The sequence below is a fragment of the Melioribacteraceae bacterium genome (genome assembly GCA_019638015.1).
In the GTDB taxonomy this organism is placed as follows: Bacteria; Bacteroidota; Ignavibacteria; order Ignavibacteriales; family Melioribacteraceae; genus JAHBUP01.
The window spans coordinates 1,441,786-1,499,456 of record JAHBUP010000001.1 but is presented as its reverse complement, the minus strand read 5'-3'; the positions used below and the strand labels follow the sequence as shown (position 1 = coordinate 1,499,456).

The window sequence follows — 57,671 nt, the reverse complement described above, 5'->3', positions numbered from 1 at the left end:
CTTAATTCGTCTCTATGCTCTTTATCAATTTTTTCCTTTTTCTTTAGTTGTGCTCTTTCTTTTTGTCTTTCCAGCCAGTTTTCAACTTCGATTTTAATTTCGGGAATTGTTTTTGAACTTAGGGTCGAAATACCAAATGGTAAATAAATATTGTTAGAATTTTCAAGAATCCAGTGTGTTAAATCCACTATGTCGTTATTTGGACTTTTCTTTAAGCTTTGAATTAAAAAATAGATCCCTTGTTTGTCTCCCGTGGTCATATAAAACAATCCAGCTTTTTCAATAAGTTTTTTGTATAAAGCAATGATTGGAGATACACTTCCGCCATGTCTTACAATATTTTCAACGATCGTTAATCCTTTTATAAGATTCTTCAGAGAATCAAAATCATATTTATCTGCAAGACGATGAAATGTTTCATAGTAATGTAAATTTTGTCCATGAAACTCTATTCTCATATCCCGATGAATCTGATCAATGAAAGCATGATAATCTCTCCGATCTTTGAATAGTTCACCAATGTCAGAAAAGCAATCTAATCGAACACATTCGATAATCTTGTTTATTGTAAGTTCAATATTCGCATTCATCTTTTTAGCACTTCCAGTAAATTATCATAACCTTCAACATTACTTTTTAAAGCACCTTTTATATTTGCAGCGGGTACCCGAATAAAAAAGGGATAAAGCTATTTCGGGAAAACCCCTTTTTAAGTAACTACTAATATCAAACTATAAATATTTACATAAAAATGCTATAAGAGCATTATAGAGTAATGAGCGGGATAAACAGTGTGAGTGATGAGTATCGAGTAAAGAGTTATGGAGGTGAAGAGCGGAGGAGTATTTTTTGAAAGAACTGAAATTCATTCATGGTGAGTTTATTGACGGGACAGCAATTATGAACGAGAAAACAAGGAAGGGTATTTTAAGAATGTACCACCAAATGCATGGCTATAAAAACTTCCTAATTATTTTATGTAGTGATATATTTCTGCTTATAAATAGTTGTTGTTAGTAAAAGTCCGTGATATTGCATTACTTTTATGAAAACAATAATGGTCTTAATAATATAGAGGGAATAAATGGAATATTTTCCAGATCCACAAAACCAACAAGTATATGCTGATATTGCGTATAGAATTGGGCATATCATTTTGGAATACGACAAACAAGTTAAAAGTAACTATAAATTTGAAAGCACCTTACATCTAATATCTCTACAAAACTTATTAACAATTAACGCTGAATATACCAGGGACATGTTGCGAAAAAAAAACATATTAGCCGAAACTATATTAAGCAATAATAAAGTTTGGGGTATTTCATTAGAGAATATTTATACGACATATCATGAAAAGCTGACTTTAGCAACTGTACTTAAAAGAATGAGGAATTCCGTGAGTCATCCTACAATAATAGATCTTGATGCTGATTATTTATCGACAGGCTATTGCACGATTAAAGATAACAGCAATATTATCAAAGAGTTCATATTTGTTGATTCTATTGATGTAATAAATGGCAAATTAAAACAGTATGACGAGAAAAGAGCTTTAGAACTTATGAGACAGAAAAGAATCAAAAACTTGCCTGCTGACGTAGAATATTCAAAAGAAAAGCAGTGTCTTATTAAAGACGGGGACCCATACTATAGAATATTTAAAATAAAATTAAATATTGATGATCTGCGTGAATTGGTTTTAAGATTATCTGAATATTTAGCTCAACCTATACAAGCAAATTGGGACGGTATTACTATCACAGAATTGAAAAATATTAAAGCGGCATAATGAAGACTTTAGCTTACTTTGCATCAGGCATTAATAATCCCAGGAGATTTGAATCATTAGATTTTGCTGATATAATTTATTTAATTGATCACAGATTCGATGGTACTTATTACAAAAGTAACAAAGTGATTTGCCTAGGAATGAACGCTTTAGAATCTATTGACTATTTCATCCAAAATAACATTAAACTGGATTATTTTGTTAGTGTAAATGATGGATTGTTTGAAGGTGGTGGGACCTATGCGATTCAAAGTGATATCTTTATAGGATATGCAATGAAGGTATTGAAAGATGAATACATTCATGTTATAAATTGGGATTATTACAATTATTATATAAACCATTACAGAAAAGAGGGATTGTTAGATTTACCATACGATAAAAGTGAAATTACAAAAGGTGATAAAGAATATTTTGATACAAGTATTTTTAGCAACAACTACCCAAATTCAGCAATATATAAAAACACTTTTATGAAAACGGAAACCCAATATAAAATCAACAATAGAGTTATAACAATAACTAATGACAGCATATGGAAATATGTTGAGCATTTAGATTTGATATTAGTCCCCTTTAACAAGATGGAATGGAGAAGTTTTTTTTATTCAAATGAAAAGGTTAAGAAAATGAATGCAATGAAGAAACTGATTATAGATTGCAATGAGAAAAAGATTGAAAAAATTGGAATTTTACCATGGAGAAAAGGAGAATATAAATACATTTATGAAATTTTAAATGAAGACAAGCATGAATATCCAAAAGAGATTGGATTTTATCATCTAAATAGAAATGATTTTTTTGAATTAAAATAAGCTGGTATATATTAGCGATTATATTTTTTTTTCTAATTAATAATTTCATGGCAATAGGTTAAGAGTACTTATTTAAATAGATACTTTATCTCTTCTTTTGTTAATCTTTTAATTGTAAACAGGAGCCATGCTGAAAGAATTATTGACCATAAATATGACAACACCAACTTTATGGTGGCATAGTTGCCAAATATTACTTTATCAATACTATGGTAAGTAATTATTGGTGATAGTATAAAAAATAATACCATTACCAATAATAAATTCATGAGTCTTCTTCTCCATTTGTTTTGATATTTCAATAAAAATGTGGTGAAGAGATAAACCATGATATATAGTAGAAACTCAAGACCAGTTTGAATAAAATAAAGAGTATAATTGATCTCAATGGGTGGTATAAAATTTTTTGTTGCTTGCTGAAAATTAATCACTGAAGAGATATTATTGGGGAAAACAAAATTCCGAAGTAATAGAAAAACTGAAATGACCATTAAACCCCAGGATAATACTCGTACAATCTTTTGATTTTTTTCTTGTGATACTAATGTTTCCATATCACCCATCACTTACTTGGTAACATATTGCAATGTTGCAAATAGACCGCCACTAAAACAACAACGCAGATTTAAACACAATTGCCAACAATTTATGTATAACTTCATTTACTCAGCTACACTAATAGAGCAACTAACTTTTACAACAAAACTTTATAATCATACAATTGCCGAGCGGTTTTAAGCGGCCGGCTTGAAGAAAGGGTTAACTGTAAATGCACTTATTTTGGAATATCCCATCCATTTTTTTGATAAACTTCTTCACCATTAATTAGAAACTTGAAAATAATTGATAGAAGGAACAGAATAATTCCAGACGTCATCCTACTTTCACGTCTATTTCCAACAGATTTCCCACTTGGACTAATTAAATCGAATAATTTTAGGACAAACAAACCACCAAGAATAATTTTTGAAATGCCGATTGGGATCCCGACTAAAATGTTCATACGATTATATTTAACAGCAAGATATAATGAATAAATCCCAATCATGATAGATATAGTAACGGCTATTAGATTAAATTCTTTCAAATCAAGGTAAGAAGAAAGGATTATTCCTATTAATAAAACAAAACAGGATAAGAAGGAAATAAAAAGGTCTTTGAAATCATAGTAGAATACAAACTTTTTACTACCACCTAAAATTACGGTTATAAGTATGTTTGCAACTAATATGACAATTATAATTTTAATTATTTGATCCACTGCTTATTTCCTATATTTTAGAAGGCTTTCTACCGCTATTTTCGCGCAATTATAAATCGCGTTATAATATTTTTTCTTACCAAGTTTGTTTTCATCAAAGTCGATAGCCAATACTAAGTTTTTATCCTTTTTCATCTCTTCTTCAGATATTATAAAAAAGCCTCTGTAATTATTCTCAACATATGCGTTCACTTTTTCTTTAACTGAATTTTGAATGGTTTTTATGTCTTCGTCAGCAACTTTTCCCTCGCCGTAATGTAAACCGTGTGCAACAGTTCCTTTTTGTACATAAATATATAGCTCACCATCTTCAAGATAATCAACCGGAATAAGTTTAGCTCTTTTCTTGGATTTTGGGTCATTCTTCATTACGAATAAGTATTCAAGAGCTTTTGATGAATTTTCCTCTGTGTCTTCGCTCTTATCACGATTTAGTCGTGGCCCCATTAAAATTTGTGGGTATTCAGATGATAATTTTCTTAATGCATCTTTACCAATATCCTTAAATGATTTGTCCGAATTTTTCTTAAAAGACATAATGAGAAAAACACCTATGACCACAGCTAAACCAACAATATCTTTTACAGCGTCCAGAATATTTAGCATTTCAAATCCTTTCAGAAACAAATTAATCGCTATTGCTAAAATACCGACAGCACCAAATATTAACGATAAGTTCTTCTCCAGTTTATCATCATAATCAGAAAACAGTTTCATATTATTTTCTCCATTAAATAGAAAAGGCTTTGATTAAAGATTGGCTACTATTGTAACCAAGGCATTTATTTTTGTAATAATCTATAATTATTTTATAATCATTAGACTCAATTTTATTCGTAACAATGAAGTGATAAATATCTTCCCAAGATATTCTATCGAATTGTTTTTCTTTATCTTCTACAATCATCTTGTCAAAAACTTCCTCAATTTCCAATTCACGATTACCTAATACCAAACTTATCAGTGAAAACTTCAATCCAATTCTATATGACATCCAAGTTCCAAGTAACCAAAATCTAAGTAACTCGTATTTTTCTTGTTCAATTGCAATGGAGCTATAATCACTGCTAAAGACTTTTTTAAACCAATTATTGCCACCTGTTAAATACTTCTTTGTGTTATCTGGGGCACTTGGTTTTGTCTCATTGAATGCTAATACTTTTGCTTCGATAAAGAATAAAGTAGTGTCTGTTTGAATAATTATATCAGGTTCTGAACCACGATTTATTGCTTCCCCAAATTCAGTTCTTGCTGAATTTAAAAGGGAATAAGTTCCTCGCTCTTTTTCTGAATAACTCCATAGTATTAATTCTGAATTAGAAACTTTCACCTTGCTAAAGGTGCTAAGAAATAAATCCAATAAATTATTTCTTTGTAAATAGCGAAACACATTAAAAGAAACCGCATCCTCGCTGTTTTCACGAGCAATCCTACTTTCACGTTTTACGGTTTTTATTTCTTCAAGATATTTTCTATCACTTTCATCAGTCCAAAGAATATTATGTTGTTCACTCTCGTATTCAAAAGTTGATGGTGAAATATAGATTTGATGGATTGGGCATTTAAACTGAGACGCTTTTTTGAAAACTTTTCTTTGACGTTGAACCTTTTTATTGCAATCTTTAACAGGACATTCAACCTCATTATCTGAGAGAATGATTTGAGGTTTCAGAGAATCATAACCATACATAAAAAATATCTCCTTTTATTTTACAGCTAACGCTCTTGCATCTCACCGGACGCCACAAGGTTTACGCTTCAAATACAGCGACTTATTGTTAATGTTACTTGATACTCACTTTTTTTAACTTTCACAACAATGACAAACTACAAATACTACGACCGAATACAGCGTTCCGCTTAAGACGCTAGTTAGTTGTAGTTTATTGGTTCAAAATGTTTTGTTTTCCAATTTTCAACAATAGTATATCCTATGATTTTTTTTGTTTTGACTCTGGTTGTCATAATAATTGTATAATGACTGTTGGGATCTTTTTTTGCGATTTCTCTCAATCTAATTATGAAATTATTGTGATTCGTTTTCCAATCTCCTTGATGACCAGTCATATCAAGCAAAATAATTTTTATTTGATCTTTATATTGTGTTTTGTATTCAGTTAATTTTGGAAAATCTCGATTGAGGTAATCTTGAACACTTTTATTATTACTGTTACCCCACTGAGATTCAATTAACGCAACCCATCTTAAATATCGTGGGTCTACCCCCTCAAAATATTTTTTAACATCCTTCTTACCTATAAAGTAATCAAGTTTGTGATGGTGGTCTTTGCACTCAACTTCTTGTAGTAAATAGTAATCTTTATTCTTAGATAAATATTTTTGCAGTTGATACTGCAAGTATTGAGTAAAATAATTACTGATTCTATCGCTATTCGGACTTCTTACAAGTTTACCATCTATTAAAGGTGGCCAATTATGAATTAAGAATTTGTCTAACCTCATAAGATTCACCTACAATTAGCTATTAATTACCCGCCTTAACTCTTGATATAAATCATTTTGGAATCATATCAAGAAAAAGGTTTTGATTTAGTTTAAATAACAGTGTTTTAATTAAATGATATGAACTCAAGAGAATAAAATGCCCAGACGGTACCCCAAACTAACCCTCAAGCCCTCATTATTTTAACTCAAATTAGTTTAATGAGATATTTAAGTCAAGTTATTTTAGTGATTATCAATAGAATTTTTGAGCTTATGCTGTTGGAAGTCAATAGGCTGGTACTCAATGTGAAAATGGGTTGTATCATCATCAATATCATAATGAGCACTGAGTGAGGTCTTAATTTCTTCGGGGAGTTTTTTCTGCTTGCTGATCGGGAATGTTGAAGGTGCGTATATCTGCCGCACTGCCCGAATAATGGCGTGATTTTGCGGACGCACCTAAAAATCTCCCGAATCATAATTCCATAATTGGATCACTATTTTGGCATGTCAGCACGCTTGATCATAAATCAGACGTGTGCTGCAAATCTATGCGAAATCTGCACTATTTTTCTAAAGTGCTTACATGAGTACATACAAAAGTGCATACACTTTTAGTATAAATTTGACATTTAATTTATAATCGGTTCTTATTTAAGTTTTTTTACAGACAAGGTCATTTATGCAAAAAACATACTAAGTCGCCTGAATTATTTGGATGAGTTTTCCCCTGATTATGTCATATCTCTCGATTTGAGTTTGGTAATAAAGGTGGCTTAAAAACGCTTCTTTATATTTCGGGCCTGAAATAATCTGAAACTCATTTTGTAAATAATTTTTCACATCAACAGGTGAATTTATGATTTCATTTACAATATCTTTTCTGTTATCCAGCACATAAACAATATCTTCAAAATGTCTGCTTGTTCTTGCGTCTTCTTTCCTATCCCTGAAGGCACTTAGTTTTGTTGCAAGGTAATAAGAGACATGCAATATTTTTATTACTATTTCTTCAATATAATACTGCTCTAAGTAATTTAATCCTGGTTCGAACCATTTGTCAGCCGGTGCCCAACCAACTTCTTCTGTCGACATCACATCAATCAAAATATCTTCATATCTAAACCTACACATCACCCCCTCTTCAATCGCAGGATAAAATCCCTTAGTAGCTAATTTCTCTTGTAACTTTATTAGTTTACCATAGGAGGCGATCTCAAGAAAAATGTCCACATCTTTTGTTGGGCGTACATCTTCAGCTGCCGGATCATCTGCATATAGGCTTGCAACTGATCCTCCAACGAAAACAACATGTTCGTTTAACTCACCTAGCGCAAAAGCAACTTTCTTAATTAGACTCTTGTTCGTACTTAACTTTTCTGGTTTCATAAGATTCTTTTCCTCAATTCATCCATAGCTATTTTATGCTCTCTGACCTTGCCAATCCTTACCCCATCGGTTAGCGCTAATAATTCATATAAACTTTTATCTCTTGTGGCAATCTCCGGGACAGTTTTATACAATGGCTCAATGGATTGCCCTCTAACTTCACCATGACCATATGGCCAAACGTAAGTTTCCTCTGAATGTAATATTAGTTTTAAGGGTTCAGCAGAAACCGCTGTCGGAATACCTCTCACCATTGCGCCCGGTTTTTGAGGAAAAACATATTTTATACCGAACTCAATAAATTCAAGTAAGGACTCTTTCATTAGTGTTCTTTTATCAAAACTTAGCAATCCTGCAATTGAAGATCGATTAATCGACTCACTAACTTCGCTTCCACTAATTTTAAGAGCTAATGAAATATCCTTGGATATCCAGCCCTCCTTAATTGAAGCAATTTTCAATAAAATAACTATGTCCTGAGGACGCATCCCGCTATGTTTTTTCATTTCTCACCAAACTATTTGCAATTCGCGAATCGCGAATTGCAAATTAATACAGATATGGCAAATAAGCAAAAACTATTCTAAAGAATTGCGTGAGAATCACTTCCCGAATTATTAGGCATCGGTGCAAGTTCTTTCAATTTTTGGTCTACAAAATCTAAAACTGAATTGCGGACTAACTCAGCTTCGCAGATTTTCACCCCTTTTTCATTTAACATCCGGACAGCAGCTAAAATTTTTTGAACATCTTGCTCGCTAAACCTATAAAGTCTTCTAATATTTTTGGGATTTTGTGTATATGGCTTTCTTCCTGCGCCGGCTCTTCTACCGCCTCTCATATCTAACTCCTTTTTATTGATGGATAAAGTTTATTATAGTTATCTGATTTTTGACAATCTCTTATATTTTCTAGTGGGACAATTGGACAAATTTTATTCGAACTTATATTCTCACTTACTTATAACTTCTTTTTCATCTTAATTACAAAATAAATTGTCCAAACGTCCAAATGGGATAAAACCGCTTAAAGCTGAATAAGAACCGCATATTGAGTGGACAATTTCTTCCAAAATATTTGTAGTCAAATTGTCCATCCGGCTTAGGATTCATCCTTTAGATACCTGTTTTGTTAAAATCATGAGCCTAGTATCCCCCGATTTGCGTTCAGAATAACTTAGTTCATATAGATCTGCATATATTTTAAGCCACCTGGTAAATTTATGTTGTGTCAAAAATTTTACTTCCTCATTCTGATTTTTAAATTTTTCGAATAATTCTTTCTTGTCTGTCTCTACCCCTAATGGAATTTCCGGGAGGAATTCTTCAAATTCAGGTGAAGTGGCATCAATTAATTTCTTCTTCTGAAGGTTGACATATTCGTATTCGACCAATCCTTTTTCCAAATAGAACCGGCAACACTCAATCATTAAGTTATAGAAAGAGATCCACTCTTCTTCATTCCACTCTATGAAAAACTTTTTCCCAAAATCATCCACTGGCGTATGTTTTTTATTGTAATAGTCAGAGAATTCAATGACAAACTGACGCGCCTTAGAAGAATCATTGTGCCCTGAAATAGAATAATTTGTTGTAATTAATGGTTTCGGACTCTCCTCGAATGGAATTCTAAATTCATCCCTCTGCTTCTTTTCAACTGTTATTCCCTCAGTTATCACTGAGAACAGTTTTTCGAAATCGAACTTCTTTTGCACGTCATCAAAGAACATGATCTGTGTATCCAGGTTTACTGACTGATATGCAAAACTCTTATCGAAATTAAAGTTCTTTCCGTCAAACTTTATCATCACTCTTAGTTGATTAATTGCTTTAGCTACAACCCCCTTTCCAGATCTACCGTAAGCGCTATCACTTAATTTCTCATCGGTAAAAATAATTGCTTTAGTGCGGGTCGGATCTTTGTAAGCATGCAACAGATAACCAATTGCCGAACGAAGGGCTGCGATTCTACTCAAATCATTCTTACAGATATTCTCAATAAACTTTTGAAAAGTACTCTCAATATCAGACTGCTCAAAATCACGCTGGATAATGTGCTTCTCCCATATACAACCTTTCAGCTCTTCATATCTCCAGATCTTGATACCTTCAGCGCTTACTTCAAGAACCACATTATTAAAGAAGAAATATGCCTTCTCCTTACGATCCTTCAAGAAGTCCAGCTCGAGTGTTGCAAGACATTCCAATACACCCTTACTAAACAAAAAATTAACGTTACGTATTAAGCATTCCTTAACAGAACTTTTAATACTTTCATCACTCAGCTCTTCAATACCTTTGAAGACATGGTCTTTTATTGAAACCGGGGTTACTTCTTTAACAATATTATTTTTGACCTCAACAAAAATGTAGCTGCTTCCCAAAATCAACTTACCATATCCCTCATCTTGGAGATATTCAATGAATTTCGCTTTCTCAATAATCATCACTCCTTTAGAATTAAATGTCCAAAAATTTATTTGAGGCGGTTTGAAACCATAATTTTTAGCAATTTCATAGAATGTCCCCAAGGTAATTTCACCGCTGTAACCGTTAATGAATCCATCAAACTTTTTATTCAAACTCGCTAATGATTCGTCGGGATAGTTGGGATTATCTTTACAAATTCTTAAGAAATAACTTCTGCCCTCTTCCCCCAAGGAAGCTAAGGCAAATCCGATTCTCAGGAATTCATCATAATTATTAATTTTGTGTCTTAAAAAATCAGAGGCTTCCCCTAGATGCGATTTATTGAATGAACGGTTACTTTTATTGGTTGGCTTCTCTTGCTTCACCTTAGGTTCAACGATGCAAAATTCATTCAAGGCTTTGATAATTTGCTCCACGCCGATCACTACCGGAGGCGTCTCGGGAATATTTGCATTCATATTGCAGAATTGATAGGAATTACCACTTGCATGTTTTGAAGGGGGCAGTATAGTCAAACTTTTTTTCCATCGAAGTTCGATTTGCTTGAACTGATGCGATATCTTTGGTTTAAAGACATAACATCCTTTCTCCCCACCCAACTCACCAAACAAAGATGGAGCGTTAGCGCAATAAAACCATAGGTGAAACCCTTTCCCACTTCCAGTTTTTACAAGCCAAGGATAATCATGAGGTAATCCCAATTTAAGCATGAAATTTTTCACTACGTCATCTTCAGCAACATCATCAAAGTCGAAACACCTTAAGTCCCCTATCCCACAGACGGCTCCTAAACCGCTTGTATCGGAATTCCAATTTAGTTTTTCAATATCCTGAATTGACATTTCTTGCTCCTGCCAATCCTTCCATCCATCTTTAGGCATCTTATTGACGAATGGAATTAGGTTAAAACCAAATTGATGATGGTAGTCTTTAGCTGTTTCCAAAAGATTCATTTTACTTCTCCATACGGACGTTGCCGCAAAAATTGATGCGCTCATATACCTCACGTTGAGCGCAAATTAGTTTGTCATATTATTGATTGTTCATTTTCAGTTGAAACTTGTGCATCGAAAACTTTAATTGCTTCTTTTAGGGAATTAATATTTAGGTGTGAATAAATTTCGGTCGTTGAAATCGAAGAATGCCCAAGTAATTCCTTTATTATATATAGCGAGACTCCTCTCTGCGCCAAGTTGGACGCAAATGAATGTCTCAACGAATGAAAGTGAATCGAATTCTCTATAGATGCTTCCTTGCAAGCAGCCTTGAACTTCTTGGAGATAAAATCCCCTGTATACGGAAATCCGCCTGCTTTACAGAAAACATATTTTCGTTTATTCTCAACCACCTTTTTTTCATCAGATAGCCTCGATAAGACTACGAATGCTTCATCACTAATCGGGATGTATCTCTGATTACGACCTTTTGTAGTGAATTCCTCGTCGCCTACGGTTATTATTTTATCTACCATACTGACATTATTCCACCTTAAATTGACCAATTCGCTTAACCGCATTCCGGTACAAAATGCAAGGATGGTTATATCTCTAACGGTTTCAGAATCAATTTTAAGGCAGATTTTTTCTAGTTGCTTTGAATCGATAAAGGCCGGATTGATTTTCTGTTTCTTAGGTAGTTTGACTTTGAGAAAGTAATTTTCGTTTACATATCCCCAGTCCTTAGCTTTATTAAATGCTGCTTTGAGTGTTCTAAAATAAACGCGGTAACCTTTTGGGGCCTTCTTTTGCATGTATGTCGTAAATTGCTCAATATCTTTCAGCCCGATTGATTGTATTACCTTCTGTTTACCGAAGAATTTGGCTAAATGCTTTAATGCAATTTGTACAGAACTATAATATGCTTTGGACCTATTCTCTTTAATATGGCAACTGTACTCGTCGCAGAAAATTCTAAGAATTATCGCTTGTTGTTGCTGTGGTAATAATGAGAATAAGTACCTTAGTTTCTCAATATCACTTTCTTCCAAACTATTTAATAGAGTTTTATCCATAGAGATTTACTTAATTCCAATAATATTTTTAATATTCACTTGCCTTAGCGCAGAATTCAATTTTTAATGTACAGTTAGATAAATGTGTTCATCTGTTTTTGAAAACGTTTCCATACTGTTTCCGTTCTTTGTGGTCCGTTTCCGTTTTTTGAAGTCCGTTTCCGTTTTTTACCATTTTCAGCGCCGATTCCAACCGACGAATGGTGGTGTTTCCGCTTTGCGATAACTTTTGCCCTGTTTCTGTTAAAAATGAATAATTAGAATAGGACATATCACTTGTTAAATTATCTTATTGAAAAACCGTGTTGAAAAGTAAGGACAGAATGGACTCATACTGGTTTCATACCTGGTATGAGTAAAGGAGTATAAGTCTGAGATTATTTCGTTCGAGGAGCTCCGAAGTAGCTGTGAATTGATAAGATTTTGCTGATATATGCTTCAGTTGTTACAACACCGCGATCTTTAAGTGCCTGATATATCTTTGGAAGTATAAGCCGACGCTTTAAATTATTCACTCCCGATTTTAATTTATATTCTTTTGCCAGGTCGAGTACTTGATCTGAAGTCGGCTTAGATAAAATATTCTTCATGCCGCTTCTGATTTTTGATTGAGTACTAATTCTTTGAAGTTTATTTTTATAATTAATTAGGAATTCGTATACATTTTCGAATTTAATTTTCAAAGCTGGATCTATTGTTGGGTTTTGATAAACTTTTATTAAGCTCTTTACCATCCACAATTGTTTTTGGAGAATTGGGAATTCTTTAAGTGCATTCTCATAAACGTCTTTATTTTTATACTTATAAAATAAATTAAATGAAAGTTCAAACTCTTCAACAAGATTTTTATTAAAACGGAATAATTGAGTAATGTCCAAATCATTCTTAGTTAAATCAACATTTGATGAATGAAGTGATGCTTTTAATTCACTTTCTTGCATTTTTCTATAGTATACGTAACTTTGATATGCTTCATAATAGTTTTCCAAACTTGCAGCAAGTTCGAGTGAATACTTTCTAATATCATTTCTCATGGTTAATCCATTTCATTGTTGAATTCTGTTCTGTAGAAATATTTTGACTTAAATAAAACAATATATGCAATTTATAAAATCATCAGATTTAAAGAAATATGCGGTTATTAACACTGAACAAAATAAAATAATTGGATTCGTTAAAATTAATTCCCTCAATTATAGACGGTATCGAAATAACTTTAATGAGGTAACAATTTAGCGCCATCTAAAACTAGTGAGTACATTAAATTATTTAATAAATCTTTTAATTATAGTCTTGATAAGGAAACGATTATTAAATATTTTTTTAGGTATAATCATTGGAGATTAACAGTTAACTAATTCTAGTGTAGACTTTTCTAAGTTGCGAGTCTAACCAATATTGTGACAGTATTATGGCCCGGGAGGGGGGTACCAGAGTAAACAACGCGTCAGAATAAGTCTGGCATTTGACTTACAACTTTGATCATTTAAGGACTTAAGACCTCCACTGGTTTTTAATTAAACTGATTGTTCATTATTTATTGTAGTGTTTGTACAATTTGAAAAGTACATACAAAAGTACATACAACGAAAACCGAAAATCATAGGGTTTTTCTGATGGGTAGAATAAAAAAAAGCTCGATTTCTTTTCAAAATCGAGCTTTTTAAGCTGCCCCGTCAGGGGTCGAACCTGAACTCTTCTGATCCAGAGTCAGACGTGTTGCCAATTACACTACGGGGCATTAATTATTTCAAATATAGTAAAATGTTGCCAACAATATTATTTTTTTGTTTCAATTTGTGATTTCTTATAACTCTCAATTTTACTATCACTCGCCTTTTGTACATTGAGCCAGAATGGAATATCATTTACATCCCAAACTTTACTATCAGCAGAATCCACAATTTTAATTCTTCCCAAACTTGAATATTTTATTACACTGCCTGTAACTTGATCAACTATGGCCGGATCTCGTAAATAATCCCATGCGTAAACACCTGTTGAAGGATAATTATTTGCTAGTTGAACCCATGTTCCATCAGCTCCATTTTGAAGACTGTAATAAATATTGACATTTCCGCTTATGGCGTAACTAGTCCATACTATAGCCATCGGACTTCTACCCGGCTGGCCATAAAAATCTTCTCCATTATTTGGGAATTCAACACGAATTTTTTTACCGGTGTGAATTGAGAAAAAGTTATCTGAAATATCACTTAAACTTCCCGATAAATTGCTAACCTTAATCAAACAATTATCAGAGCTGTCAATCTTTTCACCGCTACTTCCAGGTGCCCAGACAAAAAATCCATTATTAATAATACTTGAAGCTCCGGGAACACCTGTCCAACTTCCACCGCCATTTGTAGAATATTCAATCTTAACACGCTCCAGTCCCGAGGCTTTCCACTTTATTTCGAATGGATTATAATTTTGAGAATTCGTTTGATTGCTGCTGCTCTTTAACCATTGTTCTTTCCCATTTGGCTGCAATACAGTAATATTTGAAGGCTCGGTTTTAACAACAGTAAAATTACCTATACTTCTTGCACTTGGTGCTTCCTCTGCACCTTCGTCAGCATTGTAAACTACTACGTAATACTGGTCCGATGGGAGTGAAAAACTAGTTGTAAACGTTCCCAAATTTGCCACTTTACTAACTAATGTATAAAACTCGGGAATTTCAGGATACCTGCCCTGCCCATTAGTAGTAGTAAATTTTATCCCCACGGTTTTAATACCGGTAGATTCCCATTTAATTTCTACAGGGTCACTATCTTTAAATATGATTGGTCCTCGAGGAGCGGTTACCGAAATATATTTAATTGGTTCGACTGTAAACGTACCATCACTAATATCTGAGATTTCATTATCCTCGGTATCACTAATTCTAATTTGACATTGAGTAGAATTCGTTTGTGGATTAATGTTCCACTCGTAAGCTCCACCTTCATAGTCATTAACAAGAACAATCCAATTTGCACCTTTATCCGGAGTAAATTCAATCTTTACTTTCTTTACGCCAGAAGAATTCCAAGTAATATTTTGCTTTGTGCCTGCTTCCCATACTTCGGAACCGTTTGGACTAATTATCTGCAACGATTTATTTATCTGATTTGAAATCTGGAAATTATTGTCAGAAAGATCCGCGGGATTTCCATCATCAGCATCACTAATTCGAACTTTACATTGCAATGAATTAATACTAGGAATACTGGACCATTTGTAGTACCCGATACTCGGAGTTGAGCTAACAATTGTTGTCCAATTTGCTCCTCCATTTGTAGTGTATTCAATTTTGACATCTGGGACATTTTGAGAAGTCCATCTAATTTCCTGACTAGTATTTGACAACCAGAATTCATTTCCATTTGGTACAAGAACTTGGATTTCAGGTTCGGGTTCAATACTAAAGAATCCATCACTGTCATCAGATGGAGCCGAATCAGCCGCGTCACTAATTCTAATTTTACAATTAGTTGAAGAGGTGCTTGGTAATTGATTCCATGTGTAAAATCCATCGCTCGGAGTACTAGCAGTAATCGTATTCCATGATATTCCATTATTCAGAGTATATTCTATCTTCACATTTTGAATACCAGAAGCCTCCCATGTAATATTTTGCGCCGAGCCCGCAATCCACTTTTCCCCTCCGTTTGGAGAAGTTACTTTAACTAATTGATTTCCTAGAGTAGTTATAGTAAAATTTTCATCAGAGATGTCAGAAGGTATTCCATCTTTGGTATCGCTAATTCTCACTCTGCATTGCAGCGAACTTACATCCGGTATTTTATCCCAAGCATATACGCCATCACTCGGTGTTGAGGCTGTAATTAAACTCCACGTAGCCCCATTGTTTGTTGTATATTCAATTTTCACATTCTCAATATTCACTGATGTCCACTTAATATTATTTGCTGAGCCGGCGTACCATTCTTCATTTCCATTGGGCTCTAATACATGAATTTGAGGTTCAGGAAGCACAGTAAAAGTACCATCACTTTCATCCATCGGTGATCCGTTATCTTTATCACGGATTCTGATTTTATACTGTGTTGATGGACCAGTAAAACTTGTAATGTAAAACCCGCTTGATGGAGTTCTATCAACTATTGTTGACCAACTAATACCATTATTAATTGTGTATTCAAGAAAGACGTTTTCAACACCAACTGATTTCCACTTAATAGTGTCAACAATTCCAGCAATCCAAACTTCACCACCATTCGGACTTATTATTTCTAATTCAGGTTTAGGTACGATTCTAAAGGCAGAATTACTTTGATCAATCGGTTCACCATCTAACGCATCGCTAATCTTTACTAAACATTGAGTTGATAATGAATTTGGGACATTCCATTCATATGCACCGGTGTTCGATAAATCCTGAACAATATTATTCCAGGTTAATCCATTGTTGGTAGTAAAATCAATTTTTACTTTCGGTACGCCGCTTGATGTCCATGTAATACTTTGATTTGTACCAGCTTGCCATCTTTCCCCGCCATTCGGTGCTGTAATCTCCAAGGTCTGTGTAATTTGATTTGTTATTGTAAAAGGATTATCAGAAATATCGTTTGGCTCCCCATCCTTCACATCATAAACTCTTACTTTACACAATTCTGAGTTAACATTCGGAACCGGTTCCCATACATAATAGCCGGTAGATGGGGTTGATTCAATAATAGTAATCCAATTAAAACCACCATTGGTAGTATATGCTATTTTTACATTTTCAATATTTTCTGAAATCCATTCCAGCTTTCTACTTGTCCCCGAAAGTATTTTTTCTCCACCATTCGGACTTACAACTTTGAGAGTAGGTTCTGGCAATATAAAAAATGGATTTGGACTTTCTGTTGATGGAGATCCATCCTTCGCATCCATAATTCTAATTTTTGCAAGAGTAGACGGCGTATTTGGTATAGGTTCCCAAAAATAAATCCCAGTATTCTTATCATCTGTAGCAATAAAATTCCAAGTGTTGCCATTGTTTGTAGTATAATCTAGTTTAACTGCACTTATTCCAGAACTGTACCACTTTATCTGTTTGGAGGAACCCGCTTCCCATTCTTCATTCCCTACTGGTGATACTAATCTTAAACTCTCATTAGAATTACGCACAATCGCAAAAATATTATCGCTAACATCAGAAGTAATACCATCATGACTGCTGATACGAATTTGGCATTGATTTGAGATTGTATTTGGAATTGGAAACCAAACATAAATTCCAGTATTTTTTACACTATCTGCAATTAGTGCCCAGCTTGTACCATTATCAATGGAATAAAGTAAGCGTACCACTGTTGATCCGGTACCTGTCCACTTTATTTCGAATGATGAACCCTCGGCAAGTGTCTCCCCTCCATTAGGTGATACAACCTTGATATTCGCGGTGGTAGGCTTTGTTGGATCTGTGGGGTTGGTTCCATCAGTTTCTTCATCTTTCAACTTGCAAGAGGAAATAATAACTAATATTACAAGAATTGATAATAGATACTTTTTCATTTCATCCTCACCGTCGAATTAAATTACAACAACTGTAAGTAAATTTAATAAAAAACATTTATTTTTATTCATAAATTTGTTTCAGAAACCGTGCCTAAGTTGATTTCTTAATTTAATTTAGATTATCAAGGGTAACCAGATGAGTCACAAACCTTTTTACATGTTAATTTTACTTATTTCATCTTTCAGCCTCAATTTATCGCAGCAGTTAATTCTAAAAAATGAATTAGCCAATTTCGACAAAGCCACTGCCCTTTCAATAAATCCCGTTGGGTTAATCTTTGTAGCTGATTGCGGAACTAATGAAATAATCAAGGTTGGTGCTGCCGGACAGGAATTGCAAAGAATTGGAGGCTTCGGCTGGGATAATCTTTCATTTGATGAACCAATCTCCTTATTTGCCAATACGCTAAATGTTTACGTTGCCGATAAAAATAATAACCGAATTCAAATTTTTGATAAAGATCTAAATTATTTATCAAGTTTCTCTACTCAAAATGTGAATGAAGAAGCAGCAAAATTCTCATTTCCTACTTGTATTGAATCTTCACCGACCGGTGAAATATTTGTCCTTGATTCATATAACTCTAGAATTGTTAAATATTCTTCGAGTGGCAGATTTATACTTGTTGTAGGTGGATTTGATGCCGGGGCATTCGCATTAATTAATCCTTCTCAATTTGCTTTATCTGAAAATTTAAATGTTGGAGTTTTAGATGGCGAGCGCCTTTTGATTTTTGATCAGTTTGGTAACGGATTAAAAATAATTGAACTTCCTTTCCTGCCCATAGGAATTTCAAAAGGCGCAAACGGATTTCTGATAAATTCAAAAAATGAATTACTGATAATTAATAATAATTTTGTGCAAGATTTATTCATTTCAAAAGATAACTTTATTCCAACAATAGGTGATGATATTGTGGACACTGCTTTCCACAATAAGTCTGTGTTTGTACTCACAAAAACAAATCTTTTTACATACAATGTAATTCTGAATTGAAAAACCAACGACTCATTTTATCTCTTTTATTGCTATTGCTATTTCTAATCTGGAATGCCGGTATCTACCTTGCATGGCTGGTAGAGTATTTTCCCTCACTAATTTATTTATTCCCATTAGCCGAACATTCATATAGTATTGTTTGTCACCAAAATGGTTTAAAACTTATCGGGGAGGGGACAAATCATTCATTAGTTTGCTCTAGATGTGCTGGGATATACTTTGGGTTACTCACTTCATCTTTCGTCAACCTAATTTTCAGAATTGAAATCGCTCCAAATAATAAAGTCCTTTTCGCGGTTGCATTGCCAATGCTTATCGATGTAATTTTGTACAATTTTGGTTTTTATAATTACTCAAAAACTATAGCATTTCTTACTGGGTTGCTTTTAGGTTCTGTTGGATTTCTGTATCTTTACTCACCATTGAGAACATTATTTTCAAATAAAAACGGATAAATGTGAAAAAGTATATCTCCCCTTTCATTTGCGGTTTTGGAGCCGGAGTATTAAATGTTGTGCCTGTTGTGAAAAGTTTTGGCTGTTGTATAATAATGCCAATAGCGGTTTACATCTCATTATTACTAGATATTAAAGCAAGCGGGAATAATAAAACTATAGCTATAAAAAAGGGGATTATGTTTGGATTAATTACAGGATTATACGCGGCTCTATTTAGCACTTCATTTGAAATTATTATTACTTTTATAACTAAACAGAACGACCTTGTTAATGGATTTTCGGAATTTCAAAAAATGTCGGATTCTTTACCATTCGCACAAGAAATTAAAAATGAAGTAATAAATCTCATGGCTTCAGTTCGTGAAGATATCATTAATTACGGTTTTTCATTCCTTTACTCAATTTCATTATTAATCAATAATTTGGTTGTGAATACTATTTTTGGAATTGGTGGCGGATTAATCTCAGTTCAAATAATCAACAATAGATTAAATAGATCAAGAGAAAATTAACATGATTTCCGCTTTTATTTTCGCACTCCATCTTCTATTTATCTTATACGTCTTTTCCTTAAAATGGCAAAGTGAGTCGATTGGATCGGGCTTTATTAATTTAGCTCTTATAGTTATTTTGTTTACAATCGGCTGGTCAATAACTAGCACATTTGCTAAAGTGCTTTTTGATCAGAAAGGATTTGGAGTTCACTTCGACAGAGATACTATTTCGCTTTTTTCGCTGGCGATTATTGAATATTTCTTCTACAAATTTTACTACGGCGAAGATAAAACTACTGAAGTCGATACGGAAATGTAATTACAACAGTCTGCTCACTCTGATTAACATTTGCAGGCAGAGGTTCAAATCGCCACTGTCTCAGAGAGTTCATTGCCGCGGTTTCTAATCTTGCATCAGCTTTTATAAGGGGGAAAATTCTTCCAACAGTCCCATCCGGTAAAATCGTAAATCTTAATTTTACATCAATTTCTTTGGCTACTCCATCCGGGTACTCTGGCAAGGAATAACTGTAAATTCTTCTTTTTCCTCTTCCACCAAAATCTAATTCAAAACCATAGCCTCCTGCTCCGCTGCCATCCTGCAAATTTCCTTTAGCCTCATTTTCATTTTTTACAAGAGGTTTAACTTTAGATGGATCTACTTCATCCTTTGCTATTTTTTTAATGGGATTAACAACATTCTCAGCATCTTCATTTTTTACTTTCGGAAGCTCAACTTTTTTCAATTCATCTTTTTGATCATTTTTTTTCTCTTCCTTTTTAAGAACTTCATCCTCAGTTTTATTTATATTGGCAGGAGAACCAAACCCGGATCCTGACCCGAAACCAATTAACAAATAGTCGTCGAGCTTCTGTTCATTATTTACTTTTATAAAAAAAAGTATTACTGCTAATATTAAATGAAAAATAAAAGAATAGAGGTAGGAGGTATTTCTATCGTTTTTAAACATTAGAATGATTCTTTTTCAGTTTGAATAGTAAATTTATCCACCCCAATACCCTTTGCGATATCAATAACTTTTATTACCGCATCAATCTGCACACTCTGATCAGCTCTTATCACTAAATTATTCTGCATAGCTTGGGGTATCTGGGCGAGTTTTGCTGATAAGTTCAGGAATGTAACTTCCTCGGTATTCAAATATATTTTCCCCTTATCGGTTAGTGTAATTGTGAGATTTGTTGCAGAGGTTTGCTCATTATTTTTTGCGCCAGGAAGTTTAACCTTAACTCCGGTTTGAACAACAAATTGACTTGTTAATAGAAAAAATATCAATAACAAAATTACGATGTCGGTTAATGAAGAAAAGTTAAAAGCGCTAAGAGGCTTATGCTGAGTTCTAAAATTCATTTTTATTTATAACTCCTCTTCTACTTCTTCGGTTATGCCTTTTTGTGTATCATCCAAGACATCAATAATATCGGTAGCTATCATTTCCATATCTATAACAACTTTATTTACCATACTCAATAAATAATTGTAAATGGCAAGAACAGGAATGCCAACAAATAATCCAAAAGCCGTGGTAATAAGCGCTTCCCAAATACCGCCGGCTAAATCGGCAGGACCAGCAGCACCTTGTAGCTCTTGAATTTTCATAAATGCGCCTATCATTCCCGTAACTGTTCCAAGAAATCCAAGCATAGGGGCCGCACCCGCAATTGTAGCCAGAGTAGATAATCCCCTTTCGAGTTTGGAGATTTCATGTCTTCCGGCAGAATCAATTGCTTCAATAACCCTTTCTCTACCTAACTTAGATTTTTTTAGCCCCTTTTTGATAATATTGGAAGTAGGTGTTTTTTCCTCCATGCACAATGCAATAGCAGAAGCCACATCTTTTTTCTTCAATAAATTTCTCATTTTCATTAAAAAAGATGGAGTGTTAATTTTTGCTTTTTTGAGAGACATAAATTTTTCAATTGTAATTGCGACGGCTACTAACGAGGTACCTAAAATTACCCACATTAAAAAACCACCCTTTAAAAATATTTCGATAAGATTCATATTTACCTGTTAATAATTATTTAAATTTTGTTAAAAAAGTTTCCGCTTCTATTTGTGTTTTGAAAGGTCCAACTCTAACTCGGTACCAAATTCCACCTTTCTCGGGGAGGTTTACTTCTTGTATATACGCGTTTGTTCCCGAATCTCTTAATTGAATAATTTCTTGATCTGCTTTTATACGGTTCCGCCATGAAGATATTTGAGCAAAATAGTTTTTCCCATCATAGTATAATGAATTGCTGATGCGTGTTTCAGTCCCACTATTACTAGCTTTTACATTAGGATTATTTTGAGCAGGTGGCACTATCTTATTTTCTATTCTATTATTTGTAAGTACTTTATTATTCGCGGTTTTACTCTCATCTTGTTTTTGAGGAGTTGCGATCCCTTCATTTTTTAGAGTATTGTTAATCTTACTATTCTTCTCATCAATATTTGCTACTCTGGGGAAATCGCTAACCTCTCCTGGAATTATTGCGGTTGGGTCATCAATAAAGGACTCACTGCTATAAGGATTGGCAGGAGTTCCGGCAATAAAATTATCATTACTTTCATTGTTTTCTACTTCACCCTGTGCAGAATTTTGTATAGAAGAGTTTTTTAATAGAATATAAGTAGTTAACGAAAGTGCCCCCACCAAGGCTATTGATAAAATAATGAGCAGAGTTCTGTAAAATTTAAAATTTTCAGCAGGCTTGGGTGTAGGGGTTACTTCTTTCGTAAAATATGATTGAGGTTGTTCGCCTGTAAACTCTTTAGATAAACCAATCGCTATTTTACTTTTTCTAGCTGCCGGTTTTTCCTCAACGAATTCATACGTTGAAGAAAATAATGTGTTGGATGCTCTGTAGGATGTTTCTTGATCAAATTCTCGTTTAGCCTCAATTACTGCGCGAAGATTGGATGTTTTTGTGCTCCGAGAGTTTGACTCTGAAGGTTCAAAATCATCCCTTCTTTCTTCTGATTCAATTCTTGTTCTTCGCCTCTCGGCGGCAATTTCTTGGGTTATCCTTTTCTCAATCTCCTGCTGTCTTTTTTCTTCAATAAACTCATTCTCTAATTCTTCTTTTAGCTTCTTCTCTAACTGATCTTCATGTATTTTGTCATACGTTCCTATCTTCTGATCCGGCAGTTCTTCAACTATCTCATCAACTAAATTTAAATCTCCATCCTCACTTATAGAATCAAAATTATTTAATACTACATCTTCATTAAAAGGAATAACACCGAATTCTTCTTTTAATTCATCACCCCAATTCCAATCTATCTTATCATTCTGCTCATCAACAACATCCTCCCAAATTATTTCCTCATCACTACTTTGTCCAGTATCATCATTCTTACCAACACTTTCAAAATTATTTTCATCAATAAATTGATGAGTTATCAATTCCTCCTCAATAATTTTAGAAGCATATTCGGGAAGCGTAATCTCTACTTCATCATCTTTTTGTTCATCATCTAGTAAATGTGGTAACCCGATATCAAATTTAACTTCTTCCTCAAAAGATTCAACTGGTTTGTCATTCAGAAAATTTTTAACACCATCTACAGCATCATTTCTTTCAATCGTATTAGTAATTTCTGAGTCCTTCAAACCTTTACCCGGCAGATCATCCTTTAGCATTTGATCAACCGTTATTGTGTTCTCCGGCAGATCTAGTTTTAGTAACTCAGTTTCATCAAACTCAAAATCAAGAGGCTCTTCAGTGTCAATTTTATCTGATTCAATATTTCTATTAATAGTCACGGCATTATCATTGATTTGATTCTCGGTGTCCGGGGGTGTAGATTCTTCTTGCTTGCCCGATTTTTCTCCAAACAATTTGATTTTACTCTGAACGAGTAAATCATTAAGCTGTTTTGTAAAATCAGCACCGTCAGGAGTATCGATCAAACTATGCCTAATATCGAAAGAATCATCATCAATTAAATCTGGATTTCTCAGAGAATCAAATTTTAAGTCGGCTGTTAACTTGTCGAGTTCTTGAGAAGTATTCTGTTCTTTTTCAGTCTTACCTGAAGAATCGTAAAAGTCATTCCAAATATTATAATTAGGGATTTGATCACTCTCAATTATAACTTCCTGAGCTCTCTCTTCAATAGATTTTCTGAGCATGGCATAAGAAGTTTCGAGATCACTAGTCTCTTCTTCAATACTTAGCGGGATTAATGGTTTACCTATTCCGAGGCTAAAGACTTGAGAATCAAATTCGGTTGAGTTTTTATTTTTCTTCGATACATCAATTGTTAGGTAAAGATTTTTTGTTTCTCTTTTAAGACTTTCAACCGGCGGGGTAAATACTATTGTTGCGTTTATTTTTTTAGTTTGTTCTTTCAGTTGAAAAAATCCAACTCCCGGGACTTTAATAGTAATGCCATCTACCAGCCCTTGTACTAATTTCTCGACAAAAATATCAAAGGATAATTCTCTTTGGGAGTTTGAAACACCGAGAATATCAGCAATTTTATTTTTCAACTCATCTAAATTCATCTAAATTCTTCTTTCGTTTTACCAACGGTACTCAATTCCAGCTAAAATATCGAACGGCTTCTTTTTGTAATTTGCCCATGCAAAGTTACCTTTATTCAAGATGTTTTGAAAGTCGGCCGTAATTTTAAAATTCTTAATCAATTCATAATAAATTGAGATGCCAAGATTTTGGGTGCTCTCTAGTTTTGAGGTGTTTGTAATATTTGTATACGCGCCACTTTCGTAAGCTAAATTAATGGACGCTCCAAATCCGGTATTAAACTTTTTTCCATATTCGGCATAGAACGAAAACTCAGGTTCATACGGAACAGTCATCGAATTTCCATCTGTAGTTTTAGTATATGATGCTTCGCCGAAAAAATAACCATATGCGGTTGGTAAATAATTAAAGTTGAGACCTACTTTAGTTTTATTTGCTTTGGGTGATAACATAACATCAAACTTGCCTGGATTTAATAAATCGCTGAAGTATGGATAATCATCCGATTTGTATAATTGTCCAAATCCCGTAATCGAAAAGTATCTCTCATACTCGTATTTGATAATTCCGCTGGCATAAAAATTATTCTTTGTAGTGGCATTATTTAATGTATTCATAACAACAAATGGATTTATGGCTGCAAATTTTTCTGTTGTTTGAAATTCTAAATTCGGCTTAAACTCCAAAGCGCTGCTCAATCCCTTATATAATCTATACTGTAAAGAAACTGTTGGAAGTATCCTCGAACCCGAATCATACTTATAATAATTAACACCTCCATTTATTAATAGTTCATCTAATATTTTCCAATCCGAAGTAATACTTAAATTGATAAATGTAGTATTACTTTCAACAATATTTTTTATCATTTTTTGATTCGTAAAGTTCAATTTTGCATTGAGATTAATATCATTAATTATTGGCTTAATAAAAAAGGTACCATTAATGTTTGTTTCCTTAAGTCCGGAATCGATAAGCTGAAAGATTGAACCATTTGTCATCACGCCATAGTTGAGCCATTTGGTGTATTGATTAATAAGAGAGAATCTGATATTACCGGTATTTGTTTCTCTTTCCTCTGTTGGGTCAGCAGCTCCGTAAAAATGATATAAATCCTTTACGTATCCGGCATCAAGTTTAAAGGTGGTTCCGGGTAAAAAGTCGGATGCGGAACTGATGTAAAATTCATGCCCCAACGACCCGCCAAATTTATAACCATTTGTGTAGGGTAAATATTCTGTATTCTTCAATCCAAACAAATTTGCTGAAAAAAGATAATTTTCGAATGGCTGAAAAATTTTCAGAGAAATTTCAGGAATTGTATATTGCCCGATTCTTGCTTTAATTCTTGAGGATTTAAAAATATCATTCCCAAAAAATTTAGGGAACCCAGACCCAGGGTAAGATTCAATAAATATTGGGAGCTCCTCTGGAGAAAATGTGGGAAGTAAAAACTCTTTTGAAAGAGTTGAAATTAATTCCGGCTTGTTCTTTTTCGCAGGAGGTAAATCTACATTTTGTTTGCCTGTAATTACAAAATCGGGTAGTTCAATGGCCTGCTGTTCATTTTGGGCAGCTATATTGTTAAATACAAATAAAAGAATTATTAACGTAATATTTTTCATAATTTATTTATTTTCCTTTTAGCTTCTTCGGCAAAGGGACCACTCGTGTGTCGTGTTAAAACTGCTCTGTACATTTCACGGGCTAATTTTTTATCCTTAATTTTAACATAACAATCTCCCAAACGGAGCAAAGAATTTGTGTACCACTCATCGTATCCCGCGTAAACTGATCTTACCCGGACAAAAGAAGTTATTGCTTCTTGAATTTTATTTTGCTCATAAAGTAAAATACCAAGCTGATACTGGGCTTCAGCGCCAATATCGTCAGTTCTTTTTTCGGCAACTTCTCTGAAATACTCGTCGGCTTTGCTAAAATTTTTATTTAGTAGTTCTATTTTTCCAGCTTCAATTTTTGCTTTAGAGGAGAATACATTCCCATCATAGTAAGTAATTATCTGATCATAAGTTGAAAGTGCATCGCTGTTGTTACCATTTTTTACTTCATTCCCTCCTAACAAAAATAACAGTTCGGGAATTCTATTAGAAGTGGGGACAAGTGCGATGGTTTCCTTTAAAGTATTTATTGCTTGAGAATATTCTTTTCTGCTATTATAGAGATTTGCTAATTCAATTGTAGATGAAATACCAATATCACTTTTGGGGTTGAGTTCTCTCGATCTTATAAAGTTTGAAAGCGCTTCATCGTTTCTTTTTAAATTGCCTGCACTTTTACCAATCCAAAAATAAGCAGTTGAAACTAAAGGGCTAATGGGAAATAATTGTATAAACTCCTTGAATGATGAGTAAGAAGTTTGATAATCTCCAATACTGTAACTCAAATCTCCCTTCTTAAAGTGAATTTGATCGGTAAACTTTGAACCGGGATTGGCTTGAATAAATTGATCAATAAAGGCTACAGCTTTTTGCGGTTCATCTTTTGCGACATATGAGTATTGTATCCCATTTACCGCATCAAAAATAAATTGGGTATTGGGGTATTCGGAAAGAACCCTTGTATAAAATATTATCGACGAATCATACTCAGCTAAATTAAAATAAGCGTCGCCAATTGAATAATAGGCAATTGGTTTAAGATTAGAAGAAGGATATTGATTAAGTAATTCTATGTAATTATTTATTGCCCCTCTAAAATTATTCTGCTGAAAATTTATCCACCCAATCACATACTGCGAATCATCCACATAACTTGAGCGTGGGAATTTTTTTTGAAGTTCAATAAATTTATTTAATGCTTCATTCGAATTGCCAGCTTTAAATAACGATTGAGCATATTGGTAATATGCCGCATCATTTGTTTGGATTAATCTTTCATTACTAAAAATATCACGATAAACTTCCGCGGCTTTATCAAAATTCTTCATTCCGTAATAGCTGTCGGCGAGTCTAAGTTTTAACTCACTAGCTTGCAAATCTCGTGGATAGCTCAAAATATAATCTTTAAAGGCAATCGAAGAATTAATATAATCTTTAAGGTTGAAGAGAGTGTACGCTCTCCCCATTTGAGTTTGTCGAGTTATATTTTCATCTGAAGATTTGATTGAATTATATTGCCTTAATGCAGCACTGTATTTACCAAGCATAAAATAGGTTTCCGCGAGATAGAACATAACCTTATCTGGTTCAAAATTTCTTGCGTCTGACCTTAGTGTCTCCAATACTTTCTCAGCATTAGAATAATCATTCAAATAATAAAGTGAAATTGCCTCACCAAGTTTTAAGCGATTCTTTAATTGTCGGTCATCAATTCTTATCTTATCATATTCAACAAAATAATTTTTCGCGTCAACATATTTTTTTTGTGATAATCTAATTTCTCCGAGCATTACAGCGGCTCTAACCTTAGTGACAGCATCCCTTGAACCGAGTGCATTTTTAAGCGCATTTTCAGAATTACTACTGTTTTGATTACCCAACTTCATTGCGCCAATACTAAGTTGGGCACGCGAGGCGTAATTATGTTCCGGATATAATTCTATAAAGTTGTTAAATATTTTAGTTGACGTTTCAACATCACCCAAATACCTCTTGCATTCGCCGCTCCAAAATAAAGCTGATATTTTAAGAGTATCACTAGCATCAATATTTACATCATTAAAATTGGCATAAGCTTCTTCATAATTACCCAGTTGAAAATCAATCCAGGCAAGTGCGTATTTTATTTTATTAAGATTTGTGTTGGTGCTTAGTCTTTGAATTAAATCTGAATAAACCTTTTTACCTTGAGAATACTCACGAAGATTTACATAAGAATTTGCTAGTAAAAACTTAGCCTCTGTTAAATCTTTTTCATCCAACTCAGAAATCAACGGGTCATTCAGTTCAATAATTGCATTATCATAATCTTTGAGACTGTAGTAACAAACTCCTATTCTGAATTGAGCTTTTCTGGCAAGATAATTTTCATTGTAATAGGTCAATATTTCATCATACTGGTTTACTGCACTTGAGTAGTCCCGTAGGTTTTCGTAAGTGAGTCCCAGCGAATAAAGCGAATTAACGTAATATTTATTTGTCCTTTTATTTGCTAATGCGTCTCTAAAATTCTCTTCAGCATCAATAAATTTATTTTCGGCATAAAATGATTCACCTACCATATATAATGCTGATCCGGTGAATTCACTGTATTTATATTCAGTTAATAATTGTCTTAGCCTGTCTCTCTGTTTTCTGAATTCCTTTTTTTCAAAGTATATTACTCCAAGTTCATAAAGAGAGGCACTTCTGTAATTTGAATGAGGATATTGATTTATAAAATTTTCAAGTATTGGCGAAGCTCCATCAATCTGATTTAATTTAATTAGACATAATGCCGAGTAAAACACAGCCTCTGTTATTTTTTGTTCATCATAGTTAGTTTCATGATCTATATCGGAAAGGATTTTATATGCTTCAGCATATTGTTGTTTTTCGAATAACTCAATCCCCTCACTTATAACTCGAGAGTGTTGGCCAAAGGTTAGTCCAGTCAAGACTAATAATAGAAATAATTTTTTCATAATATCCATTAGTTAGTATCAAAACAATAAAATTTTATTACTTCAGTGTATATTCTATCGCAACTTTATTCAAACTATGAAATACGCGTATTTCCACCTAAAAATGGTATTAAGCTACGTTTATACAATTATTTAAATAATTGTTTTAAAAATAATGTAATTGAGTAGTTGTACCTAATTACACAATCAATATGTTTAATGTAATAGTATAAAGATTGTTAAAAATACTTATCTATACCAGATAAAAAAAAAGCCCCTTAAGGGGCTTAAGAATTACTTTAACAGTTTAAGCTCATACTCGGCCAATTTTCTGTATTGTACATCTTTTTTAGCTTCTTCAAAGAGCTGTTTAGCCTTTGTTAAATCTTGTTTTTGCTTGAAAGCCATACCTTTATAATAATTAGCCGCACCATGCATTTTAGAGTTTTTCATTGCCAGAACATGATCTGTTGTGGAAATGGTTTTATCATAATCGGCAGTTTCATAATAAGCTGTAGCGAGAATTATATATGCGGCATCAAGAGGAGACATTTTAATTGCTTCGTTCAATTGGGAAATAGCATTAGCATAATTACCATCTTTTTTTGACTGTTCTCCCTGTTTAACTAAGGCTTTTGCCATATCCTCTTTAGCTTTATCTTTAAATTGTTTTTTCGAAGTGGTTTGTTCGAATTTTTTAAATGCTTCAACAGCTTCAGCATAATTACCTTGCGTAAAATAGGTACCGCCTAAGCCATTGTATGCTAAATCAAATTGTGGATTAGCAGAGATAGAGGATTTGAATGCATCAATTGCTTCTTTATCTTTCCCCTTTTTCTTAAGGGCAATCCCTAGTTGATAATAAATTCTATAATCTTTTGCATGATTTAATGCAGATTGATATTGTCCAATCGCTCCATCTAAGTTACCGGATTTCATTAATTGATTACCTTCATTATAAGATTTAGCGGCATCGGCAGGCATATCGGACTGACCAGATATATTAAATGTAAAAAGTGATAAGCAAATTACAAGGGAAATGAATAATTGATTTTTTTTCATAGGTACCCTAAGGTTTTAGTTAAAAGATATGGTGCGGAAAGCGGGACTCGAACCCGCACGCCCTAACGGGCACTACCCCCTCAAAGTAGCGTGTATACCAATTTCACCACTTCCGCAAAGAACAGAGCAAAAAATATCAGTTGACAACTATAAAATCAACCCTTTTATATCAGTGCACTATTTTTTGTCAATTTTTATCATTCTCCCTTCTGGGCCTCTCCATTATTGCTTCTCGAAGCTCTCGCTTAAATTTATTATCAAAAACTAATAACTTAACTATTTGAGCCTTTGAGAGAATATCTGTTAACGACTTAAAATAGATTTCCCTTTCCTTAGAAATTTTTTGTTCAATTGAGAGAAGATTGTCCATTTGGTCACCAAAATATTTATCACTTCCTCCCGATTCTTTAATTTCCTTTTCTAATTTTTCGAGTAGGGAAAATCGTTGTCCCATAATTTCCTTCATCTTTTTCTGATGCTCATTTTTGCGGGCAAAAAAACGAACTGCTGTTTCTTCATCAAGGTCGAGTAATTCTATAGTCTTTGCACGTTCCCAAGTCTCAAACTTTTCCATAGAGCGTTTATTTTGTTTATGCTGTGCAATTATAGAAATAGGAACTACTATGAGTAATAACAATAGCATCCTTTTCATTTTGTACCTCTTTGTAAATTAATATTATCAAGTTTTATTAGAAGCTGATTTACCTCATCATCCGAAAGCGTTTCAAGATTTGGGCTATTCCAAATTGTCCCCGGATAATCCTCCTCTTCAGAATCATAACCCTCATTTTCGGTAGTGTAGATATTAGGGATTGCGTTTTCACCATAAAGATTGGAGAAATAATTATAAGTCTCTATTTCGGTATATACCCTTTCTGCAGTGGATCCATCAAAGAGACTTTCAATAATCAAGTTATCGAAATTTTCAAAATCTAAGAGGCTATCTGATTTCTTAAATATCCCTAAAAGGACTAATACTACCAATACTAAAGAAATTGGTAGTGAATACGCGAATTTGGTGAAATAGTTTTTTGATTTAAGTTTAGAATTTCTCTCGTGCACTAACGGGAGTAAATTATTAAAGTATGCATCATCCGATGACATCTCAGAAATTCTTCCCATTTCGAATATTTTCGCTTTTACATTTTCAAATCTATCTTTTAAATCTGACGAATTTTTTAATTCTTCTTCAAAACGAATTATTTCGTCGGGAGTCATCAATCCTGATAAATACCTGAGCATATCTTCATTATTATTTTTCATTTGTCAACTCCAGTACTTTTCTTAAAGCATGAAAATAATTTGCCTTTAATCCCCCAACACTTTTTCCTGTCATCTTCGAAATCTCTTCATACGAAAGTTCATTAAAATTTCTCAGCACAAAAACCTCCCGTTGTTTAACGGGTATTTTTTGAAGTGCGTTGGTAATAGTTTTAACTTTTTCCTTTGTTTCAATGTCGTATATAAAATCTCTCTCATTTTTTAATTCAAGTGTCGCATCATCATCGATCGAAAAGAACTTTCTGATATTCCTTCTCTTAATTTCATTCAAGCATCTTGTATTTACTATTTTATAAACCCATGTATAGAAGGAGGAAAGAAAATTGAATCCATTAATTTTTCTGTAAATCACCAAAAAAACTTCCTGAGTAATTTCATCGGCATCGTGATGATTGCCTAACATCTGACGAGCCTGCCAGTAAATTCTTTTTTGGTACTTTTTTACCAATTTATTGTAGGCTGTTTCATCACCACCGATGAATTTATTTATAAGTTCAAAATCTTCCTCGTTCGCCATGCAATGTCATTATTATGGGGATTTGACAAAAACTCGTGCGGTTTGGTTTAATAACACCGAATTAAACTTTTCGTTTCTAAAAGGTGTCGAATAACCGAAATCAAATAAAATAAAGGAAAATATAATGAAAAAGTTAACATTCATTCTCACAATAGTTTTTCTATTGGGGCCCAACCTATTAAGCGCACAACCATCACACCGCGGTAAAGATAATCAAGAACGGAATAATTTCAGACAAATCCTAAATCTCACTTCAGAACAGGAAGTAAAGATGAATAGTGAAAAAATACGCTTCCAAAAACAAATTCTAGATTACCGTAACAAAATTCAAAATTATCGTTTAGATATTAAAGAAATGATGCTGGGCAATCAATTTGATGAGCAAAAATTCTTAAAGCTGAATGAAGATATATTAAAAACTGAAACTGAGCTAAAAATGGAACGGAATAAACATTGGTTAAATGTTTATAAAATGCTCGATTCAGACCAACAAAAAAGTTGGATTAAAAATTACGGGAATTTGAAAAAACACTTAAGGGAGGGAATTGCACAAAAAGATTGTTGTAAAGGGAATAAAAGAATGAAAAGAGAGAGCAAAAATTAAAAAAAATTAATTAAAATTATCTTGGATTAGTAGGACGAACTTCAACCTCACTAATAAGAGCATGCGGCGGAAGTTGAATAATAGCTGAAACAGTTTGGGCTACATCATCCGGTGTTAAAACTTTAGATAAATTTTCCGGCTCTAAAGGTGTACCGGCCAGCATTTCGGTTCCAACAGAACCTGGACAAACCGCCGCAACTCTTATATTATGATTTCTCACTTCCAGCATTAAAGATTTTGTAAATCCCATTAAGGCATGTTTGCTTGCGGCATACATTGTTCCACCAACAAATGCATTTTTACCAGCCAGTGATGAAATATTAATAATTGTGCCTCCCTTTTTTTCAATCATATTTGGAAGAACAGCTTTTGTAAAATTATAAACCCCGTAAAGATTGGTATTTATTTGTGCTTTAAAATCATCTAATGAACTTTCCATAAATGTTTTGAATATTGCCACCCCAGCATTATTTACTAAAATATCTATTTTACCAAATTGTAGAGTAACTTGATTTACAGACTCATTCACAAACATTGAATTGGAAACATCTCCAGCAAAATAAACAGCTTCCCTTCCATATTTGCTTATTTCATTGGTTAGGGAGCTCAATAACTCCTCTGATCTGCCGAATAATGCAAGGTCGTATCCTTCGTGAGCTAAACGAAGCGAAATAGCTCTGCCAATCCCACGACTCGCACCGGTTACTATAGCCAATGAATCTTTTTTCATAAATCCCCACTTATTGGTCTTATTGTTATATCTTCCGCTACTAAATTGCTCTTATTTTTATATAAAGTAAATATCAAATCGGCAATGTCATCGGCGTTCATCATTTTACTGATTTTTGAGGAAAGAACCTTCTCCGGCCAAATCGGAGTGGCCGTGGCTCCAGGTGAAATATTGATAATTCGAATATTATTTTCTCTCAATTCTTCCCTAAGAACGTTTGTATAGGCCAATAAACCATTTTTTGAAGCTGAATAAGCGCTGCTAGCGGTAAAAATTCTTTTTGTAACTACAGATAAAATATTAATTATTGTACCATTTTTTGAGTTCAACATATCCTGAAGAACAGATTTAATAGCGTAAATTGCTCCCAATAGGTTTGTATTTATTATTTCTTCAATTTTTTCGACAGAATCATCTGCGGCTTTGGAAAAAGAGGTAATACCAGCATTATTTATTAAACCAACGAAATTAAATTTGTCACTAAAATTTGAAATCATCATTTCAATTGAGGTACGCGAACTCATGTCTACTCTTTCAATACTAATGAGATCTAAATTATTAATTTCATTTTTCAGTTTTTCTAATTCGTTGAGTCTTCTGGAAGTTGCGGTAACATGAATATTATTTGATGTGAATTTTTTAACCAGGCTCTTACCAATCCCTGAACTAGCACCAGTAATCCAAACTGTATCTTTTTTTGTTACAGTCATAAATTTTTGTTTTTAATTAGATTAAGAAATTCAACTCTTGTTCGTGCGTCTTCTTTGAATATTCCATGCATTGCGCTGGTTGCAGTAATTGAATTTTGTTTTTGTACTCCTCTCATCATCATGCACATATGAAGTCCTTCAACAACAACGGCTACTCCACGGGGAGAAAGATACTTTTCAATAGTATCGGCAATTTCTTGTGTCATTCTCTCCTGAACTTGCAATCGTTGAGAAAATGCATCAACAATTCTAGGTATCTTACTTAAACCAACAATTTTACCATTTGGAACATACGCCACATGAACTTTTCCATAAAAAGGAAGTAAATGATGTTCGCACATGCTATAAAAATCTATATCTTTTACAATAACCATTTCATCATACTTCTCATTGAAAATAGCGCCGTTTAATATTTGTTCAATATTTTTCGAATAACCTTGTGTCAGAAATTGGTATGCTTTCGCAACACGATGCGGAGTTTTCAACAAACCTTCACGGGAAAGGTCCTCACCAATTTCACCTAAAATATTTTTAACATTTTTTTCGATTATCTCAAGATTCACCTGTTTTACTCCCCTTTATATTCAACATAATTATTCTCTGTCTCGCGTAACCGTACGCAGTATAACTTGCCGCTGGGAATTTTATCTTTTAATTCGTCCCAAATTGAAATAGCAATAACTTCTGCTGTAGGAATTTTTCCTGCCAAAAAATCTACATCCATATTGAGATTTTTGTGGTCAACTTTATTAATAATATTTTCACGAATAATATTTTTAAGCAATTTGAGATCAATCAAGTATCCGGTTTTGGGATCAACTTCACCAGCCACAATTACTTCAAGTGTGTAATTATGCCCATGACCATTAGCATTCGCGCATTTACCAAACAAAGCAAAATTCTCCTCAGCACTAAGTGTTTCATTGTACAACCTATGTGCTGAACTGAATACTTCTCTCCTCGAAACGTAAATCATCTTAAGTCCTTCATTAAAAACAATACCTCATCAGCATGCCCAGCAACTTTAACCTTTGGGAATATTCTTTTGATTTTCCCATCCGTACCGATTATAAAAGTTGTTCTCTCAATTCCCATATATTTTTTTCCGTACATACTTTTTTCTTTCCATACACCATATTTTTCAACAACTTTTTTATCTTCATCAGCGAGTAGAATAAAAGGGAGATCGTACTTTTCAACAAATTTTTTATGCATAGCAACTGAATCGATACTAATGCCAATTATCACGGCATTCATTTTTTCGAATTTTGGGAAGAGATCTCTAAAATCGCATGCTTCCTGTGTGCACCCGCTGGTCATATCTTTGGGATAAAAGTAGAGGATTACATTTTGATCTTTAAAATCTGACAGCGAAACTTTTATACCTTCGCTATCGGGGAGTGTAAAATTTGGGGCTTTGTGACCAACTTCTAACATTAGTTTTTCCTTTATTTGCCGAAACACCTAACAAATTAGAAATAGTTCCTTTAAAATGAAAAGGGGAAGTTTAAGATTAACTTCCCCTTACATATTTAAGCAATTTTTTTGAGAGCTTCATGAATTGCGTTATAATTTGGTTCTTCGCCGGCGTTTTCCAATACTTCAGCATATTGAATTATGCCATTTTTATCGATAACGAAAGCCGATCTTTTAGCGACACCTTTTAAGTCCCACTTCCCTGGCAACCAATTTTCATAGAATGCATCATATAATTTTGCTACTTCTTTGTTAAAATCACTCAAAAGTGGAAAATTGAAATTATATTTATCAACCCAAAGTTTTTGAGAGAAAGGCATATCAACACTAATACCAAATACTTGAGCCTCTACGGATTCGTAATCTTTCATGCTATCTCTGGTTGAGCATAATTCCTTTTCACAAACTCCAGTACCAACTGCAGGGAAAAATAAAAGAAGTACATTTTTTTTTCCGTTATAATTACTCAAAGTATGTGTTTCATTTGAGGTATCTTTTAATGAAAAATCGGGTGCTTTATCACCAATTTTTAGTGCCATAACATAACTCCTTTTTTTTAGTCGATTAATTTTCTACCAATTCGAACACGAACTTGAAATTCAACTTTTCCCTCCGAAGTAACTCTTCCCCTCTGTTCTAAAACCTCAAACCAAGAAACTTTTTTTTCTGTATTTGATTCCAGAATTACTTCACGAATTGCTTCGTTTGCTCCCTCTGTTGAAACTCCTACTCGTTCTATTATTTCGAATGACTTCGACATTATAACCTCCATTAATGAATTAAAAGTTCAAAATATCTTTAAAAGCCAATTTTTTGGCTACCGACTGCCCAAATATAAGTTTGATTTAATTAAGATAATCCTTTTTTTGCTTTTTTTGTGGGTTATTTCTAAGTTTATACAGACTAAATCTAAATAATTGATCGAAAGATGACTAGAGAAGCAGCATATGAAGAATTAAGAAGTTTTTTAAAAAGAGCTGAACATCGCCTAACACCTGAAAGATTTGAGGTTCTTGATTACGCTATCGATTTTGATGGGCATTTTGGGGCTGATGATTTATACATTAAAATGAAAAATGCAAACTCCAATATTTCCAGAGCTACTATTTACAATACGATTGACTTACTGGCGAATTGTGGCATTTTATCCAAACGAAATTTCGGCGAAAACAAAACCCGTTTTGAATCTAATATTGGTAAAAAATCGCACGATCATTTAATCTGTGTAAATTGTGGAGCAATAAAAGAATTTACAGAACCACGATTGGAAAAAATTATAAACGAAGTATCAAATGAAATTGGATTTGATGTATCGGGATACTCATTCAATATATTCGGCAAGTGCTCAAACCCAAATTGCCGAGAAAATTCTAATAAGTCCTCATCAATAAATCCAGTGAAATTTTAATGTAACTTAAATGTATATTCTATTGTAATAAGTAAGTTTTTAAATTTTTCTTTATTAAAAAAATGAGAAATAATAAATATTTGGCTAATATTTACAATAATCACTATAGACAACTGTCATTTTTTGTTTCACATAAGTATTAAATTAATCTGAGGTTACAATGAAAAAAATTCTTTTTCTTCTAATTATTATATCCGGCATCAATTATTCCCAAGATAGAACCGTTTCAAAAGAAATTACAGCGCAAGAAATAAAAGACCATGTTTATTTTTTAGCTTCCGATGAAATGAAAGGAAGATTTACAGGTTCAGCAGAGGAGTTACTAGCGGCTGAATATATTAAAACATGTTTCGAAGCAGCAGGGTTAAGGCCACTTTTTAATGGGAGCTGGTTTCAAGAATTTTCTTTTATCGAAAAAGTTGAACTCAGCAACAAAAATTCCTTTAATTATTCACCAAGAAAAAAGAAAAATCTGTTTACACTCAGCAATGATTTTACAGTCATTGGCTTTTCCAGTAACACAACTGTTTCCGCTCCAATAGTTTTTGCGGGTTATGGAATTTCAGCGCCTACTTTAAATTATGACGACTACTCAGGCATCGATGTAAAAGATAAAATAGTATTAGTGATGCGGAATCACCCAGAGCACGATTCTTCTCGATCAGCATTCGATCGATTCGCATCGCTGCGAAATAAGGCAAAAAATGCTCAGGAAAAGGGGGCTAAAGGAATTATTTTCATTAATGGCATTTACCCAAAAAATGAGGACGCACTCCCCAATCCAAAATATGACGGTGCACGGGCAATGAACGATTTTGCAGTCGTACAGATGAAAAGAGAATTGGGTATCGAACTATTCAGTGATAACGGTTTGGATTTTGAGTCCATTCAAAAAAATATTGACTTGAATAAAAAACCCAATTCATTCTTGCTAGAGAATTTATCAGCCCAAATTACAACCGACTTAAAAGAGGTTGAGAAAACTGCAAGAAATGTAGGCGGAATGCTTGAAGGTAATGATCCGGTATTAAAAAATGAAGTAGTTGTTGTTGGCGGACATTATGATCATCTTGGGATTGATCAATTATCCGAATCATCCATGTATAAAGGAACTGATAAACAAATTCACAACGGAGCTGATGATAATGCATCAGGCACAACTGGAGTTATTGAGGTTGCCGAAAAATTATCTTTTATGAAAGATAAAATTAAAAGAACTTATTACTTTACCGCATTTTCAGGTGAGGAATTGGGATTGCTCGGATCGGCATATCTAACAAATAATTTCCCAACCGATATTTCCAATACTGCCGCTATGCTCAATATGGATATGATTGGAAGAATTAATGAAGAAAATAGATTAACTGTAATTGGTGCTGGGACTTCTTCAAAGTGGAAAGATATTTTAAATGCAAAAAATAATTATAACCTGAATTTAGCATTTAGTGATGGCGGTTCTGGCGGCAGCGATCATCAAGCATTTTCAAATAAAAATATTCCAGTTTTATTTTTCTTTACCGGAACACACACAGATTACCACAAACCTTCTGATGATGCTGATAAAATTAATTATGAAGGACAGGAAAAAGTATTAAATTTTGTTTTTGATGTAGCCCTCGCACTTGATGAATTGAAGGAGAAACCAGACTATGTAAAAGTTGCTGAACCGACAAATAGAGGAATGGGAAGATCGCGTGTTTCTATTGGTACTGTTCCCGAATTTGGTTGGAATGGTGAAGGTTATAAATTGAGCGGCGTTACAGAAGGTGGCTCTGCCGCAAAAGCGGGACTTAAATCGGGAGATATAATTGTGAAATTCGGTGCAAAAAAAGTATCCAACATTTATGATTTTATGTACGCGGTTCAAGATTTCAAACCCGGTGATACAGTTGATGTCGTTGTTTTAAGGGATGGAAAAGAAGAAACATTTTCTTTAGAATTAGTAGCCCGCTAGATAATACTTTTGATCGGCGTGGTTACCATTAATCACGCCGGTTTTAATTCACACCCAAACTAATCGAGAATAAATAATTACGAGGCAATCCGGGTTCAATGTAGTATGCCTCTCCTCCCATTATATCTGGATTGATGAAAGATGAAGAAACATATTTAGTATTGAATAAATTATTGACAGAAATAAATCCGGTTAGGTAAATTCCTCCTACTAAATCTAATGGCTTAATAAGTGCCAGTTTGATGTTCGAAATTGAGCTTGAAGGGACTTTAACTTTATTTGCGTCATCAACATAATAACTGCTTGTTCCACCAAATGTGTAAGAAAACAAAACATGTTTTAAAAATTCAGGTTTGTATTCTATTGTTAAATTGTAAAAGCTCTCCGGAATTCCTGCTGTTTTGTTCCCGCTATAATTTGCTGTAGCACCAGATTTTTTATAGTGAAGTGAATCGACTAGATATTCATCGTATTTAGAATTTAAATATGTAAATGATGCTTTTAACTTTAGTCTTTGTTTAAATTCAGCTTCGGTAAATAATTCAACTCCATCCCTGTGAGATTTTCCTGAAGTTAAATAAAACGCTCCCCCTCCATATGGAACTATATCGTTCTCTATATTAATTCGATATGCGGAAAGTTCTAGCATTAAATAGCGCATAAAATTTTCATCACCCCAATACCATATTTGTTTTGTACCAAATTCATAGGTAGTTGAAATTATTGGTTCTAGTAATGGATTTAATAAGAATAATTTATCATCTCCAAATGTAGAAAGTGGATCAGTTTCATTACCGGCCGGTACCTCAACACCACCGCCAATATTAGTGAAAAGGCTTATTGATGGTGTAATGCGGTATGTCAATCCAACCTTTGGTGTAAACTTTTCAAAAACTTTTTCATTTAAACCAATGCCAGGATCCAAATAATTTTCGGAATAATAAGTTACCGCGTCATACCTGCCGCCGGCGATTAAACTTAATTTGTCATCATAAATAATTTCATTCTGCAAGAAGGCACCAAAATTATTCGCCCCCTCTCTTTTATTAGTACGCAATTTATCTCCTCTGCCATTTGAAGCAGAAAGATTATAAAATAAAATCGCTCCATCTTGATATGCTTCATCAATTCCCGCCACAAAATAATTACCAAATGAATCTCCAAATGTGGATTGGTTTTTATAAATCAAATTACCGCCGGCAAAATATCTCGTGAAATCACGAAAAGTTCCTCTCTCTGATCTTTGAAGATATTTAGGCGAAATAAAACTCATAAAATCTATCGAGTTTTGCTCATCGAATTTATATTCAAAAGTAAATCCTAACTTTCCAATTTTATTATGCCTTCTTTCATCCCTTGCGGAGTAAAATAAATTAGATGATTGAGGGTTATTATTATATTGGCTCTCCGTTAATGGTCCGGGTACATGAAACATGTTTGAAACAGCTGAAGCAAAAATGTTGAGATTGCTTCGAGAATTAAATGAGGTAAGAACTCCAATATTTACAAGAGTTCGGTAGCTTGATGAATTCTTACGCCATCCAGCAAAAGAAGAATTAGATATATTTAAAAATACTTTGCCATTTTCAAGATTGGCCAGTGATTTTAATCTGGTTTGCTTAAAACCGAATGAGCCAATCGAATGGATTATTTCGGCGAATGATTTATTACTTGAAGGGACCATAGAAATATTAATAACTCCCCCCGAAGCATTTCCCCAAATAGAAGATGCATTAGAGCGAACAACTTCGATTGAAGATGAAAGCCCCAAGTCAATTAAATCAAACGATGTTCTTCCATCAGGTTCAGTTTCGGGAATACCATCTACCAGCACTCTAATCCCTCTGGAAGTGCCCGAATTTGATCTATCACCAGCCCCTCTGGCTCCAAATCCCCTAATCGTTACCCGAACATCTTGATTCCCTGCGCGCGACTGCGCCAGCACACCGGGGGCACTATTCAAAATCTCATCGAAGCCGTATCCTTTGATAGTTGATAATCCCTCATTTATTATTGAAATGGAAAATGGAATTTCTATTAATGGTTCAGTATATCTTGTTGCTGTAATTGTAACTTGATTAAGATTGTATTTTAGTGAATCACTTTTCTCGACTGGTTGAGCAAGAATCACCGCATAAACAAAAATTAGAAGAAGAACTTTTTTCATAAGTCTTTCGGGTTGAACTGTTAGTTAATTATCTGAAATTAATATGGTGGTGAAAATAATAAAGTGTTGCTAAAATGGATAGGTTATTTCACGTAGATTTAAAATTGGGAGAGGTTGGATGGAACTGCTGCAAAATTATTTTAAGCAATTAATAATGGGATGACCTTTTCTTTAATTTGAACGGGTAGTTCATTTACTGAATTCCTATCCTTATAAGCGAGTAAATTAGCCAAATAAATAGATGCCTTTACTGATATTTTTTTATCTATTACCATATCAAGTTGATGATGAAACTTTACTGCCTCAAGAATATCATTATTAAAACCCCAAAGTGTAAGAATATATAAACCCGCATCAACATGATTCATTTCGAATAGTTCATATTCTTTAATTGTAGTATTAACTTGATTAGCATGAGGGAAATAATCAATACTCTTCTTATCGTCGGCAAATTGAACAAAAAGTACCTTCCCAATATCATGCAGCAAACCGGCGATGTATGCTGTCTCTATTTCCTGCTTAGATGCTTCTTCATTTTCAAGAATTTTTTTAGAAAGCTTAGCAACTTCAATTGAGTGCTTTCCAATTTTTTTGAGAACTTCTCTCGCTGGTTCAGAAAAATCTTTTAGCATAAATATTTTTGAATGCAGAACAATAGTTTTAACAATATTTATTCCTAGCAGATTAATGGCGTAGGTTAAATCAAGCATACCTTCGGGCATATTAAAAAAGGCAGAGTGTGCTATATGCAGAATTTTAGCAACTATTACTGCATCGCTTGATAATATTTCAGCGATACGAATATTTGAAACAACCGGCTTGTTAAGTTCTCTTTCCAGACGAATATAAATTTCGGGAAGGATTGGAATGCTCCCCATGTTTCTAATTTTCAGTATTATTTCTCCCGGGTACGCATTTTGTTTTAATCGCAGCAGATCATCAATGCATCGGTTTAGTTTCAGATCATCAATATCCAGAGGTAATATTCTATGGGCATGCTTTAAATAAGTTTGGTTAAATTTATTCTTATTTGTCAGTACAATTACATAATTGTTTTTATTCGGCTCAATTGCTTTATCAATTGAATCTGATAATAGGATTGAATCATCATGAACAACTATTATTATGGAATGTAGTTCAGTAAAAATTATCCTCTCAAATTCTTCAACACTATTCACCTGTTGGCAGAGGCAATCGCTTCTCTGAATTTTAGCGTTAAGTTTGAAATCAACACTCTTACTAGGGTTGAAAATAATAATTTTGTTCATTTTTATAAGTTGTTCTGAATTGACGAAAACAATATACGGTGTATTAATATTGTCTGTCTTGATTGAACTCACATTTATTCCTCAATAATGCATTATCGATTAAAGAAGAAAAATTTAAAGTGTATTAAATCACACAACAATAATTTGCGCATGCTATTGATGTGAAATTAATAGGCAGGCTTTATTTTATAATTTTTGCGAGAGGTACTGCTGTATTTCTCATTGAGTGCACCTTGTTCGGCACCGATATAGTAATTGAAGGATTCACATATTTCTCAAATTCTTCTCGGAATCGTTGAATCATGAATTTAACTGGCCACGCGGCGGCATCACCGAGAGCACAAATTGTATTCCCTTCTATATTGTTTGCTACACTTATAAGTAAATCTAAATCAGCTGAAGAACCATTTCCTTCATCTAGTCTGTGTAAAGTTTTTTCCAGCCAGCCGGTCCCCTCTCTGCAAGGTGTGCATTGCCCACAGCTTTCATGATGATAGAAATGGGCAATTCTTAATAGTACTTTTAGAAGATTAGTATCTTCATCCATCACCATAACACCACCGGTACCGATTGCCGACCCGGCAAGTTTGAGTGATTCGGCATCCATTCTAATTCCTTCAAGCTGATCACCACGCAATGGTGGCATGGATGACCCACCGGGGATAACGCATTTAATTTTTTTATTTCCAGGTACACCGCCTGCAATATCATAAATTAATTCAGTGAGTAATGTCCCACTCGGCAGTTCATAAACACCCGGCTTATTAACATGTCCACTAATACCAAATAAAATTGTACCTGGATGTTTTTCTGCACCAATTTTAGAAAACCATTCCCATCCTTTAGAAATAATAGGGGGAACATTAGCAATCGTTTCAACATTATTAATTGTAGTTGGGCATCCCCATAATCCTTTTTGTGCGGGGAATGGAGGCTTCACTCTCGGATATCCTCTATAACCCTCAATAGAGTTCATCAAAGAGGATTCCTCACCGCAAATATAAGCTCCAGCGCCCTTATGAAGATAAAGTTCACATGAAAATGAATTCCCGAATGTCTCCTTCATTTTTTCGCCAAGAAAACCTTTATCGTATGCAGTATCAATTGCATCCTGCATTAATTTAATCCATTTGTGGTATTCGCCACGAATGTACAAATACGCGACTTTAGCGCCAATTGCGTAACAACTTATAATTGCACCTTCTATTAACTGGAAAGGATTATCCTCAAAAACTTGTCTATCCTTAAAGGAACCGGGTTCGCTCTCATCACCATTAATGCATAAGTATTTTGGCTTGTCTGAAGTTTTAGGCATAAAACTCCATTTAAGTCCAGTAGAAAAAGCCGCTCCTCCTCTGCCGCGTAAACCCGATTTTTTTACCTGGTCAATTATTTCATCGGGGGTTTGTGAAAGAGCTTTTTTTGCAGATTCAAATCCACCATTGGCGAGATACACTTCAATATTATTATAATTTTCTATTTGAGGGAGTACGATTTTTTCCATTATAGGATTTTCCAAATATTACTTTAAGGATTCCAAAATTTGTTCAACTTTTTCTTTAGTTAAATTTTCATGAAAGTCTTCATTCACGGCTATCATAGGTGCGTAGCCGCAGGCTCCCATACATTCAACCTCTTCAAGTGAAAATTTACCATCTCTCGAAACACCCATATTATCGAGCGATAGTTTTTCCTTTACCTGATCCCAAATTTCATAAGCACCACGTAGCATACAGGAAACATTAGTACAAACTTGAATATGGTACTTCCCCATTTGCTTTGTATGATACATTGTATAAAAAGTTACCACACTCAATACATTTACTTTATCTATGTCGAGAATAGAAGCAATCTCTTCCATAACTTCGTTGCTAATGTAACCGTTCTGCTCTTGAGCAATATAAATAACGGGCATTACAGCAGCTAAGTTGGTAGGATATTTTTTCCTAACTTCTTCAATTTTTTTTAAGTTTTCTTCGCTGAATTTGAATGTCATTTTTAACCAAAATTATTTAATCAACAATCATCAATTTTATTTATCTGCTTCACCCATAACCGGATCGAGGGACCCGATAATAGCGATTACATCGGAGATCATTGCTCCTTTGCAGAGTTGTCCTATTGCTTGTAAATTACAGAACGAGGGGGAACGAATTTTCATTTTCCAAGGATGCCCGGATCCATTGCTCACAATATAAAATCCTAATTCTCCTTTTGGATTTTCGACGGAGAAAAATGAATCGCCAACCGGCGGGTTTATCCCAAAATTAATAATCATAAAATCATGAATTAACTCTTCCATTTTGGAATATATTTCAGTTTTGTGAGGAAGAACTCTTTTAGGGTCATTTGCGATTATTTCACCTTGGGGAATTTTATCAAGAAGCTGCGAAAGAATTTTGACGCTTTCTCTAACCTCATCGCCACGTAAAAAATATCTTGCTAAACTATCACCCTCGGGATAAGTTGGGATATTAAAATCCATTTCATCATAATATAAATATGGCTTCGCTCTTCTCACATCATATTCAACACCGCTAGCTCTAAGATTTGGACCTGTAATTCCAAGAGCAATTGCGTCTTCTTTAGAAAGAACACCAATCCCTTCCAATCTCTCAATAAAAATTCTATTCTTAAGAAGAAGTTTATCCATCTCATCGAGAGCAGGTTTTAATTCTTCCAGAAAATCTTTTGTCATTTTCAACGCAACATTATCCATATCAGATGCAACGCCGCCAATACGGGTATAACTTGTTGTAAATCTCGCGCCGGCAACCAAATCAAAAATTTCTTGAATTTTCTCACGTTCTCTAAATGTCCACATCACCATTGTAACCGCGCCAACATCCATGGCAAATGTACCAATAGCAACCATATGAGCTGCGATACGGGAAAGTTCTGAAATAATCATTCGAATATATTGTGCCCGTTTTGGGGCAATTATTCCGGTCAATTTTTCAACCGCGAGAACATAAGCAACATTATTGCACATTGTTGCAGTGTAATCAAGACGGTCGGTGTGAGGAATGAACTCAATATAACTCATATCCTCTGCCATTTTTTCATAACCGCGATGCAGATAACCTAATTCGGGTACAATGCCAAGTACTGTTTCTCCATCCAATCTTAATACAAGTCGAAGTACACCATGCGTAGCCGGATGTTGAGGACCCATATTGATGACCATTTCATTTTCTAAGGCATCATCAAGAATGATATCTTTATCTTCAAGGAGACGCTTATAAATTTTCTCATCATTAATTTTATAGATATCGGTTTGTTTTTCCATATTAATCGATTTTGTTTGGGAGTGGTAATGAGTTTGGTATTCCTAGCACCGGAAAATCTTTACGCAGCGGATGATATTCGAATCCTTCCGGCATATACATTCTTCTCAAATCGGGATGACCTTTAAAGATAATTCCATACATATCATAAGTTTCTCTTTCATACCAATTGGCCGAAAGCCATATATCTGCTACAGTATCTATTTTAGTTTCTTCCCCCTCAAGATTGCATTTAATTCGTAAGGTAAAATTTAATTGGAAAGAATAAACATGATAAACTACTGTAAATCTATTTTTTCTTGTTCCCCAATCAATACCTGTAACATCTTTACACATTAAAAATTGAAGCTCGGGATCACTCTTCAAAAATTCAGAAAGTTCCCTATTTTTTTTTGAATCGATAGTTAGACTGAGATCACCGGCAAATTCAACAACTTCTATTAATGAATCCCCAAATTGATTTCTTACTTTATCTACTATAAGATTTTTAATATCCATATTAATTATTCGAGAGTTCTAAATTTGTGTATAATTTATCTTGAAAATCTCTTGCTTTCGATTTTGAAATCTTGTCCTGAATTGCCATTAATGCATTCAATAAATTTTCGGGGCGAGGGGGACAGCCGGCGGTATAAACATCAACAGGTAAAAATTGATCGATCCCCTGAACAACGCTGTATGAACGATACATTCCGCCCGAACTTGTACAAGCGCCCATGGCAATCACCCATTTAGGTTCAGGCATCTGATCATAAATTCTTCTCACGACCTGAGCCATTTTATATGTAACAGTTCCGGCAACAATCATAAGATCACACTGTCGCGGTGTAAAACGCATTACCTCGGAGCCAAAACGGGCAATATCATATTTTGGATCGGCAGCCGCAATCATTTCAATTGCACAACAGGAAATTCCCATTGGCATTGGCCAAACTGAACTTTTACGTGCCCAGGCTATAACCGCATCTAATGTTGAAGTTATAAAACCATCCTGAGTAAGTTTTGCTTCTAATCCCATTTTAATCCGCCTTTCATTAGTATATATAGGAAGCCCAATTCAAGAACAATTAAAAATACAAACATTGGCCAAAATGCAAATGCGCCATAATCGCCAAAAAGGGATTTGAATTGCACTGCCCATGGGTACACGTAGATAACTTCAATATCAAAAATTATGAAGAGCATTGCGACAAGGTAATATTTTATAGAAATCCTTTCGGTTGTTGCGCCAACCGGATCTTTTCCACTTTCGTAGGGCATCACCTTTATTTTGTGAGCTCGCAAAGGGCCAAAAATTCGTGATGATAATACTACCGCCACACCAAAAATTGTGGCAACAATTATTACCAAAAATATCGGGATATAATCAATAATCATTTTTAACTGTTAGTTTTTTTGATGGCTAAAAATATCTAAAAACGGTCTAATGTCAAAAAAAGATTTTGGGTATTTAGTGATGAATGCGGAGCAATTTCTTACTCCGCATTAATTTTATGCTAGGATTTCGATTAGATTTTTAATAACTGTATCCAAATCATCATAACTTATTACTAATGGGGGTAGAAGCCGCAAAACCGTTGTTCCGGCAGGTAGAGAAATAATTTTTCTTTCGAGTAATTCTAAAATAATTGGCTGCGATTTATCTTTAAGTTCAATACCAATCATCAATCCAATCTGTCTTACTTCTCTAACTTTAGAAAGAGGTTGTGATTCTAATTTTTCACGGAAAAATTTACCTTTTTGTTCGGCTACTTCCCACAATTTATTTTCAATCATAAATTCGATGGAGGCTTTTCCCGCGGCACATGCAAGCGGATTACCGCCAAATGTTGATCCATGCTTTCCTTTTTCAATCTTAATTTTATCCGAACATAATAACGCGCCCATAGGAAAACCACCGGCAATTGATTTGGCAACTGTCATCATATCAGCTTCAATGTCGAAATGTTCAATCGCAAACATTTTACCTGTACGGCAAAATCCGGTTTGTATCTCATCAATAATTAAAAGGATATCTTTCTCATCGCACAATTGCCTAACTTGTTTAAAGTATTCCTTTTGACCAATATTAATTCCCCCTTCCCCCTGAACAAATTCAAGTATAATTCCGGCGGTATCAGAATCAACGGCATCTACTAATTTTTCATAATTGTTGAACGGAACAAATGAAAATCCGGGGACTAAAGGTTCAAATGCGTCCCGGTATTCTTTTTTATAAGTTGCACTCAAAGAACCATAGGTTCTACCATGAAAACCCTTCATTGCAGATATGAACTTTGTTTTCTTCGTATTAGCGCGGGCAAATTTTATTGCGGCTTCCATTGCTTCACTGCCGCTATTTGTTAGAAAAGCTTTTGTTAGGTTTTTAGGAGCAACACTAAATAATTTCTCTAAAAATTTTGCCTTGGAATCGTTATAAAAAGTGTTTGGACAGGTAATTAAAGTAGCGGCTTGACTGGAGATTGCATCAACAACTTTATCGTTACAATGACCAACATTAGCAACACTAATGCCTGAAGCCATATCAATATACTCTGTTCCTTTATCATCCCAGAGGCGTGCCCCTTTACCCTTTACTAATACAACATCACGCATCGGATAAACATCAATCTCGTACTGCTGCTGAATTGCTTTGTAATCAATCATTCCAACCTCCATTATGAAATTGTTGTACCTTCACCATTTAACGCATCTATAATTGGATGCTCGGTTCTTCCATCCGAAATAATAACTGTTGTCTCCCCGCCATCAAATAATTTTCTAATGGCGAGTATTTTTCTTTTCATTCTTCCTTCAACTTTTCCTTCCATCGTTTCTAATTCAGTTTTAGATATTTGTTTGATTAAAGAAGAAGGATCATTTTTATCCAGTAAAAAACCGGGAGCTTCAATCAATGAAATAACCTTTTGAGTTTTTAACTCAGTCTGCAGTAATGCAACTATGTCATCGTTTTCAGAATTTATCGCGAAATTATTTTCATCAATCAAGGGGACACATAAAACGGGAGTGTACCCATTCTCCAATAATAAATTTAATAGATCTTTATTTATGGTTTTTGGTTTACCTGAAAAATCTCTCAACAATAAGGTTTTTCCATTTTCACGAACTTTGATTCCTGTGTTACGTTTTCCTTGCAAGAGTTTCCCATCGAGTCCCGACAAACCAACCGCATTAATTCCATTCTGCTGACACAATTCTACTATTCTCTTATTCTTTAATCCGGCATAAGCCATCATCATTAAATCAATTGTTTCCTCATTGCTGAGAACCGAATCGTATCCCGACAAAGATGTTACAACTTTTTTTTGCACATTTAACTTAACAGCCAATTCATCGCGCAGAGCATTTGCGCCATGCACAATAATAAATTTTTCATTCAGAGAAGCTAGATCAGAAATTATACCTTTGATATTTAGTTCTTTACCGCCGCCAATTTTAATTATAAGCATATCAACTCCGTTAAAGAATTATTCTTTATTTGCTGCCAGCCAATTTCACCAATAAATGGTTCCGAACAAACCACAACTAGTTCCTCTTCATTTTTGATGTGCATTGTAAAGTAATTTTCATCTTCATTAAAAAGAGAATAAATATATGAAGCGCTCTTGTCACTCAAAATTATATTCATAGCTCTTATATAGCTGGTTTTTTTATTAATTATTGCGGCACCTTTCCCTAAGGCATCTTTTGTACTTCCTTTATAAAATCTTTTTATATAATTAAAAATCTTCTCAGCGCCAATTCTTCCCTCTTCTTTTATTTTTACTCCCCTCAGTTCACCATTAAAAATAAAAACAAAATTTTCATCATAAAACGGCATATTATTTTCTACCACAATTCCTTCATCTTTAAATGCGCTTCTGGCATGAGCTATTAAACGGGTTGTTGACGGAAATTTTTTAAAATCATCATCCCAAATTGGATTTACATTTTTATAATATTCCCATTTACCATCTTTAAGATATGTACAACCCCAGCCGTGCCCTTGAAACTCTTTGCTCTTCTTTGATATATCAGCAAATTTTTTAAGATGAACCTTAGAATCAAACTCTTTAGCAGAATTAACATATAGTAATCGGCACATTACAATAACTCATTCATTTTCGTAATAAATTCTTTTTTAATCGCACTCATTATTGAGCTCTTATATATGTAATTTAGATTGGATGCAATCCGGGAAATTCTAATCCCGTTCTTTCATCAAATCCATACATTATGTTAAATGCTTGTAATGCTTGTCCTGCAGCGCCCTTCATCAAATTATCAATTGCGCTAACAACGACAAGACGATTAGAAAACTCATCCTTTTTAAATCCAATATCACAATAATTTGTACCGCTCAATAATTTTGGTTCGGGATAACGGTATATACCATCGCTCTCTTTTACAATTCTAATAAAAGGTTCATTCGAATAAGCTTCACGGTAAATTTTCCAAATATCTTTTTCGGGTAGATCATTCTTTAAAAAGACATGACAAGTAGCGAGTAAGCCTCGTACCATATCTATAGCAGTTGCAGAAAAATGAACACTAATTTTTTTGTCAAATGAAAGCTCTTGCAGCATCTCCGCGGTGTGCCGATGTTGAGTTGGCATATAAGATCTCACAACGCCGCTTCGCTCCGGATGGTGAGATCCATCATTAACCTTATTACCCCCTTCACTTGAGCCGGCTTTAACTTCTATTACAGTTCTATCTTCCTCAACAATTCCAGCTTTATAAAGTGGATACAAACCAAGTATACTTGCGGTTGCGTTGCATCCCGCACTTGATATATAACTCGCACTTTTCATTTCTTCACGATGAAGCTCAGGTATTCCATATACAAATTCATTTAGTAAATCAGGACGTGCGTGTTTATGTCCATACCACTTTTCATATTCAGCTGTATCTTTCAAACGAAAATCGGCACTCAAATCAATTATTTTAGGAGCAAGTTTTTTAAAGTGATCTATTTTGTTCTGTGAACTATTGTGCGGCAAACAAAGGAAAATAAGGTCGCAACTTTCCAGTTCATTTACAGAGACAAATTTCAACTGTGTTGATTTACGAAGGTTCGGATGAATTTTATGAACAAATTTTCCGGTATAACTTTCTGAAGTAATTTGTTTAACTTCTACATGAGGATGAAACAAAAGCAATCTTAATAGTTCACCACCTGTATATCCGGATGCTCCAACAATTGATACTTTAATTTTTCCCATTATCTCCCCTCGGCCACTTGTAATATGTACTCTACCATTTTTCCAGGGATATTAACTCCCGTAGTTGAAATACTGTTTTTATACTCCATAGTGTAATTCACTTCATTTACCATTAATCCTTGTGCGGATTCAAAAACATCTATAGCCACAATGCCCCCACCAACTGCTTTAGCGGCTCTGACCGAAATATCATTCAATTCATCAGTAACAACACAATTTGTAGCTTCACCGCCTCTAGCGGTATTTGTAATCCAGTGTGGAGAAGTTCTATAAATTGCGGCAATACATTTATCTCCCACTACAAAACTTCTAATATCTCTACCCTTTTTAACTTCACCATTTTCAATTCTTGATTTTTCGACATACTTCTGGATGTAAAAAATAGAATGATGATAAGAGCCAAGAACAGTTTTATGTTCAAGAATTGCTTCGGCGGCGTCTCTATCATTTATTTTAGAAAGTAATCTTCCCCAGGATCCGACCGCGGGTTTCAGAACTACAGGGTATCCCATTTCTTCAATTGCCTTGAGTGCTGATTCTTCAGTGAATGCAACACGAACTTCTGGCTGAGCAACATTATGTTCGGCAAGTGCGCATGATGTTAGTAACTTATCGCCGCAAATTGTTGAGACTGAATAATTATTTACGCATTTAACCCCTGCACTCTCAAATAATCTCAATCCGTGAAGTGCTCTTGAGTGATTAATACATCTTTCAACAAGTACATCAATATCAAATTTATCCTTACCCATATTAAAGGTAATTTCCCGGTCATCAATCATAACAAGTTCAACACCTTTAATTTTTTTAAATTCATCGATCAAAAATTTTTCATCTTTTCTAATTAAAGAATGAAGCAATCCTATTTTCATGTTTAATACTCCCAAATCAATTTAAATTAAAGAGGAGCTGAATAATATCAGCTTTTATAAGATTTATCGTGCTTTACAGATTCAACTATGTGTTGAAGTTCGGAGAGATCAATTATACGACCACGCTGACCAACAGATTTTACTTCCTTTAGGGCGGCTTGTTGATGTTCGTCATCAAGATCATTTTCATTAATGAGAGAAAGCGCAAATCGCAGTGATGCAATTCCGCTCATGTGGTCGAGTGCAAATTCTCTTTTTCTTCCTAAAATATCAGGACTCAAGCTTTCGTAGTGCATAGGATTTATTGCCGCGGCGTGAGTATGAACTCCGGCACAATGAGTAAAAGAATTTCTACCGGTAATTGGGAAATTAGTTGGGATAGCAATACCGGAATGTTTGGTTACTAAGTCATATAATGGAACTAACTTTGTGAGGTCCCATCTTTTCTCATCGTAATCGAGAGATAAAACAGTTAACAGCTGAGCTAAATCCACAATTCCTGCTCTTTCACCTAATCCAAGCGTGGCGGCGTCAATAATATCAACTCCGGCGCGATAGGCATCAAGAGCATTGGCGAGAGCCAGGCCACGATCGTTGTGGCAATGCACAGCTATTTTGGGGTACAAATTTCTTAGAGCTAATGCATCTTTTAATCTTGAGATGTAATCATACATACTTCTATTTGTGCCTGGGACCATATAACCGGTAGTATCGGCAACACTAATAATATCAGCTCCGGCTTCAACTGCAGCAGATGCAGCCAGCACTACATTTTCAAATTGTGATCTTACTGTATCTTCGGGAGTATAACGAATTAGCAAATCGGGTTTCTGCGATTTTGCATATTTTATAACATCCGTAATTAGTGAAATTGCAGAATCTAAATCTTTTTTAAATACTGTTTCAAGTCTTTCATCGGAGACACAATAAAATATTCCGATAAAACCTACTCCACATTCTAATGCTAAATCAACATCGGATTTTAAAGAACGGGAATGCGCGCCAACTATACTTCTATAACCTTTTTGAGCGATTGATTTTACAGCTTCATGAATTTCGGAGGTAACCATTGGATGGCCTGCTTCAATAATTTCTACACCAATTTCATCTAGTAAATTGGCTATTGCAAGTTTGATGTGTTTATCAAAATAAACACCGGGTGTTTGTTCCCCTTCCCTTAATGTGGAATCTAAAACCCAGACCAAATTATTGTCCCCAATCTTCTTCTTCTTGAGGAGCTTCTTGAACTACTGGAGGATTTACAGAAATTACTTCTAATTCGGTACCACATTCCGGGCACTCTAATAATTCACCTTGAACGGCGTCTGCGGCTAATTCAACTTCGGCACCGCATACTGGGCATTCAGTTTTCATTCTTTTTAATACTCCATTATAAAAGTGGTGCGAAACTATGAAATTTTATAGTGTATTGCAATTATTTGGAGGCTAAGGTAGATTTTTATTTCATACATTTATGCGGATTTTTGAATAATTATTCATCCGCTACTTTTTTATTCGAAATCGAACGTTTGGATCAATTTAATTGTTAAAACTAAAAAATAAAGGCAAATTTTTAATGGACATATCTCGTTATCATAAAGTACTATTCGAACACTTTGGTTTTAACTTCGGGTTCGTTTCAGATTTATTAGAAAATTATTTGGAAAACCCAGAAAGTGTGAGTGACTATTGGAAAAATTATTTTACATCACTATTAAGCAATGGAGATATATCTCCTGTTAAAAAAGTTGAATTAAAGTCTGTTGAGCCACCTCTTACTATTGAACCTGTTAAACCGATCATTTCAAATTCATTTGAAATTTCTCCTTCCGACTCAGTGCAAAAAATTACTGGAGTAGGTGCAAAAATAATTGAGAATATGACGAGCAGTTTAACAATACCAACTGCAACTTCACTGCGAGCCATCTCCGTTAAATTGCTCGAAGAAAACAGAAGAATAATAAACAGGCAATTACAGAGAAGTGGAAAAGGGAAAGTATCATTTACTCATATTGTTGCTTACTCTATTGTTCAGGCAGCTAAAACAATTCCAAATTTAAATAATGCTTTCAGCTTAGTTGAGGGGAAGCCGGTGCTCGTAAAAAAACCTTATATAAATTTGGGAATTGCTGTTGATGTTGAAAGAAAAGATGGAAGCCGTTCCCTAATTGTGCCAAATATTAAAAATTCGGAGAAAATGAATTTCAAAGAATTTTTCATTCAATATAATGAGACAATTGAAAAAGCACGTACTGGTAAATTGGAGCCGAGTGACTTTCAAGGAACAACTATTTCAATTACTAATCCAGGTGGACTTGGCACAGTTTCCTCAACACCACGATTGATGACTGGGCAAGGATGCATTGTTGCAATTGGCGCTATTGAATATCCCGCAGAATTTAAAGCAATGCATGAATCGGCATTAGCGCAACTTGGAATTGGTAAGGTTATGAATATTACCAATACTTACGATCATCGGATTATTCAAGGAGCTGAATCGGGTCAATTTTTAAGTCTTATTGACAATCTACTTTTAGGAAATAATCGTTTTTATGAATCAATTTTCGATGATTTAAAAATTCATCAAAAAGCATTGAGCTGGGGAGTCGATAATACACTTCGAGGTTTTGGTCACTTTCAGGATTTGGAGCAGGTAAAAAAACAAGCATTGATGCTTCAATTAATTAATATGTACCGTGTTCGTGGACATTTAATTGCTGATATAAATCCTCTTGAAAATAAATCTGCATATCATCAGGAGCTAGATCCAACTTTATACGGATTTACAATATGGGATTATGATCGTCCTTTTATTACAGGAAATTTGCAGGGGATGGAATCGGGTACACTTCGTGAAATTTTAGAAGCATTAAGTCAAACTTATTGTGAGAAGATAGGTGTTGAGTATATGCACATTCAAAGTCCAGAAGAAAAATCTTGGCTCCAGCAAATGATGGAACCAGTTTTCAATCGTCCCAATTTTTCCATTGAACAAAAAAAACGGATCATGGAAAAATTGATTATTGCCGAGGGATTCGAACATTTTCTACATACTAGATTTATCGGACATAAGAGATTTTCTTTAGAGGGAAATGAAACAGTGATTGCGGCTTTGGATCATTTACTAAACCTTGCTGCTGATGAAAATGTTGAAGAAATTCTTTTGGGTATGGCTCACCGAGGTAGATTAAATGTACTATCGAACGTTATTGGGAAATCGTATGAAAATATTTTTTCAGAATTTGAAGAATTGATTGATCCCGAGTCGGCTCAAGGTACTGGTGACGTTAAATATCATTTAGGCGCCTCTGGTAATTATAAAACAATGAATGGCGCTAAAATAAAAGTATCTGTTGCTCCAAATCCGAGCCATCTTGAATTTGTTAATCCGGTGGTGGAGGGAATTACCCGTGCTAAACAGACAAGAAATAAAGATCATAAAAGAGTTAAATACATACCTGTTCTGCTTCATGGCGATGCCGCATTTGCGGGGCAGGGAGTTGTAGCTGAGACATTAAATTTATCACAATTAAAAGGTTATAGAACCGGCGGAACTATACATATAATTGTAAACAATCAAATTGGCTTTACTACTTCACCGGAAGATGCCCGATCCTCCCCTTACGCCACCGATGTTGCAAAAATGGTTCAGGCACCAATATTCCATGTAAATGGAGATTACCCCGAAGCTTCGTTGTGGGTTACTGAATTGGCATTTAAGTACAGACAAAAATTTAATAAGGATGTAGTGATTGATATTATTGGTTATAGAAGACATGGACACAACGAGGGGGATGATCCCGTTTATACTCAGCCATTGATGTATAAAAAAATAAAACAACATCCATCTGTAAAACAAATTTATCAAGAGAAGATGGTTTCACGCGGTGTAATGAGTAATCATGAAATTGAATCGATGGATACAACAATTTATGCAAAGCTTGAAGACGCACTTAATAAAAAGGGTCTGAAAAAACTTGTTACCGAAAGACCGCTCGCCTACTCAAAAGATGAATATGAAAATTCCCAGTTCGCAAGTGGTAGCAATCTTAATAAAGATATTTTACTCAATATTGTAGAAAAGATAACTTCGGTCCCTAAAAGTTTTTCGGTTAATCCAAAACTTCAAAAATCAATTATTGATAAGAGAAGAGAACTATTAAGTGATGGAACCAACTTGATCGACTGGGCTTTTGGCGAAGCATTGGCATTCGGATCTTTACTCTTAGAAGGAAGACCTGTACGATTAAGCGGGCAAGACAGTGCACGGGGAACATTCAGTCAGAGACACCTTGTTTTGACTGATTCGAATACCGAAGAGGAAATAAATCTTTTAAATTTAATTTCAAATGATCAGGCAAGTATTGAAGCGTTAGATAGTTTATTAAGTGAGGCGGCAGTATTAGGATTTGAGTTTGGTTATAGTATTTCGGATCCTCTAGCACTAGTATTATGGGAAGCTCAATTCGGAGATTTTGCAAACGGTGCTCAAGTTATAATTGATAATTTTATTACGAGCGCTTATTCTAAATGGCAATTGCCAAGTGGATTGGTTATGCTTTTACCGCACGGACAAGAGGGACAAGGTCCTGAACACAGCAGTGCCCGTCTTGAAAGATTCTTAATTCTTTGTGCCGAAAATAATATGGTTGTTGCAAATCCCACTACCCCCGCTCAATATTTTCATTTATTACGAAGACAGCTTCATCAAAAAATAGAGAGACCATTAGTGATACTTACTCCAAAGAGTTTATTAAGATTGCCGGCGGCTCGTTCTCCCCTCTCTGATTTTACCGATGGACAATTTCAAGAAATTATTGATGATGTAAGTGTAGATAAAAGCAGTGTGAGGCAAGTGATATTAACTAGCGGAAAAATTTATTACGAGTTGTTAAACTACCGTACTTTAAATAATTTGAACGACCATGCAATTGTCAGGATTGAACAATATTTCCCTTATTATGAGAACAAGATGAAAGAATTGTTTGCAAGATATCCGAACGCAGATAAGATCATTTGGGTACAGGAAGAACCTAAAAATATGGGAGCGTGGAGTTTTCTATTCCCAAAACTTCTTAACGATAAAATTGAAACTCAGAAATTAGAATATGTTGGCAGAACTGAGAGTCCGAGTCCAGCGGTTGGTTCTTCAAAACTTTATTTATCAACTCAAGAAGATATAATTAGAAGGGCATTTAATTGATAGATATAGCTGTTAGATTTATTTCTAACAGCTATATTTCCTTTGATAATTTTTCTAACCACTCATTTTTAATTTGCTCAAATTCCGACTTGAACTTTGCACTAAGAGGTATAGATGCATGACCACGTTCTCTTAATGGATCTACTTGCCTTCCATTTTTCCAAAATCTGAAACAAACATGCGGTCCGGTTGCCAAGCCGGTACTTCCAACATAACCTATAATTTGTCCTTGCGTAACTTTTGCGCCCTGTCTAATTCCTTTTGCAAATCGTGACATATGCAAATACTGAGTAGTGTAAGTTGAATTATGTTTTATTTTAACATAATTACCGTTACCGCTCGTATATGACGCTTCGAGAACCGTACCATGGGCGACACTCTGAATTGGTGTGCCATGTGCGGCTGCATAATCAGTTCCAAGATGCGCCTTATTTCGTTTTAGCACCGGATGAAATCTATTTCCAGAATAACGAGAACTGATGCGATATCTAAATTTAATTGGGGCAGTCAAAAACATACCAATCATACTCTCCCCCTTTTCATCATAGTAGCTGTTTGGCTTTTCCTTCTCAAATAAGAAAGCGTAATAATCCTTTTTTCTATGATTCATTTTAGCCGCATATATTTTACCTACCTGCACAGGTTTATCTTCAACAAATATTTCATCATAAATAACATCAAACGAATCATTTTCTTGGAGCAAACCAAAATCAATCCGACTTTCAAAAACATCCGCCGTTGTAAATGCAATGTTTGGATCAATCCCCATCTCTGTTAAATCTTGTATTAGTCCCTTTTTAATTGTTCCATTTGTATGAATTTGCTTTACAGTAAATGGTTTTTGGTTTTTATAAACTTTTATAGTGTCACGTAAATCAAAAACAACATGGTTAATCGCATCTATTACATAAACAAAATATTTTACGGTCTCCACTGTATCCCAACTTGCATAAATATATAATTCTTTTTCAGCTCTAAATTCTCTTAACGGAAAAACATCCAATGCAATTTTTTCAATTTCATGAATTTTTTGCATGGATACACTGTGTGGTGTTAAAATATCGGAGAGCGTTTGTCCTTGTTCAATCGTATCTCTTACTTCAATCAAATCATTTATTTCGAGATTAAAAGGATTTGGTTTGATTTCTACGAGGGGGGCAGTCTCCTCTTTTTGAGAGCAGCCGGTGATGAACAGAATTATTAAAATAAAACTTATTAAGGTATTGAGGCAGATATTTTTCTTCATCGTTTAATGAGCA

The 57,671-nt window shown here is 34.3% G+C and carries 58 protein-coding genes and 2 tRNA genes (1 of these 60 running past the window's edge); 11 read left to right on the top strand and 49 right to left on the bottom strand.

What is annotated here, in order from left to right:
* Window positions 1–590, bottom strand: partial view of a hypothetical protein gene (locus KF816_06260; GenBank protein MBX3007615.1) — the 5' portion only. The gene continues 307 nt to the left of window position 1, outside the view; the window shows 590 of its 897 coding nt (coding positions 1–590); the start codon lies at window positions 588–590; its stop codon lies off the left edge, out of view.
* Between the two features lie 259 nt (window positions 591–849).
* Here KF816_06260 and KF816_06255 point away from each other — a divergent pair, with 259 nt between their 5' ends.
* From KF816_06255 to KF816_06245, 3 genes are all read left to right on the top strand, one after another.
* The gene (locus KF816_06255) at window positions 850–1,017 is read left to right on the top strand and encodes a hypothetical protein (protein ID MBX3007614.1); all 168 of its coding nucleotides are present in this window, start codon (window positions 850–852) and stop codon (window positions 1,015–1,017) included.
* Window positions 1,018–1,084: 67 nt separating this feature from the next.
* On the top strand, window positions 1,085–1,792 hold the full coding sequence (locus tag KF816_06250; GenBank protein ID MBX3007613.1) for a hypothetical protein: 708 nt from the start codon (window positions 1,085–1,087) through the stop codon (window positions 1,790–1,792).
* On the top strand, window positions 1,792–2,607 hold the full coding sequence (locus tag KF816_06245; GenBank protein MBX3007612.1) for a hypothetical protein: 816 nt from the start codon (window positions 1,792–1,794) through the stop codon (window positions 2,605–2,607). The genes KF816_06250 and KF816_06245 overlap by 1 nt, the downstream gene beginning before the upstream one ends.
* 68 nt (window positions 2,608–2,675) lie before the next feature.
* Here the strand turns inward: KF816_06245 and KF816_06240 are convergent, their stop codons facing one another.
* The 14 genes from KF816_06240 to KF816_06175 all read right to left on the bottom strand — a co-directional run bounded on the left by KF816_06240 (window position 2,676) and on the right by KF816_06175 (window position 17,653).
* Window positions 2,676–3,161 (bottom strand): hypothetical protein, encoded by a 486-nt coding sequence (locus KF816_06240; protein MBX3007611.1) that lies wholly within the window; start codon window positions 3,159–3,161, stop codon window positions 2,676–2,678.
* Between the two features lie 221 nt (window positions 3,162–3,382).
* The gene (locus KF816_06235; GenBank protein MBX3007610.1) at window positions 3,383–3,868 is read right to left on the bottom strand and encodes a hypothetical protein; all 486 of its coding nucleotides are present in this window, start codon (window positions 3,866–3,868) and stop codon (window positions 3,383–3,385) included.
* A gap of 3 nt (window positions 3,869–3,871) precedes the next feature.
* Window positions 3,872–4,585: a hypothetical protein gene (locus KF816_06230; protein ID MBX3007609.1), complete on the bottom strand. Its 714-nt coding sequence runs from the start codon at window positions 4,583–4,585 to the stop codon at window positions 3,872–3,874.
* Between the two features lie 13 nt (window positions 4,586–4,598).
* Window positions 4,599–5,558 (bottom strand): hypothetical protein, encoded by a 960-nt coding sequence (locus tag KF816_06225; protein MBX3007608.1) that lies wholly within the window; start codon window positions 5,556–5,558, stop codon window positions 4,599–4,601.
* Window positions 5,559–5,740: 182 nt separating this feature from the next.
* On the bottom strand, window positions 5,741–6,331 hold the full coding sequence (locus KF816_06220) for a hypothetical protein (protein ID MBX3007607.1): 591 nt from the start codon (window positions 6,329–6,331) through the stop codon (window positions 5,741–5,743).
* A 225-nt stretch (window positions 6,332–6,556) separates the two neighbouring features.
* Window positions 6,557–6,772, bottom strand: a complete 216-nt coding sequence (locus tag KF816_06215; protein MBX3007606.1) for a hypothetical protein — start codon at window positions 6,770–6,772, stop codon at window positions 6,557–6,559.
* A gap of 237 nt (window positions 6,773–7,009) precedes the next feature.
* Complete coding sequence (locus tag KF816_06210; protein MBX3007605.1) at window positions 7,010–7,702, bottom strand: nucleotidyl transferase AbiEii/AbiGii toxin family protein; 693 nt, start codon at window positions 7,700–7,702, stop codon at window positions 7,010–7,012.
* The gene (locus KF816_06205) at window positions 7,699–8,208 is read right to left on the bottom strand and encodes a hypothetical protein (protein ID MBX3007604.1); all 510 of its coding nucleotides are present in this window, start codon (window positions 8,206–8,208) and stop codon (window positions 7,699–7,701) included. Before KF816_06205 ends, KF816_06210 begins: the two co-directional genes overlap by 4 nt.
* A 77-nt stretch (window positions 8,209–8,285) precedes the next feature.
* On the bottom strand, window positions 8,286–8,543 hold the full coding sequence (locus tag KF816_06200; GenBank protein ID MBX3007603.1) for a hypothetical protein: 258 nt from the start codon (window positions 8,541–8,543) through the stop codon (window positions 8,286–8,288).
* Between the two features lie 267 nt (window positions 8,544–8,810).
* Complete coding sequence (locus KF816_06195; protein MBX3007602.1) at window positions 8,811–11,084, bottom strand: bifunctional DNA primase/polymerase; 2,274 nt, start codon at window positions 11,082–11,084, stop codon at window positions 8,811–8,813.
* Window positions 11,085–11,158: 74 nt separating this feature from the next.
* Window positions 11,159–12,142, bottom strand: a complete 984-nt coding sequence (locus KF816_06190) for a tyrosine-type recombinase/integrase (protein MBX3007601.1) — start codon at window positions 12,140–12,142, stop codon at window positions 11,159–11,161.
* Between the two features lie 377 nt (window positions 12,143–12,519).
* On the bottom strand, window positions 12,520–13,176 hold the full coding sequence (locus tag KF816_06185) for a hypothetical protein (protein ID MBX3007600.1): 657 nt from the start codon (window positions 13,174–13,176) through the stop codon (window positions 12,520–12,522).
* A gap of 634 nt (window positions 13,177–13,810) precedes the next feature.
* Window positions 13,811–13,883: transfer RNA gene (locus KF816_06180), tRNA-Gln, on the bottom strand.
* Between the two features lie 38 nt (window positions 13,884–13,921).
* Complete coding sequence (locus KF816_06175; protein MBX3007599.1) at window positions 13,922–17,653, bottom strand: hypothetical protein; 3,732 nt, start codon at window positions 17,651–17,653, stop codon at window positions 13,922–13,924.
* A gap of 139 nt (window positions 17,654–17,792) precedes the next feature.
* Between KF816_06175 and KF816_06170 the strand changes: the two genes are divergently transcribed.
* Genes KF816_06170 through KF816_06155 form a run of 4 tightly spaced genes read left to right on the top strand, consistent with a single transcriptional unit; the run spans window position 17,793 to window position 19,927 of the window.
* Complete coding sequence (locus KF816_06170; protein ID MBX3007598.1) at window positions 17,793–18,653, top strand: NHL repeat-containing protein; 861 nt, start codon at window positions 17,793–17,795, stop codon at window positions 18,651–18,653.
* Complete coding sequence (locus tag KF816_06165) at window positions 18,650–19,111, top strand: DUF2085 domain-containing protein (GenBank protein ID MBX3007597.1); 462 nt, start codon at window positions 18,650–18,652, stop codon at window positions 19,109–19,111. The genes KF816_06170 and KF816_06165 overlap by 4 nt, the downstream gene beginning before the upstream one ends.
* A gap of 2 nt (window positions 19,112–19,113) precedes the next feature.
* Complete coding sequence (locus tag KF816_06160; GenBank protein ID MBX3007596.1) at window positions 19,114–19,626, top strand: hypothetical protein; 513 nt, start codon at window positions 19,114–19,116, stop codon at window positions 19,624–19,626.
* Between the two features lies 1 nt (window position 19,627).
* Window positions 19,628–19,927 carry a hypothetical protein gene (locus KF816_06155; protein ID MBX3007595.1) on the top strand — a complete coding sequence of 100 codons (300 nt, stop codon included), beginning with the start codon at window positions 19,628–19,630 and terminating at the stop codon, window positions 19,925–19,927.
* On the opposite strand, the gene KF816_06150 is transcribed toward KF816_06155, so the two are convergent.
* From KF816_06150 to KF816_06100, 11 genes are all read right to left on the bottom strand, one after another.
* The gene (locus KF816_06150) at window positions 19,902–20,579 is read right to left on the bottom strand and encodes a TonB family protein (protein ID MBX3007594.1); all 678 of its coding nucleotides are present in this window, start codon (window positions 20,577–20,579) and stop codon (window positions 19,902–19,904) included. The genes KF816_06155 and KF816_06150 overlap by 26 nt on opposite strands.
* The gene (locus tag KF816_06145; GenBank protein MBX3007593.1) at window positions 20,579–20,980 is read right to left on the bottom strand and encodes a biopolymer transporter ExbD; all 402 of its coding nucleotides are present in this window, start codon (window positions 20,978–20,980) and stop codon (window positions 20,579–20,581) included. The genes KF816_06150 and KF816_06145 overlap by 1 nt, the downstream gene beginning before the upstream one ends.
* 6 nt (window positions 20,981–20,986) lie before the next feature.
* Window positions 20,987–21,634, bottom strand: coding sequence for a MotA/TolQ/ExbB proton channel family protein (locus tag KF816_06140; protein ID MBX3007592.1), 648 nt, complete (start codon window positions 21,632–21,634; stop codon window positions 20,987–20,989).
* Window positions 21,635–21,650: 16 nt separating this feature from the next.
* A complete protein-coding gene (locus KF816_06135; GenBank protein ID MBX3007591.1) occupies window positions 21,651–24,128 on the bottom strand; it encodes an SPOR domain-containing protein in 2,478 nt (825 codons plus the stop codon).
* A gap of 18 nt (window positions 24,129–24,146) precedes the next feature.
* On the bottom strand, window positions 24,147–25,733 hold the full coding sequence (locus KF816_06130; protein MBX3007590.1) for a hypothetical protein: 1,587 nt from the start codon (window positions 25,731–25,733) through the stop codon (window positions 24,147–24,149).
* Window positions 25,730–28,690 (bottom strand): tetratricopeptide repeat protein, encoded by a 2,961-nt coding sequence (locus KF816_06125; protein MBX3007589.1) that lies wholly within the window; start codon window positions 28,688–28,690, stop codon window positions 25,730–25,732. The genes KF816_06130 and KF816_06125 overlap by 4 nt, the downstream gene beginning before the upstream one ends.
* A gap of 273 nt (window positions 28,691–28,963) precedes the next feature.
* Window positions 28,964–29,731, bottom strand: coding sequence for a tetratricopeptide repeat protein (locus KF816_06120; protein ID MBX3007588.1), 768 nt, complete (start codon window positions 29,729–29,731; stop codon window positions 28,964–28,966).
* A 29-nt stretch (window positions 29,732–29,760) separates the two neighbouring features.
* Window positions 29,761–29,847: transfer RNA gene (locus KF816_06115), tRNA-Leu, on the bottom strand.
* Between the two features lie 71 nt (window positions 29,848–29,918).
* Window positions 29,919–30,383: a hypothetical protein gene (locus KF816_06110; protein MBX3007587.1), complete on the bottom strand. Its 465-nt coding sequence runs from the start codon at window positions 30,381–30,383 to the stop codon at window positions 29,919–29,921.
* Entirely contained in the window at window positions 30,380–30,994 is a 615-nt protein-coding gene (locus KF816_06105; GenBank protein MBX3007586.1) for a hypothetical protein, read from the bottom strand. The genes KF816_06110 and KF816_06105 overlap by 4 nt, the downstream gene beginning before the upstream one ends.
* Entirely contained in the window at window positions 30,984–31,529 is a 546-nt protein-coding gene (locus KF816_06100) for an RNA polymerase sigma factor (protein MBX3007585.1), read from the bottom strand. Before KF816_06100 ends, KF816_06105 begins: the two co-directional genes overlap by 11 nt.
* Window positions 31,530–31,653: 124 nt before the next feature.
* On the opposite strand from KF816_06100, the gene KF816_06095 reads away from it, so the two are divergent.
* The gene (locus tag KF816_06095; protein ID MBX3007584.1) at window positions 31,654–32,133 is read left to right on the top strand and encodes a periplasmic heavy metal sensor; all 480 of its coding nucleotides are present in this window, start codon (window positions 31,654–31,656) and stop codon (window positions 32,131–32,133) included.
* A gap of 16 nt (window positions 32,134–32,149) precedes the next feature.
* Here the strand turns inward: KF816_06095 and KF816_06090 are convergent, their stop codons facing one another.
* The 7 genes from KF816_06090 to KF816_06060 form a co-directional block, all read right to left on the bottom strand.
* Window positions 32,150–32,863 (bottom strand): SDR family NAD(P)-dependent oxidoreductase, encoded by a 714-nt coding sequence (locus KF816_06090; protein ID MBX3007583.1) that lies wholly within the window; start codon window positions 32,861–32,863, stop codon window positions 32,150–32,152.
* The gene (locus tag KF816_06085) at window positions 32,860–33,573 is read right to left on the bottom strand and encodes an SDR family NAD(P)-dependent oxidoreductase (protein ID MBX3007582.1); all 714 of its coding nucleotides are present in this window, start codon (window positions 33,571–33,573) and stop codon (window positions 32,860–32,862) included. Before KF816_06085 ends, KF816_06090 begins: the two co-directional genes overlap by 4 nt.
* The gene (gene folE / locus KF816_06080) at window positions 33,570–34,136 is read right to left on the bottom strand and encodes a GTP cyclohydrolase I FolE (GenBank protein MBX3007581.1); all 567 of its coding nucleotides are present in this window, start codon (window positions 34,134–34,136) and stop codon (window positions 33,570–33,572) included. Before folE ends, KF816_06085 begins: the two co-directional genes overlap by 4 nt.
* 5 nt (window positions 34,137–34,141) lie before the next feature.
* Window positions 34,142–34,549 (bottom strand): 6-carboxytetrahydropterin synthase, encoded by a 408-nt coding sequence (locus KF816_06075; protein MBX3007580.1) that lies wholly within the window; start codon window positions 34,547–34,549, stop codon window positions 34,142–34,144.
* Entirely contained in the window at window positions 34,546–35,010 is a 465-nt protein-coding gene (gene bcp, locus KF816_06070) for a thioredoxin-dependent thiol peroxidase (protein ID MBX3007579.1), read from the bottom strand. Before bcp ends, KF816_06075 begins: the two co-directional genes overlap by 4 nt.
* 95 nt (window positions 35,011–35,105) lie before the next feature.
* On the bottom strand, window positions 35,106–35,588 hold the full coding sequence (locus KF816_06065) for a redoxin domain-containing protein (GenBank protein MBX3007578.1): 483 nt from the start codon (window positions 35,586–35,588) through the stop codon (window positions 35,106–35,108).
* 17 nt (window positions 35,589–35,605) lie between these two features.
* Window positions 35,606–35,809: a dodecin domain-containing protein gene (locus KF816_06060; GenBank protein MBX3007577.1), complete on the bottom strand. Its 204-nt coding sequence runs from the start codon at window positions 35,807–35,809 to the stop codon at window positions 35,606–35,608.
* A 168-nt stretch (window positions 35,810–35,977) separates the two neighbouring features.
* On the opposite strand from KF816_06060, the gene KF816_06055 reads away from it, so the two are divergent.
* Together KF816_06055 and KF816_06050 are read left to right on the top strand one after the other, a co-directional pair.
* Window positions 35,978–36,457 (top strand): transcriptional repressor, encoded by a 480-nt coding sequence (locus KF816_06055; GenBank protein MBX3007576.1) that lies wholly within the window; start codon window positions 35,978–35,980, stop codon window positions 36,455–36,457.
* 160 nt (window positions 36,458–36,617) lie between these two features.
* Window positions 36,618–38,411: a M28 family peptidase gene (locus tag KF816_06050; protein MBX3007575.1), complete on the top strand. Its 1,794-nt coding sequence runs from the start codon at window positions 36,618–36,620 to the stop codon at window positions 38,409–38,411.
* Between the two features lie 43 nt (window positions 38,412–38,454).
* Here the strand turns inward: KF816_06050 and KF816_06045 are convergent, their stop codons facing one another.
* From KF816_06045 to lysW, 15 genes are all read right to left on the bottom strand, one after another.
* Entirely contained in the window at window positions 38,455–40,578 is a 2,124-nt protein-coding gene (locus KF816_06045; GenBank protein ID MBX3007574.1) for a TonB-dependent receptor, read from the bottom strand.
* A 140-nt stretch (window positions 40,579–40,718) separates the two neighbouring features.
* Window positions 40,719–41,846 carry an HDOD domain-containing protein gene (locus KF816_06040; protein ID MBX3007573.1) on the bottom strand — a complete coding sequence of 376 codons (1,128 nt, stop codon included), beginning with the start codon at window positions 41,844–41,846 and terminating at the stop codon, window positions 40,719–40,721.
* A gap of 181 nt (window positions 41,847–42,027) precedes the next feature.
* Window positions 42,028–43,350, bottom strand: a complete 1,323-nt coding sequence (nuoF, locus tag KF816_06035) for an NADH-quinone oxidoreductase subunit NuoF (GenBank protein MBX3007572.1) — start codon at window positions 43,348–43,350, stop codon at window positions 42,028–42,030.
* Between the two features lie 18 nt (window positions 43,351–43,368).
* On the bottom strand, window positions 43,369–43,842 hold the full coding sequence (locus KF816_06030) for an NAD(P)H-dependent oxidoreductase subunit E (GenBank protein MBX3007571.1): 474 nt from the start codon (window positions 43,840–43,842) through the stop codon (window positions 43,369–43,371).
* Window positions 43,843–43,878: 36 nt separating this feature from the next.
* Window positions 43,879–45,135, bottom strand: a complete 1,257-nt coding sequence (locus tag KF816_06025; GenBank protein MBX3007570.1) for an NADH-quinone oxidoreductase subunit D — start codon at window positions 45,133–45,135, stop codon at window positions 43,879–43,881.
* 1 nt (window position 45,136) lies between these two features.
* Window positions 45,137–45,631: an NADH-quinone oxidoreductase subunit C gene (locus tag KF816_06020; GenBank protein ID MBX3007569.1), complete on the bottom strand. Its 495-nt coding sequence runs from the start codon at window positions 45,629–45,631 to the stop codon at window positions 45,137–45,139.
* A 1-nt stretch (window position 45,632) separates the two neighbouring features.
* Complete coding sequence (gene nuoB / locus KF816_06015) at window positions 45,633–46,151, bottom strand: NADH-quinone oxidoreductase subunit NuoB (GenBank protein ID MBX3007568.1); 519 nt, start codon at window positions 46,149–46,151, stop codon at window positions 45,633–45,635.
* Window positions 46,142–46,510, bottom strand: coding sequence for an NADH-quinone oxidoreductase subunit A (locus tag KF816_06010; GenBank protein ID MBX3007567.1), 369 nt, complete (start codon window positions 46,508–46,510; stop codon window positions 46,142–46,144). Before KF816_06010 ends, nuoB begins: the two co-directional genes overlap by 10 nt.
* Before the next feature lie 114 nt (window positions 46,511–46,624).
* Entirely contained in the window at window positions 46,625–47,779 is a 1,155-nt protein-coding gene (locus KF816_06005) for an acetylornithine/succinylornithine family transaminase (protein ID MBX3007566.1), read from the bottom strand.
* A gap of 11 nt (window positions 47,780–47,790) precedes the next feature.
* Window positions 47,791–48,582: a [LysW]-aminoadipate kinase gene (locus KF816_06000; protein ID MBX3007565.1), complete on the bottom strand. Its 792-nt coding sequence runs from the start codon at window positions 48,580–48,582 to the stop codon at window positions 47,791–47,793.
* Window positions 48,573–49,217: a class II glutamine amidotransferase gene (locus KF816_05995; protein MBX3007564.1), complete on the bottom strand. Its 645-nt coding sequence runs from the start codon at window positions 49,215–49,217 to the stop codon at window positions 48,573–48,575. The genes KF816_06000 and KF816_05995 overlap by 10 nt, the downstream gene beginning before the upstream one ends.
* A gap of 73 nt (window positions 49,218–49,290) precedes the next feature.
* Window positions 49,291–50,337, bottom strand: coding sequence for an N-acetyl-gamma-glutamyl-phosphate reductase (argC, locus tag KF816_05990; protein MBX3007563.1), 1,047 nt, complete (start codon window positions 50,335–50,337; stop codon window positions 49,291–49,293).
* Entirely contained in the window at window positions 50,337–51,209 is an 873-nt protein-coding gene (gene lysX, locus KF816_05985) for a lysine biosynthesis protein LysX (protein ID MBX3007562.1), read from the bottom strand. The genes argC and lysX overlap by 1 nt, the downstream gene beginning before the upstream one ends.
* A 47-nt stretch (window positions 51,210–51,256) precedes the next feature.
* On the bottom strand, window positions 51,257–52,414 hold the full coding sequence (locus KF816_05980) for a 2-isopropylmalate synthase (protein MBX3007561.1): 1,158 nt from the start codon (window positions 52,412–52,414) through the stop codon (window positions 51,257–51,259).
* A 1-nt stretch (window position 52,415) separates the two neighbouring features.
* Entirely contained in the window at window positions 52,416–52,583 is a 168-nt protein-coding gene (lysW, locus tag KF816_05975) for a lysine biosynthesis protein LysW (protein MBX3007560.1), read from the bottom strand.
* A gap of 202 nt (window positions 52,584–52,785) precedes the next feature.
* Between lysW and KF816_05970 the strand changes: the two genes are divergently transcribed.
* Complete coding sequence (locus KF816_05970; GenBank protein ID MBX3007559.1) at window positions 52,786–56,412, top strand: multifunctional oxoglutarate decarboxylase/oxoglutarate dehydrogenase thiamine pyrophosphate-binding subunit/dihydrolipoyllysine-residue succinyltransferase subunit; 3,627 nt, start codon at window positions 52,786–52,788, stop codon at window positions 56,410–56,412.
* A gap of 31 nt (window positions 56,413–56,443) precedes the next feature.
* Here the strand turns inward: KF816_05970 and KF816_05965 are convergent, their stop codons facing one another.
* The gene (locus KF816_05965) at window positions 56,444–57,658 is read right to left on the bottom strand and encodes a M23 family metallopeptidase (GenBank protein ID MBX3007558.1); all 1,215 of its coding nucleotides are present in this window, start codon (window positions 57,656–57,658) and stop codon (window positions 56,444–56,446) included.
* Window positions 57,659–57,671: the final 13 nt, after the last annotated feature.

Excerpts from the sequence above, each read along its gene's own strand:
- KF816_06195 (MBX3007602.1), bottom strand. The coding sequence starts at position 11,084 with ATGAATCTTTTGGAAACAGCTAAAGACTACCATCATCAATTTGGTTTT.
- KF816_06045 (MBX3007574.1), bottom strand. The coding sequence starts at position 40,578 with ATGAAAAAAGTTCTTCTTCTAATTTTTGTTTATGCGGTGATTCTTGCT.
- nuoF (MBX3007572.1), bottom strand. The coding sequence starts at position 43,350 with ATGGAAAAAATCGTACTCCCTCAAATAGAAAATTATAATAATATTGAA.
- KF816_06090 (MBX3007583.1), bottom strand. The coding sequence starts at position 32,863 with ATGAAAAAAGATTCATTGGCTATAGTAACCGGTGCGAGTCGTGGGATT.
- KF816_06240 (MBX3007611.1), bottom strand. The coding sequence starts at position 3,161 with ATGGAAACATTAGTATCACAAGAAAAAAATCAAAAGATTGTACGAGTA.
- KF816_06025 (MBX3007570.1), bottom strand. The coding sequence starts at position 45,135 with ATGGAAAAACAAACCGATATCTATAAAATTAATGATGAGAAAATTTAT.
- KF816_05995 (MBX3007564.1), bottom strand. The coding sequence starts at position 49,217 with ATGTGCCGATTACTATATGTTAATTCTGCTAAAGAGTTTGATTCTAAG.
- KF816_06245 (MBX3007612.1), top strand. The coding sequence starts at position 1,792 with ATGAAGACTTTAGCTTACTTTGCATCAGGCATTAATAATCCCAGGAGA.
- KF816_06010 (MBX3007567.1), bottom strand. The coding sequence starts at position 46,510 with ATGATTATTGATTATATCCCGATATTTTTGGTAATAATTGTTGCCACA.
- KF816_06120 (MBX3007588.1), bottom strand. The coding sequence starts at position 29,731 with ATGAAAAAAAATCAATTATTCATTTCCCTTGTAATTTGCTTATCACTT.
- KF816_06220 (MBX3007607.1), bottom strand. The coding sequence starts at position 6,331 with ATGAGGTTAGACAAATTCTTAATTCATAATTGGCCACCTTTAATAGAT.
- KF816_05970 (MBX3007559.1), top strand. The coding sequence starts at position 52,786 with ATGGACATATCTCGTTATCATAAAGTACTATTCGAACACTTTGGTTTT.
- KF816_06110 (MBX3007587.1), bottom strand. The coding sequence starts at position 30,383 with ATGAAAAGGATGCTATTGTTATTACTCATAGTAGTTCCTATTTCTATA.
- KF816_06155 (MBX3007595.1), top strand. The coding sequence starts at position 19,628 with ATGATTTCCGCTTTTATTTTCGCACTCCATCTTCTATTTATCTTATAC.
- lysW (MBX3007560.1), bottom strand. The coding sequence starts at position 52,583 with ATGAAAACTGAATGCCCAGTATGCGGTGCCGAAGTTGAATTAGCCGCA.
- KF816_06000 (MBX3007565.1), bottom strand. The coding sequence starts at position 48,582 with ATGCTTATAATTAAAATTGGCGGCGGTAAAGAACTAAATATCAAAGGT.
- KF816_06040 (MBX3007573.1), bottom strand. The coding sequence starts at position 41,846 with ATGAACAAAATTATTATTTTCAACCCTAGTAAGAGTGTTGATTTCAAA.
- KF816_06230 (MBX3007609.1), bottom strand. The coding sequence starts at position 4,585 with ATGAAACTGTTTTCTGATTATGATGATAAACTGGAGAAGAACTTATCG.
- KF816_06150 (MBX3007594.1), bottom strand. The coding sequence starts at position 20,579 with ATGTTTAAAAACGATAGAAATACCTCCTACCTCTATTCTTTTATTTTT.
- KF816_06095 (MBX3007584.1), top strand. The coding sequence starts at position 31,654 with ATGAAAAAGTTAACATTCATTCTCACAATAGTTTTTCTATTGGGGCCC.
- KF816_06140 (MBX3007592.1), bottom strand. The coding sequence starts at position 21,634 with ATGAATCTTATCGAAATATTTTTAAAGGGTGGTTTTTTAATGTGGGTA.
- KF816_06135 (MBX3007591.1), bottom strand. The coding sequence starts at position 24,128 with ATGAATTTAGATGAGTTGAAAAATAAAATTGCTGATATTCTCGGTGTT.
- lysX (MBX3007562.1), bottom strand. The coding sequence starts at position 51,209 with ATGAAAATAGGATTGCTTCATTCTTTAATTAGAAAAGATGAAAAATTT.
- KF816_06200 (MBX3007603.1), bottom strand. The coding sequence starts at position 8,543 with ATGAGAGGCGGTAGAAGAGCCGGCGCAGGAAGAAAGCCATATACACAA.
- KF816_06100 (MBX3007585.1), bottom strand. The coding sequence starts at position 31,529 with ATGGCGAACGAGGAAGATTTTGAACTTATAAATAAATTCATCGGTGGT.
- KF816_05965 (MBX3007558.1), bottom strand. The coding sequence starts at position 57,658 with ATGAAGAAAAATATCTGCCTCAATACCTTAATAAGTTTTATTTTAATA.
- KF816_06065 (MBX3007578.1), bottom strand. The coding sequence starts at position 35,588 with ATGGCACTAAAAATTGGTGATAAAGCACCCGATTTTTCATTAAAAGAT.
- KF816_06185 (MBX3007600.1), bottom strand. The coding sequence starts at position 13,176 with ATGAGAAATGATATTAGAAAGTATTCACTCGAACTTGCTGCAAGTTTG.
- KF816_06105 (MBX3007586.1), bottom strand. The coding sequence starts at position 30,994 with ATGAAAAATAATAATGAAGATATGCTCAGGTATTTATCAGGATTGATG.
- KF816_06205 (MBX3007604.1), bottom strand. The coding sequence starts at position 8,208 with ATGAAAAAACATAGCGGGATGCGTCCTCAGGACATAGTTATTTTATTG.
- KF816_06125 (MBX3007589.1), bottom strand. The coding sequence starts at position 28,690 with ATGAAAAAATTATTTCTATTATTAGTCTTGACTGGACTAACCTTTGGC.
- KF816_06170 (MBX3007598.1), top strand. The coding sequence starts at position 17,793 with ATGAGTCACAAACCTTTTTACATGTTAATTTTACTTATTTCATCTTTC.
- KF816_06005 (MBX3007566.1), bottom strand. The coding sequence starts at position 47,779 with ATGATTGATTACAAAGCAATTCAGCAGCAGTACGAGATTGATGTTTAT.
- KF816_06050 (MBX3007575.1), top strand. The coding sequence starts at position 36,618 with ATGAAAAAAATTCTTTTTCTTCTAATTATTATATCCGGCATCAATTAT.
- KF816_06020 (MBX3007569.1), bottom strand. The coding sequence starts at position 45,631 with ATGGATATTAAAAATCTTATAGTAGATAAAGTAAGAAATCAATTTGGG.
- KF816_06175 (MBX3007599.1), bottom strand. The coding sequence starts at position 17,653 with ATGAAAAAGTATCTATTATCAATTCTTGTAATATTAGTTATTATTTCC.
- KF816_06190 (MBX3007601.1), bottom strand. The coding sequence starts at position 12,142 with ATGGATAAAACTCTATTAAATAGTTTGGAAGAAAGTGATATTGAGAAA.
- KF816_06130 (MBX3007590.1), bottom strand. The coding sequence starts at position 25,733 with ATGAAAAATATTACGTTAATAATTCTTTTATTTGTATTTAACAATATA.
- KF816_06055 (MBX3007576.1), top strand. The coding sequence starts at position 35,978 with ATGACTAGAGAAGCAGCATATGAAGAATTAAGAAGTTTTTTAAAAAGA.
- KF816_06250 (MBX3007613.1), top strand. The coding sequence starts at position 1,085 with ATGGAATATTTTCCAGATCCACAAAACCAACAAGTATATGCTGATATT.
- argC (MBX3007563.1), bottom strand. The coding sequence starts at position 50,337 with ATGGGAAAAATTAAAGTATCAATTGTTGGAGCATCCGGATATACAGGT.
- KF816_06210 (MBX3007605.1), bottom strand. The coding sequence starts at position 7,702 with ATGAAACCAGAAAAGTTAAGTACGAACAAGAGTCTAATTAAGAAAGTT.
- KF816_06225 (MBX3007608.1), bottom strand. The coding sequence starts at position 5,558 with ATGTATGGTTATGATTCTCTGAAACCTCAAATCATTCTCTCAGATAAT.
- KF816_06085 (MBX3007582.1), bottom strand. The coding sequence starts at position 33,573 with ATGACTGTAACAAAAAAAGATACAGTTTGGATTACTGGTGCTAGTTCA.
- KF816_06145 (MBX3007593.1), bottom strand. The coding sequence starts at position 20,980 with ATGAATTTTAGAACTCAGCATAAGCCTCTTAGCGCTTTTAACTTTTCT.
- bcp (MBX3007579.1), bottom strand. The coding sequence starts at position 35,010 with ATGTTAGAAGTTGGTCACAAAGCCCCAAATTTTACACTCCCCGATAGC.
- KF816_06030 (MBX3007571.1), bottom strand. The coding sequence starts at position 43,842 with ATGACATTCAAATTCAGCGAAGAAAACTTAAAAAAAATTGAAGAAGTT.
- KF816_06060 (MBX3007577.1), bottom strand. The coding sequence starts at position 35,809 with ATGTCGAAGTCATTCGAAATAATAGAACGAGTAGGAGTTTCAACAGAG.
- KF816_06075 (MBX3007580.1), bottom strand. The coding sequence starts at position 34,549 with ATGATTTACGTTTCGAGGAGAGAAGTATTCAGTTCAGCACATAGGTTG.
- nuoB (MBX3007568.1), bottom strand. The coding sequence starts at position 46,151 with ATGGGATTAGAAGCAAAACTTACTCAGGATGGTTTTATAACTTCAACA.